This is a genomic window from Streptomyces sp. Xyl84 (assembly GCF_059731885.1).
On record NZ_AP029182.1, the window covers coordinates 5,520,311 to 5,576,597 of the forward strand.

At 72.8% G+C, this 56,287-nt stretch carries 53 protein-coding genes and 1 pseudogene (2 of these 54 cut by a window edge); 32 read left to right on the forward strand and 22 right to left on the reverse strand.

Features of this window, described 5'->3' with window-relative positions:
- Positions 1-201, forward strand: the 3' portion of a protein-coding gene (locus AC6I72_RS23895) for a tetratricopeptide repeat protein (protein ID WP_498003248.1). It extends 180 nt beyond the left edge of the window; 201 of the gene's 381 nt are visible here — the last part of the coding sequence; the start codon falls outside the window, past its left edge; it ends in the stop codon at positions 199-201.
- 50 nt (positions 202-251) lie between these two features.
- On the opposite strand, the gene AC6I72_RS23900 is transcribed toward AC6I72_RS23895, so the two are convergent.
- The gene (locus AC6I72_RS23900; protein ID WP_498003249.1) at positions 252-518 is read right to left on the reverse strand and encodes a DUF6343 family protein; all 267 of its coding nucleotides are present in this window, start codon (positions 516-518) and stop codon (positions 252-254) included.
- Positions 519-842: 324 nt separating this feature from the next.
- Here AC6I72_RS23900 and AC6I72_RS23905 point away from each other — a divergent pair, with 324 nt between their 5' ends.
- Positions 843-1,313, forward strand: coding sequence for a DoxX family protein (locus tag AC6I72_RS23905; RefSeq protein ID WP_498004798.1), 471 nt, complete (start codon positions 843-845; stop codon positions 1,311-1,313).
- Positions 1,314-1,615: 302 nt separating this feature from the next.
- Here the strand turns inward: AC6I72_RS23905 and AC6I72_RS23910 are convergent, their stop codons facing one another.
- Positions 1,616-2,128, reverse strand: a complete 513-nt coding sequence (locus AC6I72_RS23910) for an RNA-binding S4 domain-containing protein (RefSeq protein ID WP_498004799.1) — start codon at positions 2,126-2,128, stop codon at positions 1,616-1,618.
- A 319-nt stretch (positions 2,129-2,447) separates the two neighbouring features.
- Between AC6I72_RS23910 and AC6I72_RS23915 the strand changes: the two genes are divergently transcribed.
- Both AC6I72_RS23915 and pip read left to right on the forward strand, forming a co-directional pair.
- A complete protein-coding gene (locus AC6I72_RS23915; RefSeq protein ID WP_498003250.1) occupies positions 2,448-3,251 on the forward strand; it encodes a uracil-DNA glycosylase in 804 nt (267 codons plus the stop codon).
- Between the two features lie 21 nt (positions 3,252-3,272).
- On the forward strand, positions 3,273-4,241 hold the full coding sequence (pip, locus tag AC6I72_RS23920) for a prolyl aminopeptidase (protein ID WP_498003251.1): 969 nt from the start codon (positions 3,273-3,275) through the stop codon (positions 4,239-4,241).
- Between the two features lie 26 nt (positions 4,242-4,267).
- Here pip and AC6I72_RS23925 read toward each other — a convergent pair whose 3' ends face one another.
- Positions 4,268-4,732 carry a GNAT family N-acetyltransferase gene (locus AC6I72_RS23925; protein ID WP_498003252.1) on the reverse strand — a complete coding sequence of 155 codons (465 nt, stop codon included), beginning with the start codon at positions 4,730-4,732 and terminating at the stop codon, positions 4,268-4,270.
- Complete coding sequence (locus AC6I72_RS23930; protein ID WP_498003253.1) at positions 4,729-4,995, reverse strand: hypothetical protein; 267 nt, start codon at positions 4,993-4,995, stop codon at positions 4,729-4,731. The genes AC6I72_RS23925 and AC6I72_RS23930 overlap by 4 nt, the downstream gene beginning before the upstream one ends.
- A gap of 291 nt (positions 4,996-5,286) precedes the next feature.
- On the opposite strand from AC6I72_RS23930, the gene AC6I72_RS23935 reads away from it, so the two are divergent.
- Positions 5,287-6,072 (forward strand): nucleotidyltransferase domain-containing protein, encoded by a 786-nt coding sequence (locus tag AC6I72_RS23935; protein WP_498004800.1) that lies wholly within the window; start codon positions 5,287-5,289, stop codon positions 6,070-6,072.
- Between the two features lie 176 nt (positions 6,073-6,248).
- On the forward strand, positions 6,249-6,434 hold the full coding sequence (locus AC6I72_RS23940; RefSeq protein WP_360962722.1) for a DUF8839 family protein: 186 nt from the start codon (positions 6,249-6,251) through the stop codon (positions 6,432-6,434).
- Between the two features lie 171 nt (positions 6,435-6,605).
- Here the strand turns inward: AC6I72_RS23940 and AC6I72_RS23945 are convergent, their stop codons facing one another.
- Together AC6I72_RS23945 and AC6I72_RS23950 are read right to left on the reverse strand one after the other, a co-directional pair.
- Entirely contained in the window at positions 6,606-7,082 is a 477-nt protein-coding gene (locus AC6I72_RS23945; RefSeq protein WP_498003254.1) for a hypothetical protein, read from the reverse strand.
- Positions 7,083-7,693: 611 nt separating this feature from the next.
- Positions 7,694-8,221: pseudogene (locus AC6I72_RS23950) on the reverse strand (ATP-binding protein); the annotation flags it as partial.
- A 260-nt stretch (positions 8,222-8,481) separates the two neighbouring features.
- On the opposite strand from AC6I72_RS23950, the gene AC6I72_RS23955 reads away from it, so the two are divergent.
- From AC6I72_RS23955 to AC6I72_RS23965, 3 genes are read left to right on the forward strand one after another with little or no spacing between them, the layout of a single operon-like run.
- Positions 8,482-9,342 carry a Sco1979 family transcriptional regulator gene (locus AC6I72_RS23955; protein WP_037860728.1) on the forward strand — a complete coding sequence of 287 codons (861 nt, stop codon included), beginning with the start codon at positions 8,482-8,484 and terminating at the stop codon, positions 9,340-9,342.
- Positions 9,343-9,633 (forward strand): DUF397 domain-containing protein, encoded by a 291-nt coding sequence (locus AC6I72_RS23960; RefSeq protein ID WP_037860729.1) that lies wholly within the window; start codon positions 9,343-9,345, stop codon positions 9,631-9,633.
- Positions 9,634-9,687: 54 nt separating this feature from the next.
- Positions 9,688-9,813, forward strand: a complete 126-nt coding sequence (locus AC6I72_RS23965) for a hypothetical protein (protein WP_498003255.1) — start codon at positions 9,688-9,690, stop codon at positions 9,811-9,813.
- 93 nt (positions 9,814-9,906) lie between these two features.
- Here the strand turns inward: AC6I72_RS23965 and AC6I72_RS23970 are convergent, their stop codons facing one another.
- Both AC6I72_RS23970 and AC6I72_RS23975 read right to left on the reverse strand, forming a co-directional pair.
- Positions 9,907-11,394, reverse strand: coding sequence for a glutamate synthase subunit beta (locus tag AC6I72_RS23970; RefSeq protein ID WP_498003256.1), 1,488 nt, complete (start codon positions 11,392-11,394; stop codon positions 9,907-9,909).
- A 107-nt stretch (positions 11,395-11,501) separates the two neighbouring features.
- Positions 11,502-12,230, reverse strand: coding sequence for a DUF2293 domain-containing protein (locus AC6I72_RS23975; protein WP_498003257.1), 729 nt, complete (start codon positions 12,228-12,230; stop codon positions 11,502-11,504).
- Positions 12,231-12,293: 63 nt separating this feature from the next.
- On the opposite strand from AC6I72_RS23975, the gene AC6I72_RS23980 reads away from it, so the two are divergent.
- Positions 12,294-12,926 (forward strand): nucleoside/nucleotide kinase family protein, encoded by a 633-nt coding sequence (locus tag AC6I72_RS23980; RefSeq protein ID WP_366726480.1) that lies wholly within the window; start codon positions 12,294-12,296, stop codon positions 12,924-12,926.
- Positions 12,927-12,987: 61 nt separating this feature from the next.
- The gene (locus AC6I72_RS23985) at positions 12,988-13,782 is read left to right on the forward strand and encodes a methyltransferase domain-containing protein (protein ID WP_498003258.1); all 795 of its coding nucleotides are present in this window, start codon (positions 12,988-12,990) and stop codon (positions 13,780-13,782) included.
- A gap of 25 nt (positions 13,783-13,807) precedes the next feature.
- Here AC6I72_RS23985 and AC6I72_RS23990 read toward each other — a convergent pair whose 3' ends face one another.
- Both AC6I72_RS23990 and AC6I72_RS23995 read right to left on the reverse strand, forming a co-directional pair.
- Positions 13,808-14,701, reverse strand: coding sequence for a carbohydrate kinase family protein (locus tag AC6I72_RS23990; RefSeq protein WP_498004801.1), 894 nt, complete (start codon positions 14,699-14,701; stop codon positions 13,808-13,810).
- A gap of 485 nt (positions 14,702-15,186) precedes the next feature.
- Positions 15,187-16,092: a pseudouridine-5'-phosphate glycosidase gene (locus AC6I72_RS23995; RefSeq protein WP_498003259.1), complete on the reverse strand. Its 906-nt coding sequence runs from the start codon at positions 16,090-16,092 to the stop codon at positions 15,187-15,189.
- A gap of 99 nt (positions 16,093-16,191) precedes the next feature.
- Between AC6I72_RS23995 and AC6I72_RS24000 the strand changes: the two genes are divergently transcribed.
- Positions 16,192-16,620: a VOC family protein gene (locus AC6I72_RS24000; RefSeq protein ID WP_498003260.1), complete on the forward strand. Its 429-nt coding sequence runs from the start codon at positions 16,192-16,194 to the stop codon at positions 16,618-16,620.
- Between the two features lie 26 nt (positions 16,621-16,646).
- Here AC6I72_RS24000 and AC6I72_RS24005 read toward each other — a convergent pair whose 3' ends face one another.
- Both AC6I72_RS24005 and AC6I72_RS24010 read right to left on the reverse strand, forming a co-directional pair.
- Entirely contained in the window at positions 16,647-17,219 is a 573-nt protein-coding gene (locus tag AC6I72_RS24005) for a methylated-DNA--[protein]-cysteine S-methyltransferase (protein ID WP_498003261.1), read from the reverse strand.
- Positions 17,220-17,310: 91 nt separating this feature from the next.
- A complete protein-coding gene (locus AC6I72_RS24010) occupies positions 17,311-18,183 on the reverse strand; it encodes a glycerophosphodiester phosphodiesterase (RefSeq protein WP_498003262.1) in 873 nt (290 codons plus the stop codon).
- A 318-nt stretch (positions 18,184-18,501) separates the two neighbouring features.
- On the opposite strand from AC6I72_RS24010, the gene AC6I72_RS24015 reads away from it, so the two are divergent.
- The 7 genes from AC6I72_RS24015 (at position 18,502) to aroQ (ending at position 27,551) form a co-directional block, all read left to right on the forward strand.
- A complete protein-coding gene (locus AC6I72_RS24015; RefSeq protein WP_498003263.1) occupies positions 18,502-19,368 on the forward strand; it encodes an MHYT domain-containing protein in 867 nt (288 codons plus the stop codon).
- A gap of 40 nt (positions 19,369-19,408) precedes the next feature.
- Positions 19,409-21,547, forward strand: a complete 2,139-nt coding sequence (uvrB, locus tag AC6I72_RS24020) for an excinuclease ABC subunit UvrB (RefSeq protein WP_498003264.1) — start codon at positions 19,409-19,411, stop codon at positions 21,545-21,547.
- Between the two features lie 241 nt (positions 21,548-21,788).
- On the forward strand, positions 21,789-22,367 hold the full coding sequence (locus tag AC6I72_RS24025; protein WP_037860746.1) for a TerD family protein: 579 nt from the start codon (positions 21,789-21,791) through the stop codon (positions 22,365-22,367).
- 53 nt (positions 22,368-22,420) lie between these two features.
- A complete protein-coding gene (locus AC6I72_RS24030) occupies positions 22,421-24,454 on the forward strand; it encodes a TerD family protein (RefSeq protein WP_498003265.1) in 2,034 nt (677 codons plus the stop codon).
- A 267-nt stretch (positions 24,455-24,721) separates the two neighbouring features.
- Positions 24,722-25,726 (forward strand): TerC family protein, encoded by a 1,005-nt coding sequence (locus AC6I72_RS24035; RefSeq protein WP_498003266.1) that lies wholly within the window; start codon positions 24,722-24,724, stop codon positions 25,724-25,726.
- A gap of 148 nt (positions 25,727-25,874) precedes the next feature.
- Positions 25,875-26,975: a calcium:cation antiporter gene (locus AC6I72_RS24040; protein WP_366726470.1), complete on the forward strand. Its 1,101-nt coding sequence runs from the start codon at positions 25,875-25,877 to the stop codon at positions 26,973-26,975.
- 102 nt (positions 26,976-27,077) lie between these two features.
- Positions 27,078-27,551 carry a type II 3-dehydroquinate dehydratase gene (aroQ, locus tag AC6I72_RS24045; RefSeq protein ID WP_498003267.1) on the forward strand — a complete coding sequence of 158 codons (474 nt, stop codon included), beginning with the start codon at positions 27,078-27,080 and terminating at the stop codon, positions 27,549-27,551.
- 240 nt (positions 27,552-27,791) lie between these two features.
- On the opposite strand, the gene AC6I72_RS24050 is transcribed toward aroQ, so the two are convergent.
- The gene (locus AC6I72_RS24050; RefSeq protein ID WP_498003268.1) at positions 27,792-28,448 is read right to left on the reverse strand and encodes an MBL fold metallo-hydrolase; all 657 of its coding nucleotides are present in this window, start codon (positions 28,446-28,448) and stop codon (positions 27,792-27,794) included.
- Between the two features lie 111 nt (positions 28,449-28,559).
- A complete protein-coding gene (locus tag AC6I72_RS24055; RefSeq protein ID WP_498003269.1) occupies positions 28,560-29,246 on the reverse strand; it encodes a maleylpyruvate isomerase family mycothiol-dependent enzyme in 687 nt (228 codons plus the stop codon).
- A 234-nt stretch (positions 29,247-29,480) separates the two neighbouring features.
- Here AC6I72_RS24055 and uvrA point away from each other — a divergent pair, with 234 nt between their 5' ends.
- A complete protein-coding gene (gene uvrA, locus AC6I72_RS24060) occupies positions 29,481-32,495 on the forward strand; it encodes an excinuclease ABC subunit UvrA (RefSeq protein WP_498003270.1) in 3,015 nt (1,004 codons plus the stop codon).
- Between the two features lie 251 nt (positions 32,496-32,746).
- Here the strand turns inward: uvrA and AC6I72_RS24065 are convergent, their stop codons facing one another.
- Positions 32,747-33,658 carry a carbohydrate kinase family protein gene (locus AC6I72_RS24065; protein WP_498003271.1) on the reverse strand — a complete coding sequence of 304 codons (912 nt, stop codon included), beginning with the start codon at positions 33,656-33,658 and terminating at the stop codon, positions 32,747-32,749.
- Positions 33,655-34,707, reverse strand: coding sequence for a LacI family DNA-binding transcriptional regulator (locus AC6I72_RS24070; protein WP_498003272.1), 1,053 nt, complete (start codon positions 34,705-34,707; stop codon positions 33,655-33,657). Before AC6I72_RS24070 ends, AC6I72_RS24065 begins: the two co-directional genes overlap by 4 nt.
- Positions 34,708-34,899: 192 nt before the next feature.
- On the opposite strand from AC6I72_RS24070, the gene AC6I72_RS24075 reads away from it, so the two are divergent.
- Positions 34,900-35,325, forward strand: coding sequence for a Rieske (2Fe-2S) protein (locus tag AC6I72_RS24075; protein ID WP_498003273.1), 426 nt, complete (start codon positions 34,900-34,902; stop codon positions 35,323-35,325).
- A 28-nt stretch (positions 35,326-35,353) separates the two neighbouring features.
- On the opposite strand, the gene AC6I72_RS24080 is transcribed toward AC6I72_RS24075, so the two are convergent.
- Positions 35,354-36,301, reverse strand: a complete 948-nt coding sequence (locus AC6I72_RS24080) for a hypothetical protein (protein WP_498003274.1) — start codon at positions 36,299-36,301, stop codon at positions 35,354-35,356.
- Between the two features lie 399 nt (positions 36,302-36,700).
- Between AC6I72_RS24080 and uvrC the strand changes: the two genes are divergently transcribed.
- From uvrC to AC6I72_RS24135, 11 genes are all read left to right on the forward strand, one after another.
- Positions 36,701-38,908, forward strand: a complete 2,208-nt coding sequence (gene uvrC / locus AC6I72_RS24085) for an excinuclease ABC subunit UvrC (RefSeq protein ID WP_498003275.1) — start codon at positions 36,701-36,703, stop codon at positions 38,906-38,908.
- Positions 38,905-40,053 (forward strand): RNase adapter RapZ, encoded by a 1,149-nt coding sequence (gene rapZ, locus AC6I72_RS24090; RefSeq protein WP_498003276.1) that lies wholly within the window; start codon positions 38,905-38,907, stop codon positions 40,051-40,053. The genes uvrC and rapZ overlap by 4 nt, the downstream gene beginning before the upstream one ends.
- Positions 40,050-41,144, forward strand: a complete 1,095-nt coding sequence (locus AC6I72_RS24095) for a gluconeogenesis factor YvcK family protein (protein WP_037860765.1) — start codon at positions 40,050-40,052, stop codon at positions 41,142-41,144. The genes rapZ and AC6I72_RS24095 overlap by 4 nt, the downstream gene beginning before the upstream one ends.
- On the forward strand, positions 41,135-42,124 hold the full coding sequence (whiA, locus tag AC6I72_RS24100; RefSeq protein WP_037860766.1) for a DNA-binding protein WhiA: 990 nt from the start codon (positions 41,135-41,137) through the stop codon (positions 42,122-42,124). The genes AC6I72_RS24095 and whiA overlap by 10 nt, the downstream gene beginning before the upstream one ends.
- 631 nt (positions 42,125-42,755) lie before the next feature.
- Positions 42,756-45,782 carry a M14 family metallopeptidase gene (locus AC6I72_RS24105; protein WP_498003277.1) on the forward strand — a complete coding sequence of 1,009 codons (3,027 nt, stop codon included), beginning with the start codon at positions 42,756-42,758 and terminating at the stop codon, positions 45,780-45,782.
- Positions 45,783-46,031: 249 nt separating this feature from the next.
- Positions 46,032-47,039 (forward strand): type I glyceraldehyde-3-phosphate dehydrogenase, encoded by a 1,008-nt coding sequence (gap, locus tag AC6I72_RS24110; protein WP_366726458.1) that lies wholly within the window; start codon positions 46,032-46,034, stop codon positions 47,037-47,039.
- A 166-nt stretch (positions 47,040-47,205) separates the two neighbouring features.
- The gene (locus AC6I72_RS24115) at positions 47,206-48,417 is read left to right on the forward strand and encodes a phosphoglycerate kinase (protein WP_037860769.1); all 1,212 of its coding nucleotides are present in this window, start codon (positions 47,206-47,208) and stop codon (positions 48,415-48,417) included.
- 5 nt (positions 48,418-48,422) lie between these two features.
- Positions 48,423-49,199: a triose-phosphate isomerase gene (gene tpiA / locus AC6I72_RS24120; RefSeq protein WP_366726456.1), complete on the forward strand. Its 777-nt coding sequence runs from the start codon at positions 48,423-48,425 to the stop codon at positions 49,197-49,199.
- A 108-nt stretch (positions 49,200-49,307) separates the two neighbouring features.
- Positions 49,308-49,544: a preprotein translocase subunit SecG gene (gene secG, locus AC6I72_RS24125; RefSeq protein ID WP_078884233.1), complete on the forward strand. Its 237-nt coding sequence runs from the start codon at positions 49,308-49,310 to the stop codon at positions 49,542-49,544.
- A gap of 209 nt (positions 49,545-49,753) precedes the next feature.
- A complete protein-coding gene (locus AC6I72_RS24130; RefSeq protein WP_003957010.1) occupies positions 49,754-50,089 on the forward strand; it encodes an RNA polymerase-binding protein RbpA in 336 nt (111 codons plus the stop codon).
- Between the two features lie 132 nt (positions 50,090-50,221).
- Entirely contained in the window at positions 50,222-51,493 is a 1,272-nt protein-coding gene (locus tag AC6I72_RS24135; protein ID WP_498003278.1) for an MFS transporter, read from the forward strand.
- A 149-nt stretch (positions 51,494-51,642) separates the two neighbouring features.
- Here AC6I72_RS24135 and pgl read toward each other — a convergent pair whose 3' ends face one another.
- The 5 genes in view from pgl to tkt are tightly spaced (at most 34 nt apart) and all read right to left on the reverse strand, a layout consistent with a single transcriptional unit that may run on beyond the window.
- Positions 51,643-52,425 carry a 6-phosphogluconolactonase gene (gene pgl / locus AC6I72_RS24140; protein ID WP_498003279.1) on the reverse strand — a complete coding sequence of 261 codons (783 nt, stop codon included), beginning with the start codon at positions 52,423-52,425 and terminating at the stop codon, positions 51,643-51,645.
- Complete coding sequence (gene opcA, locus AC6I72_RS24145; RefSeq protein WP_498003280.1) at positions 52,422-53,480, reverse strand: glucose-6-phosphate dehydrogenase assembly protein OpcA; 1,059 nt, start codon at positions 53,478-53,480, stop codon at positions 52,422-52,424. Before opcA ends, pgl begins: the two co-directional genes overlap by 4 nt.
- Positions 53,477-55,015 (reverse strand): glucose-6-phosphate dehydrogenase, encoded by a 1,539-nt coding sequence (zwf, locus tag AC6I72_RS24150; protein WP_498003281.1) that lies wholly within the window; start codon positions 55,013-55,015, stop codon positions 53,477-53,479. The genes opcA and zwf overlap by 4 nt, the downstream gene beginning before the upstream one ends.
- Positions 55,016-55,019: 4 nt before the next feature.
- Positions 55,020-56,138 carry a transaldolase gene (tal, locus tag AC6I72_RS24155; protein ID WP_498003282.1) on the reverse strand — a complete coding sequence of 373 codons (1,119 nt, stop codon included), beginning with the start codon at positions 56,136-56,138 and terminating at the stop codon, positions 55,020-55,022.
- 34 nt (positions 56,139-56,172) lie between these two features.
- On the reverse strand, positions 56,173-56,287 hold the end of the coding sequence (gene tkt, locus AC6I72_RS24160; protein ID WP_498003283.1) for a transketolase. Its footprint extends 1,973 nt past the window's final position; only the last 115 of its 2,088 coding nucleotides appear in the window; its start codon lies beyond the right edge, outside the window; its stop codon occupies positions 56,173-56,175.

A 56,287-nucleotide genomic window follows, 5' to 3' on the forward strand; every position in this document is an offset into this window, starting at 1 on the left:
GCCGCCGCGCAACTGAGACCGGCCGAGCTGGAGTTCACCATCGTCCTGGAGCGGGAACCCGACAACGCGTTCGCGCACTTCGCGCTGGCCCGCACCTACGAGCGGCAGGGCCGCGCCGGCCTGGCCAAGCGTCACTTCCGGCTGGCGGCCGCGCTGGACCCGAACCCCGAGTACCTTCAGCGCGCCGAGTTCGACACCTGACCGTCCCGCCCGACTCGCCGCGGCGCCCACGCGCCGCGACCCTCGGGCGGCTACCCGTCCCGCCCCTGCGGGGGCCGGTACGGCGGGACGTCACGGCCCGGCTGGTAGTGCGGGCCCTGCCGCAGATGCCGCACGATGATCGCGAAGTCGACGGCGATCACCAGCCACAGCACACCGCACGCCGCCGCCCACCCGGGCCGGCCGAGCAGGACGAACACGGCGGTGCCGAAGATCGCCCAGGCCAGCCCCCACAGGCTCAGCCAGAAGCGCGCCCGCAGAGCACTGCGCGCGGTCGTCGGTTCACTGCCGGTACGCATCACCGCTCACCACTTCTCCTTGCAACGTACTCTTCTGCGGGGCGTTCACCAAAGGGACCACCGACGGCCCGCCCCCCTCACCGAGGACCTGCGCCACCGGGGCTCACTCGGCCGGGTGAACCGGGCCGGGCCGGGGAACGGCGGGGCGGACGCGGTCCGTTGTACGGAGCGGGGCCGGCCCGAGGACCGGCCTGTGGCTCCCCCAGGACGGGACCTTGTGCGGCCGGCGCCCGAGGAGCAGGCCGGACGGCGATGAGTTCCGCCGCTGAGACCGGTCTTCCTTCTGTACGGCAGCCCGCTGACCGCTTCCCGCAGGAGACCCTCATGCCCGAGACCGTCGCCGCCCCCGCAGCCCCCCTCCTCTCCCCGGCCCCGGCCGCCGCCGCGGGCGGCGCACCCGGCGCCCGCGGCCGCCGCGCCCGCGCCGTGGCCCTGCGCGCCGTCCAGGTGCTGCTCGCGCTCTTCTACGCCTTCGCGAGCGCCCTTCCCAAGCTCATCGCGCACCCTTCGGCCGTCGAATCGTTCGACCGGATGGGCTGGGGCAGCGCGGGCATGTACGTCATCGGCGCACTCGAACTGGCCGGCGCGGTCGCACTGCTGGTCCCGGTGCTGCAGTCGGTCGCGGCGCTGGCCCTCGGCGCGCTGATGGTGGGCGCGTTCGTCGTCCAGCTCACCGTCTTCGACGGGCAGAACGCGGCGACGCCGGTCGTGCTGATCGTGCCGCTCCTCCTCATAGCGTGGGCCCGGCGGGGCGCCACCGCGCGCCTGCTGCGGGCGGCCCGCCGGCAGCGCTGATTCCGCCACCGCGCCAGGCCGCCGACGGAGCGGCACCGGCCGGGCTGTCGCCCGGGCAGTCATGGGGCAGCCGGGGAGCTATGCGTCGCCGTGTCGACATGGCGACGCATGGCCGTGGTGACGCCGGGCCGTGGTGGCTCCTGGACCCTGATGGTGGCGCCGGGCCGTGGTGGCTCCGGGACCCTGGGGGTGGAGCCGGACTGTGGTGGCTCCGGGCCGTCAGGGTGCCACTGGCACCGTCGGGCGCCGGGCGGCCGTGGCGGGACTCGGCAGGTCTCCACGGCCGCGGCGCGCCGGACGGGCTACCGGCTTCGCGGTCGGCCCGCCGGGCCGCTCGGCCCGTCCAGGCCACCCATGTCGCGGAGTCGCTCCAGCTCGCGACGGTCCCGCTTCGTCGGGCGCCCGGCACCGCGGTCGCGGACACCGGCGGGAGCGACGGCCTCGCGGGGCGGAGGCGGCGGCGAGTTGTCGACGTAGCACTGGACGGCCACGGGCGCGCCGACCCGCTTGCGGATCAGCCGCGTGACGACGACGATCCGCTCCCGGCCCTCGCCGCGCAGGCGGACCTCGTCGCCGACCCGGACGGAGTGCGCGGGCTTGACCCGCTCGCCGTTCACACGGACGTGGCCGCCACGGCAGGCGGTCGCGCCGACCGAGCGGGTCTTGACCAGACGGACGGCCCAGATCCAGCTGTCGATCCGCACGGTCTCACCCGGCCCCGGACCGGCGGCCTCGGCGGCGGCGACGGCAGCGGCGACCTTGGGATCCATCCCGGCGGTGCCCTTCGGTTCCGCCGCACCACCGGCCCCGGCCACCTCAGCGGCACCGGTCCCGGCGGCCTCAACACCACCGCTCTCGGGATCAACGGCCGCACCGGTCTTCGGTTCCGTGGCGGCACCGGCCGTCACTTCCGCGGTGTCACCGGCCGTCGCGATCGCCGTGTCACGGGCCTTCGCAGCCGCGGTGCCGCCGGCCGCCGTCGCGTCCACTGCCACGAACGACCGCGGGGAGGCCCCTCGCGCCCGTCCGCCCCCGCCGCCCCTGCCCTGGTCGCGGTCCATATCGTCTCCCGAAGCCATGGTCCCGACCTTAGTCGCCCGGGCCCGCCGTCCCGCACGAAATTACGGTGGAGGCATGGACACCAGCAGCCTTGCCGCTCTCGACCAGCGGATCACCCGGTGCCGGGCCTGCCCGCGCCTGGTGACCTGGCGCGAGGAGATCGCCCGCACCAAACGGGCCGCGTTCGCCGACTGGACGTACTGGGGCCGCCCCGTGCCGGGCTTCGGGCCACCGGACGCACGGCTGCTGATCGTCGGGCTCGCACCGGCCGCGCACGGCGGCAACCGCACCGGCCGCATGTTCACCGGGGACCGCTCCGGTGACGTCCTCTACGAGGCACTCCACGACGTGGGGCTGGCCTCCCAGCCGACCTCCGTCTCCGCCGACGACGGCCTGGAACTGTACGGCGTGCGGATCACCTCGCCTGTGCACTGCGCGCCGCCCGCCAACAAGCCGACGCCCGGCGAGCGGGACACCTGCCGGCCCTGGCTGGTCCAGGAACTGCACCTGCTGCGGCCCACCCTCCGGGCGGTCGTGGTGCTGGGGGCGTTCGGCTGGCAGGCCGCGCTGCCCGCCTTCACCGAGGCGGGCTGGACGGTGCCGCGTCCCCGCCCCGCCTTCGCCCACGGCGCCCACGTGCCGCTCGACGGACTCGACCTCTTCGGCTGCTTCCACGTGAGCCAGCGCAACACCTTCACCGGCCGGCTCACCCCCGGAATGCTCCGGGACGTCCTGCGGACGGCGGCACGAGCGGCGGGACTGCCGGCCACACCGGCGCCGGCCACACCGTCCGCCGGGGCCGGAGCGGGGGCCAGCGCCGGGGCGGGGGACGCGGACAGGGAGGGGGAGGCGGGGGAAAACGGCGGGACGGGCCCGTAGCCCGACGGCTAGGGTGCGCCGATGCCCTTGTATCCGGAGATCGAACCGTACGACCACGGCCTGCTCGACGTCGGTGACGGCAACCGCGTCCACTGGGAGGTCTGCGGCAACCCGCACGGCAAGCCGGCGCTGATGCTGCACGGCGGTCCGGGCTCCGGGTGCACGCCGGGCCACCGGCGTTACTGCGACCCGGCCCGCTACCGGATCGTGGTGCTCGACCAGCGCGGCTGCGGACGCTCCACACCGCACGCGAGCGCGTACGACACCGACATGCGCGTCAACACGACCGCGCACGTGCTGGCCGACCTGGAGCTGCTGCGCCGGCACCTGGGCATCGAACGGTGGCTGGTGTGGGGCGCCTCGTGGGGGGCGGTGCTGGCGCTGCGGTACGCCCAGACCCGACCCGGTGCGGTCTCCGAGCTGGTCCTGACCGGCATCGCGACCGGTTCGAACGCCGAGGTGGCCCTGCTGACCCATGGGCTGGGCAGGATCTTCCCCGACGCCTTCGCCCGCTTCCTGGCCGCACTGCCCGAGAACGCCGACCGCACCGGCAACCTCGCCGCCGCCTTCAACCGGCTGATCGAGTCGCCCGACCCGGCGGTACGGGAAAGGGCAGCACGCGCCTGGACCGACTGGGAGACGGCGATCATCCCCGCACCGCCGCGCTCCGTCGCGCGCTACGAGGACCCGGCGTTCCGCATGGCCTTCGCCCGCACGGTGACGCACTACTTCGGCAACGACCACTTCCTCGGCGCGGGGAACGACGAGGGCGTCGTGCTGCGCGACGCTTCCCTGCTGCGAGGCATCCCCGGCACCCTGGTCCAGGGCAGCCTCGACCTCGGCAACCTCCTCGGCACGCCCTGGCGCCTGCACCGGGCCTGGCCGGACAGCGAACTGGTGATCGTCGACCAGGCGGGGCACGACGCGGCGGCGCCCGGCGTGGTGGACGCACTGGTCGCGGCCACGGACCGGTACGGCACCGGCGGTTGACGGAGCGGACCGCGGAACCGGCCGCCTCACGGGCGCCAGACGTACCGTACGTCCGGCTCCCGTTCCTCGTTCCCGCTGCCGTCGGTGTACTCGGCGGCGACGAAGCCGTGCCGCTCGTAGAAACGGTGGGCGGGCTCGTTGACCTGGAAGGTCCACAGCGTCAGCCCCCGCGGGACACGCTCCTTGGCCAGGGCGACGAACCGGTCGCCCAACCCCCGCCCCCGCCACGCCGGTTCGAGGTAGAGCTGGGACAACTCGTCGCCGTCGAGCACCATGACCCCGACGACACCGGCCCCGCCGCGGTCGTCGGCGACCCACGTCTCCCGGAAGGGAACCACCACGTCCCGGAAGTACGCGCGCACCTCGTCGTCGGAGTGCGGCCGCACGACCGTCGGCAGCGCGGCGGCGAAGGACCGCAGCCAGACGTCGGCCGCGGCCGGCGCATCGGGAGCACCGGCCCGCCGCAGCACCACGGAGCCCGCCGCGCTCATGCGCCGTGCCCCTGTCCCGCGGCCCCCGCGCCGGTCGCCGGCACGTGCGCCGGGTCGCTGCCGACCGCGCGGAGCCGCTCAGGGGGACGGGCGGTCACCTGCTGGGCCCGGCGCACGGGAGCATCCGCTCCGACGAGGTTGCCTCCGGCGTCCCACGGCACGGATCCGGCGCGGAAGGCCGGCTCCGTGCCCGCCTCGGTGACGCAGACGTACGAGTGCCGGTGCGGCGGAGAGGGGTGGGATGCTGTGACGTGCTGGATCAACGGGGCTCCTGGGGCGGCCGGTTGGCGGCGGTGGACGACGGACGACCCGCCGATGATGCGCGTCCGGGGACGTGGCCGCACCCGAATTTCCCGCGACCGCCGGTCCCCGGCGGCCGCGGACAAGGGCAGGCGCCGGGGAGCGGCCGACACCGTGAATCAGTAGTCGCCGGGGAGCGGCGGACATCGGGATCGGTGGACGCCGGAAAGTGGCAGGCGCCGGGCGATCGGCAGGCGTCGGGGAACAGCGGGCGCCGGGGGACTAGAAGACGGAGAACGGAGAACAAGATGCACATGGAGCTTTCGGACGAGGTCTTTCTCGACACCACCGCGGACCGCCTCGCCGCGCTCCCGGGCGTCCGGGCCGTGGCCCTCGGCGGCTCGCGCGCCCAGGGCACCCACCGGCCCGACAGCGACTGGGACCTCGCGGTCTACTACCGCGGGCGTTTCGACCCCGCCGACCTGCGGGCCGTGGGCTGGCCGGGCGAAGTGTCCGCGATCGGCGGCTGGGGTGGCGGCGTCTTCAACGGCGGCGCGTGGCTGACCGTCGACGGGCGCCGCGTCGACGTCCACTACCGCGACCTGGACGTCGTGGAACACGAGTGGGCCGAGGCGGAGGAGGGCCGGTTCCGGGTGGAGCCGCTGCTCTTCCACCTCGCCGGGATCCCGAGCTACCTGGTGGTGGCGGAACTCGCGGTCAACCGGGTGCTGCGCGGCGAGCTGCGGCAGCCGGCGGCGTACCCGGAGAAGCTGCGCCGGACGGCGCCCGGACACTGGTACGGCCTGGCCACGGCCACCCTCGGCTACGCGAAGGACGGACACGCGGCCAAGGGGGCGCTCGTCCAGACCGCCGGTGCCATCGCCCTCGCCACGACCCAGACGGCCCACGCGGTGCTGGCCGCGCGGGGAGAGTGGGTCACCAACGACAAGGGGCTGGTCGCCCGCGCGGGCCTGGGCCGCGTCGACGGCATCCTCACCGGCCTGACCGCCTCTCCCACGGCGCTGGGGCGGGCCGTCGCCGAGGCCGGACAGGTCCTCGGCGACGCGGTGGGCGCCCTGCCGGAAGACACGAACGTGTGAACACGAACGGTGCACGAAGCCGAGCGGAAGGTGATCGCCTGGGCCGAAAGTGTGAGGTGAGACCCACTTTTGGCGTTGAACTCGTGTCAACTACGTCTCAGTACCGTCACTGGGCGAGGCGTTCACCCCATGCTTGGCGTTTAACTCTAGGAGAACAGCTCGACAGGAGGTGCAGGGTGAACGGGCGAACGGTGCTCGAGCGCTTTCCCGCCGGTGGTCCGCGCGGATCGTGGCCGGCGGAGGAGTTCGCGTACGCGCGGCGTCTGGAGGGCCTGCCCGCCGAGGTCGTGATGGACCTCGCGACGGACACATTCCTGGTGATCGTCAGGGGCGCCGAGGGCGGCGGTGACGTGACCGCCTGAGCCCGGCGCGTGCCTCCGCGCGCGGGCGCGACCGTCTGAACCCGGCGCGTGTCCGCACGCGGGCGCCTGCCGGAGGGCGTGCTGGAGCGCGGGCTGGCCGGAAGGCGTGCGGTGGCGCGAGGGCGTGCGGTGGCGCGACGGTGTGCGCACAGCCCGTCGGCGGGTGGCCGCTCAGGCGCTGACGGGGCGGGACCAGGCCGGGGTCGTGCCCGTCACCCGGCACACTGCCAGGTAGAGCGGGATCGGCGGCGTGTAGGGCACCGGTCCGTCGGGGCGGTGGATGAGGGCGGGCAACCGGTCGCGTGCGGTGTCCGGCAGGATCGCGCCGGTGGCGTAGTGCGCGGCGGCCGGCCAGCGCAGCGCGTAGTCGGAGTCCGACGGCACGATCCACCACCAGTGCGTCGCGTCGGCGTAGACACAGCCCACGCGCGGCAGCCGGGGCATCAGCTGGGGGCCGAAGCGGGCGGGAACCGCCACCGCGTCACAGCCCAGCGGAACGGTCATGCCCTCGGGGAGGGCCAGCCGGAGCGGCGGACCGGACCGGTCCGCACTGCCGGGTGCGCCAGGCGTACGCGTCGCGCGCCCGAGGCGTACGAGGGTGTCCAGGCTGATCACCTGACCGGAGCCGGAAGCACCGCTCACAGCCATACGGCCCCCGTTCCATGAGGTTCCTGCGGTCGTGTTCCCTGTGATGCCTGCGGGAAGTGAGGTGTCTGCGCGGGATGCTGCGGCCCGAGCGAGCCATGGGGCCCCTGCGGACCGTGCGGCAGGTGCGGCGCGACATGCGGTGCTGGGGGCGTATGGGGCCCATGGGGTTTCTGAGGTCCATGCGCTCCGTGCAACCCCTGCGGTGGCTGCGAGGGGTGCGGCAGGTGGGGACTGTGGCCGTGCGGGCCGTGCGGGCTCTGCTGGCCGAGCGGAACGTAGGGCGGGTGCGCCGCCGCCCCCTGCGTCTGCCCCGAGTGCCCTGCCTGCCCAGCCTGCGCCGTCTTCCGGGTCTCCCGTGCCGCCCGAGGGTCGTCCTCGTGGCCGGGCTGGCGGGCCGGTGCCGGCTTGGGACGGGCTCCCCAGCCGAGGTCCCCGCGAACCTCCCGTACGTCTTCCCGTACGGGCTGCGCTTCCCGTACGTCCTGCGCCTCCCGTGCTGCGTGCGGGTTCGGTACCGCGCCGGGCACGGCGTCCGGGGCTCCCGTCGGTGCCGGGGCTCCGTGCGATGCCGGGACTGCCACCGGTGCCGGGGCCACGTGCGGTGCCGGGAGTTCCCGCGCGTCCGGCGGGCCGTCGCTCGCCTCCGCGGGGCCGGTCGCGCGGGGCAGCTCCGCCCACACCACCAGCCCGGGACCCTGTTCCTGCGCACCCCAGGCGTGACACAGGGCCTCGACGAGAAGCAGGCCCCTGCCGTGCTCCTCCTCCGGCCGCTGCGGCGACGGGTGGGGCTCACCCGGGGCGCAGCCCTCGTCACGCACGGATATGCGCACCAGGTCGTCACCGTCGAGCAGCTCGCAGACGATCTGGTTGCTCGCCGTGTGCACGATGGCGTTGGTGACCAGCTCGGAGACGACCAGGGCCGCGGTGTCGCAGGTGTCCTCGCACACCGACCAGCCGGTCAGCCGGCGTCTGGTCAGTCGTCTGGCCTGTGCGGGGGAACCCGGATGTGCGGCCAGTTCGAAACGGAACCGGCGCTCGGCAACGGCCCCGGTGGGGCCCGCTCCCGTGGCGGCGCCGGGGGCGAGGAGGCCCGCGGCGGCGTCTGTTCCTAAGGGCGGGGACGGAATCACGCTTGCCACTATCTCCCCCGCCGTGAACACTTGGCAAGTGTCACTATGAAAAATGCAGAGTGCTGTGTGACGCGGTGAGGGGCCGTGGCACACTGCTCGCAACAGCATGTCGCGCGGCGCCAGTTGAGTTCGTCCGAGGATCCGTCGGGTCTTCGAATGAATCTTCGAATGGCGCCGCAGGCCTGTCGGGATTCTTCAGGGCCGTCCGGGCCCGTCGCGGGTCCGCGGACCCGCGGGAGCCCTCGGAACTTCTCAGGTGGAGGTGGAGTGTGAGCGAACCGCGGTCCGCGCCGACGGTCGGCCAGGTCGTGCTCGGCCGGCGCCTGCTCGACCTGCGGGAACGCGCGGGACTCAAGCGTGAGGAAGCGGCTCGCATCCTCCGCGTCGCCCCCGCCACCGTCCGCAGGATGGAGATGGCCGAGGTCGCCCTCAAGATCCCCTACCTGCAACTGCTGCTGAAGGCGTACGGCATCCCGGACGACGAGGCCGAGGCCTTCGTGCAACTGGCCGAGGACGCCAACCGGCCCGGCTGGTGGCAGCGGTTCCACGACATCCTGCCGGGCTGGTTCTCGATGTACGTCAGCCTGGAGGGCGCCGCCGCGCTCATCCGCTCCTACGAACCCCACTTCGTGCCCGGACTCCTCCAGACCGAGGACTACGCGCGCGGAGTGCTCACCTCGGGCGCCATAGGACAGACCAGCCCCGAGGACATCGAGCGCCATGTCGCGCTCCGCATGCAACGCCAGGACCTGCTCACCCGTCCCGACGCGCCCCGGTTCTGGGTCGTCCTGGACGAGACCGCGCTGCGCCGCCCGGTCGGCGGCCCGGAGGTGATGCGTGCCCAGATCGACAGATTGCTCGACGCCACGAAGCTGCCCAACGTGACGCTGCAGGTCGCCCCGTTCTCCTCGGGGCCGCACCCCGGCACGTACGGGCCCTTCGTGCTGTTCCGATTCGCCATGCCCGAACTGCCGGACATGGTCTACAGCGAGTACCTGACCGGCGCGGTCTACCTGGACGCGCGCAGCGAGGTGGCGACCCACCTCGAGGTCATGGACCGCATGGCGGCGCAGGCCGCTACGGCACATCGCACGAAGGAGATCCTCCGGGATCTCCGCAAGGAGCTGTGAATGGATCGCATCACGTCCCAGCCCTCGCCGAGCCGTCGCGGCCGGCGGCTCCGCGGCGAGCGGATCTACAACGGCATGCCGGCCAGGGAACTGGGCAGTGAAGGCTGGCACAAGCCGTGGAGCGGCGGCAACGGGGGCAACTGCCTGGAGGCGATGAAGCTGGCCGACGGCCGGATCGCGGTGCGCCAGTCGACCGATCCGGACGGGCCGGCCCTCATCTACACCACCGACGAGATGACCGCCTTCATCGAAGGCGCCAAGGCGGGGGTGGCCGACTTCCTGCTCTCCTGACCGGCGTGCGCCGTTCTTCTTGCTCGACTTCCTAATTTTGGTACGGACTTGAACATGTCGGACCTCGATGGCTTCGACGGCCCCTACGACTCCGATGGCCCCTACGACTCCGACAATTCCTACGATTCCTACGACTCCTGCGGCTCCGACGGCGTCAGCCGCTCACGGAGCGCCGCATGAGCTGACCCGAGCTGAACGGCCTGCGCTGCCCTGACCCGCAGCAGAGTGCCGCACCCGGCCGTCACCGGCGCCGACTCGTGCGCCGGTGACGGACTACACCGCCATGGGGCGGTCGTAGGGCCCGATCGGTGCCGGAAGGTGTGAACTGCCCGTCAGGTACCGGTCGACCGCCGCCGCCACCGCCCGTCCCTCCGCGATGGCCCACACGATCAGCGACTGCCCGCGTGCCGCGTCCCCGGCCGCGAACACGCCGGGGACGGCGGTCGCGAAGTCGGGGCCCCGCACGACGGTGCCCCGCGGCGCGAGTTCGATCCCCAACTGGTCCACGAGGCCGTCCTCCCGGTCCGGTCCGGAGAAACCCAGCGCGAGCAGCACCAGGTCGGCCGGCAGCGTGCGCTCGGTGCCGGGCAACGGGCGTCGCCGCGCGTCCACTTCGGTCAGGTGCAGCTCGCGCACGTGGCCCTGCCCGTCGCCGGTGAAGCGGAGTGTGGACGCCGCGAACAGGCGTGCGTCCGCGTCCGCGGCGGGCGCCGTCCGCAGCGCACCGGCCTCCTCGTGCGCGGCCGAGAGCCGGTAGAGCTTCGGGTAGGTCGGCCACGGTTCGCTCTCCTCGTCGCGCTCCGTGCCGGGCTGGGCGTAGATGTCCAGCTGGGTCACGGACGCGGCGCCCTCCCGCACCGCCGTGCCCAGACAGTCGGCGCCCGTGTCACCGCCCCCCACGATGACCACATGGCGGCCCGCGGCGGACAGCGGTGAGACGCGGAGGTCGCCCTCGCACACCCGGTTGGCCAGCGGAAGGTACTCCATCGCCTGCCGTACCCCGGACAACTCGCGGCCCGGCACGTCGAGTTCCCGCCAGGCCGTCGCCCCCGTGGCGATCACCACCGCGTCGTAGCGCGCGCGCAGCTCCGCAGCTTCGACGTCCCGCCCGACCGCGGTCGACGTACGGAACCGGGTGCCCTCGGTCCGCATCTGCTCCAGACGGCGCTCCAGACGGCGCTTCTCCATCTTGAACTCCGGGATGCCGTACCGCATCAGCCCGCCGAGCCGGTCGTCCTTCTCGTACACGGCGACGGTGTGTCCCGCGCGGGTGAGCTGCTGGGCCGCGGCGAGTCCGGCCGGTCCCGAGCCGATCACCGCCACCGTCCGCCCCGACAGCCGGTCCGGCGGCCGCGGCGGGGTGAAACCTTCCTCCCAGGCGCGGTCGGCGATGGCGCACTCGACGTTCTTGATGGTGACGGCCGGCTGGTTGATCGCGAGCACGCACCCCGCCTCGCAGGGCGCCGGGCACAACCGCCCGGTGAACTCGGGGAAGTTGTTCGTCGCGTGCAGCCGGTCACTCGCCGCCCGCCAGTCCTCCCTGGCGACCAGGTCGTTCCACTCGGGGATCAGATTGCCCAGCGGACAGGCGTCATGGCAGAACGGGACTCCGCAGTCCATGCAACGGTCGGCCTGCCGGCTGATGATCGGCAGCAGCGCGCCCGGGACGTACACCTCGTCCCAGTCGCCCACCCGTTCCCGGACCGGCCTGCGGGGCCACTCCTCGCGGGGCGTGTTCATGAAACCCTTGGGATCGGCCATGGCCGTCTCCCTTGTGATCGGGCGGTACCCATCCCGCCACGAGCGGCACTCTTGCGGCAACGATACGTCGCCCCGGCCGCACGCGCAGAGTGCGCGGCCCTTCCCTCTCAGGCCGCGCGTCCCACGCCGTCCCCCTCCTCCCCTTCCTCCCGCCACGCCCGCAGCACCGACTCCACGGCGTCCGCCGTGCGCCGACGCGCCTCGTGCCGTGCCACTTTCTCCATCAGCAGCCGGTCGTAGGGGGTGTCCAGGTGCCGGACCGAGGCCCGCACCGCGCAGAGGACCGCGCCCTCGGACAGCGCCCGGCCCGCCGCGCTGCGCCCGACCCGGCCGCTGCCGCGCGCCGAGGCGTGCGCCGCGATCGCGTGGGCACGCCCGGCCGGACAGCCGGGGAACAGCCGCCGGATCTCTGCCGCGAACGCCTCCGTGAACCGTACGTCCTGCGCCGCCCGCCGCCGCGCGTCCCGGGCCCGCCGCCGACGACGCGCTTCGGCGTCCGCCAGGCACCGCTCCTCCGCCCGGGCGAGAGCCGCCTCCTCCACGAGGAGTCCCTGCCGTTCGTACCGGCCGCGGCGCCGGCTGAACCGCACCACCACCGCCGACAGCGTGCTCTCCTCACGTGCCCTGCGGGTCAGCGCGGTGTCGCCGCGCGGCAGGAACAGCAGGTGACCGAGGTCGGCGCAGTCCAGACAGCGGGGCCGCCCCTCCTCCAGGACGAGCAGGGACAGGGGGCCGCGGCGGCATGCGGCACAGTGCTTCTTCCGCAGCGGCTGGACGACGAGGAGCGCCGTCGTGAGCGGGGCGGTGGGGTGCGGGGGAGGCGGAGTGCGGCCCATGGGCGGTTCATTCCCGCAGCGGCCCCCGGCCACCCGCCCTGCCGCCTGCCGCATCATGACCCTGTGCGACTCGAAGCGATCACCTGGGAACGACTCGGCGACCTCCTGGTCGAACGGCTGCTCGACCTGGAACCGGGCGACGGCGGTGCCTGGCCCCGCGTCGCCTTCGACGGCGCTCCCGCCGCCCGCCCGGGCGACCTGGCCGAACGCGTCAGCGAGACGCTGCGGGTGCGCGGCAGACCGTCCCTCGTCGTCGGCACTGAGGGGTTCCTGCGCCCGGCCTCCCTCCGGCTCGAACACGGCCACCGGGACGTGGACTCGTACTACGACGGCTGGCTCGACACGGGCGCCCTTTGGCGGGAGGTCTTCGGCCCGCTCGAACCCGGCGGGGACGGCAGGGTCCTGCCGGACCTGTGGGACCCGGGCACCGACCGGGCCACGCGCAGCTCCCGCGTCCGGCTCCCGCCCGGTGGGCTGCTGTTGCTGCACGGCCCCCTGCTGCTGCGGCACTGGTTCCCGTTCGACCTGAGCGTCCACGTCCTCCTCTCGCCGGGCGCCCTGCGCCGCCGCACACCGGAGGCGGAGCACTGGACGCTGCCCGCCTTCGAACGCTACGAGGCCGAGACCGACCCGGCCGCCACGGCGGACGTCCTGGTCCGCGCCGACGACCCACGCCACCCGGCCTGGAACGGCTGACCGCCTCGGCCCCGACGGTCCGGCGTTCGTCCGTTCGACGGTGCGGCGGCATGATCGGGGTATGACACACGGCGACGGATACCTCCTCGACAACCGGCAGAACGAGGCGGGGGAGCGGTTCGACGCCTTCGCCCACCTCTTCGACCCCACGACCTTCCGGCACCTCGACGCGCTCGGCGTGCAGCGCGGGTGGCGGTGCTGGGAGGTCGGCGCGGGCGGCACGTCCGTCGTCTCCTGGCTGGCCGGCCGCGTCGGCCCCACCGGCCAGGTCGTCGCGACGGACATCGACACCACCCGGCTCGCCGCAGCCACCCGGCCGCCGGTCGAGGTGCGGGTGCACGACGTCGGCGCCGAGGTACCGCCGGGGGAGGGCTTCGACCTGGTGCACGCCCGGCTCGTCCTGGTCCACGTACCCGACCGGCACAAGGCGCTGCGGTCCATGATCGCGGCGCTGCGCCCCGGCGGACGGCTGCTGCTGGAGGACGCCGACCCCGCGCTGCAGCCGCTGCTGTGTCCCGACGAACACGGTCCCGCCGAGGAACTGGCGAACCGGCTGCGGCGCGGGTTCCGCCGGCTGCTGGCCGACCGCGGAGCCGATCTGTCGTACGGGCGTACGCTCCCGCGTCTGCTGCGCGAGGCGGGGCTGCGCCAGGTCGAGGCCGACGCCTACTTCCCGGTCGCCTCGCCTGCGTGCGCCGCGCTGGAGTCCGCCACGGTCCGTCAGATCCGTCACCGGCTCGTCGCCGCGGGCCTGGCCACCGACGAGGAGATCGACCGCCACCTGGCCCATGTGGCCACCGGCACCATGGACCTGGCCACGGCCCCGATGTTCTCGGCCTGGGGCCGGAAAGAGTAGAGACCGGGGCCCGGACGACCAGTCGTCAAGGAGTCCGCCGCGGAGGTCTGCCGCCCACGCGCGTCACCGCCAGCGCACCCGCACCGCACCCGTGCGCCGCCGCGGCCTCGGGCCCGGCGCCGCCGAGCAGCGCGGCGAGGAACGCGCCGGTGAACGCGTCACCGGCGCCCGTGGTGTCCAGCGGCACCGCGGGGCGGCCCCGCACCCTGGCGCACACTGCGCCCGAGCGGGCCACCAGCGCGCCGTCCCGCCCGTGTTTCACCACCACCAGCGGGAACCGCCGGCTCAGCTCGGCCGCGGCGTCCGCCGGATCGGACAGCCCCGTCAGCAGACACGCCTCGTCTCGGCTGGGCAGCAGGACGTCCACCCCTTCAGTGAGCGCCAGGAACCGGTCCACCCCCAGCGAGGCCAGGAAGCCCGCGGAGGCGGGGTCCAGGCTCACCGGCACGCCACGCGCGCGTGCCGCCGCGACGGCCACCGCGACGAAGGCCCGGCTCGGCCGGGAGAACAGCAGGTAACCCGACAGATGCAGCCGGGCCACCCCGTCGAGCAGCCCGTCCGACCAGTCGCCGGGCTCCAGCCGCAGCGACGCCCCGCTGTCCGTGAGGAACGTCCGCTCGGCCGCTGCCGCGTCGTCGACCAGAGCGACCACCGTGCCGGTCGGTGCGCAGGGGTCCACGACGAGCCGGGGCAACACCCCCGAAGCGATCAGCTCCCGTTCGTGCCAGGCGGCCGTGTCCGCGCCGACCCGGCCGAGCAGTCGCACCCGCGGGCACCCGTGATGCGCTGCCCAGCAGGCCACGTTCGCCCCCGCGCCGCCCGGCACCAGCAGGATCGCGGCGGCCGTGTCGGTGCCGGGTGCGAGCGGCCCCCGGTGCCGTGCGACGACGTCCGTCACCACGTCCCCGACCACCAGCAGCGCACCGTCCCCGGCACAGCCCGACCCCGCGCCCGCCCCCGCCTCCGCGCCCGTGGCAGGCTCCGCACGGGAGGCCGCGGCCGGCCGCCCGGTACCGGCTCCCGGGGCAGATTCCGTGAAGGCGCCCGTGCCCGACCCGGTGTCCGAGCCGCTGGCCGGAGTCGTCTCGGCGCCGGTGACGGGAGCCGTCTCGCAGCCCGTGCCGTGCCCCATGCCCGAGCCGCCCGCCGGAACCGCTTTGCAGCCCCCGGCCGGAGCTGCCTCGGCATCCGCGGCCGGAGCCGTCTCGGTGCCGGTGACGGGAGCTGCCTCGCAGCCCGTGCCGTGCCCCATGTCCGAGTCCCCGGCCGGAGCCGCCTCCCAGCCCCCGGCCGGGGCTGTCTCGCAGCGCGCCGCCGGAACGGCCTCCCAGCCCCCGGGGGCCACCCCCGTCGCCGGCACCGCCCCCGCTTCCGTCGTCCGCTGCCTGCCGGCGCGGCCCGTCGTCACACCCGGGCCCAGGCGGCGGCGATGCGGGCGGCCAGCCGGACGTTGCCGCGCACGGCCGCCAGATTGGCCCGGAGCGAAGCACCGTCCGTGTGCCGCACGAGAAAGTCGAGCAGGAACGGCGTGACGGCCTGCCCGGTGATGCCCTGCTCCTCGCAGGCGTGCAGGGCGTCGGCGAGCACGCGCGCGTGCAGCGCGGGGTCCAGCTGTTCCTCCCGGGGGACCGGGTTGGCGACGATCAGCGCGGACTCGGGCGTGCGCAGCACGTTCTGCGCGCGCATGACCTCGGCCACCTCCTCGGGCGTGCGCAGGGTCCAGTCCACCGGCTGCCCGGAGTCCGACAGGTAGAAGCCGGGGAAGCGGTCCGTGCCGTAGCCCGCCACCGTGACGCCCAGGGTCTCCAGCCGCTGCAGGGTGGCGGGCACGTCCAGGATCGACTTCACCCCGGCGCACACCACCGTGATCCGCGTGCGGGCGAGCAGGCCCAGGTCGGCGGACTCGTCCTGGGTCACCGTCCACTGCCGGTGCACCCCGCCGACCCCCCCGGTCGCGAAGACGCGGATGCCCGCGAGCGCGGCCAGCAGCGCCGTCGCCGAGACGGTCGTCGCCCCGCTCACCCCCGCGGCCACGGCCGGCGGCAGGTCGCGGTGGCCCAGCTTGCGCATCCCCTCCTCGTTCGCGACCCGCTCCAGCTGCTCCTTGTCCAGACCGACACGCGGCCGCCCGTCCAGCACGGCGATCGTCGCCGGTACGGCGCCCTCCTGCCGGACCGCCTCCTCCAGCTCCAGCGCCACCTGGAGGTTGCGCGGGCGGGGCAGCCCGTGCGCGATGATCGTCGACTCCAGGGCCACCACGGGGCGCCGCCCGGCGAGCGCTTCCCGTACCTCTTCGGACACCACCAGCACGTGCCTGCCTCCCGTCTGCCGCTCTCCTCTCATCTCTGGCGGGCGCCGGCCCCGGTCAAACCCTTGCGGCCCGGCGGGCACGGCACCAGCCTGAGAGCCATGACGGACCACACCACACGTCTCGACCACGTCGTCCTCTGGGTGCGCGACCCGCTCGCGGCGGCCGGCTTCTACGAGAAGACGGTCGGCCTGGAGCCGCTGCGCGTCACCGAGTTCGCGGCGGGCGAGGCGCCCTTCCCCTCCGTACGTCTCAACGAGGAGACGATCTTCGACCTCGCGCCGCTGGACCTCGTCCCCCGCATGAACATGCTTCCCGGTGCGGCCGGCAGCGCGGGCCACCCGGTGAACCACGTCTGCCTGTCCTTGTCCGCCGACGCCTTCGACGCCCTGCGCTCCCGCCTGGAGGAGGGCGACGTACCCGTGTCCGGCGTCTCCCGGGACTCCTTCGGTGCCCGCGGAGCGGCCCGGCGCAGCTTCTACTTCCGCGACCCGGACGGGAACGTCTTCGAGGCCCGGCACTACGACTGAACCCACCCGGCCCCCGGCCGGCCCGCTCAGAACAGCGGCTCGGGCAGCACGCCCTCCAGCGCGAGCAGCGCGCGCTTGGTCTCCAGGCCGCCGCCGAAGCCGCCTATGCCGCCGTCGTTCTCGACGACCCGGTGGCACGGGACCACGACCGGCAGCGGGTTGGAACCCATCGCCACGCCCACCGCCTGGGCCGCGCCGGGCTGGCCGACCCGCCCGGCCAGCTCGCCGTACCCGACGACCGCGCCGTACGGCACGGTCGCGGCGAGTTCGCGCAGCGCCTGCCCGTTGAAGCCGGTTCTCCCTGAGAGCATGGACCAGTCCAGCGGCAGCTCGAAGTCCCGCCGCTCGCCGGCGAAATAGGCCTCCAGCTGGCGTATCGCCTCCGCCAGCAGCGGCGAGCCGGGCGCCTCGACGGGCTCGCCGCCCAGCCGTGACGCGAGCCGGGCCAGTGCACGGTCGCGGACCGCGTCGGTGGCGTGGAACACGACGTTGACCAGGCCGTCGCGGGTCGCCGCCAGCAGCAGGGGGCCGATGCTGCTGCCGACCACGGTCCACACGACCCGCGGTCCGCTGTGCTCGTCCTGCTCGTGGTTGTCCATGCCGACCACCGTACGGCCCGCCACTGACAACGCCCCCGACCTGCGCGTTCGCTGCGGGTGCCGGGCCGTTCGCGGCCGGTCGCGGTCGGGCTCAGGGGGCGTCCAGGGCGGTGCGCACGACGTCCGGTTTGTTGGAGATGATGCCGTCGACGCCGTACCCCGAGACGGTCCGGGCACGAGGGGCGTCGTCGACCGTCCACGTGAACACCTTCAGCGGCCTGCCGTGCGGGCCGGCGACCGCGTGGACGTCGGCGACGTACGCCGCGGTCACCGTGGTCCAGGAGGGGTTGATCAGGTCGGTGAACCCCGCGTACCGGCGCAGGTCCGCCGTCGCCGGCCGGCCGAGGAATGCGGTCCTGACCGCGGGCTCCAGGCGGTGCACCGTGCGTACGCTGTCCGCGCTGAAGCTCTGCACGATCAGCCGGTCCGCCAGGTGCCGGTGGTCGAGCCAGCCCACGGCGCGGAGCACGTTCAGGGTCTGGCGCTCGATGCCGGGGTACAGCTCCGGGTTCTTGACCTCCAGGAGCAGCTTCTCGTGGTTGTGCTCCACCCGGCGCATGTACTGCCTCAGCGTCGGCACGCGCGTGCCCGCGTACGCGGGGGAGAACCAGCTGCCCGCGTCCAGACGGGCGATCTCGGCGGCGGTGAAGTCCTTCACCTTCCACGGTGCCCGGCCGGGAAAGACCTGCTCGGCGTCGGTGGTGCGCCGCAGGCTGTCGTCGTGGAGGACGACGAGTTCGCCGTCCTTCGTGCGCTGCACGTCGTTCTCCACCCAGCGGAAGCCGAGGGCCGCCGCCTTGTCGATGGAGGGCAGCGTGTTCTCCGGGGCATAGCCGGCGGCGCCCCGGTGACCGACGACCAGCGGCCGCTCGTGACTGCCGGCCGCCCGGACCTCGGCGGTGGGCGACAGCGCCACGGCTCCAAGAAGTGCGGTGGTCGTGGCGGCGATCGCGCGCGCGTGCATGCGGACTCCTCACATGATCAGATCACTGACAGTGCAAGAGTGACAGCACTAAGTGACCATGTGGGGATGTCGGCGAGGCGTCACGCGATCGAGGGAGCCGTCGAGGGGCGCTCACCGCTGCCGCACGGGGGACGGGCGGTGCTCCCCGGGAGGCGGTGCTTCACATTGGGGAAGGGTCGTGCTTCTTTGCCGGAAAATCGTTCGACCATTCCGGCGGCAGTCATACTCTCTGCGTCGACGCCGACCGCGGGGGCGGTCGTGAGGCGGGGGCGACTTCACCACATTCCGGGACTCAACAGGGCGGAAGGGCAACCGCGCATGCACGGCACGGTCGACGGATTCAGCTACGGGATCGTCACCCCGCTGGTGGCCTATCTCATGGCCTGCCTGGGCGGGGCGCTCGGCCTGCGCTGCACCACCCGCGCCCTGCTCGTCGCCCACTCCTGGCGCCCCGGCTGGCTGGCCCTGGGTTCGGCGGCCATCGGCTCGGGCATCTGGACCATGCACTTCGTGGCGATGATGGGATTCACCGTCCAGGGGGCGCCGATCCACTACGACAGGCCGACGACGTACGCGAGCCTGGCCCTCGCCATCGTCATGGTGGGCGTCGGGATCTTCATCGTCGGCTACAAGGGCGCGACCGGGTCGGCGCTGTTCACCGGAGGCACGGTCACCGGACTGGGCGTCGCCTCGATGCACTACCTGGGCATGGCCGGGATGCAGTTCGGCGGCACGTTCGAGTACAACACCCTCACCGTCGCCGCCTCGGTCGTCATAGCGGTCGTCGCGGCGACCGCGGCCCTGTGGGCGGCCGGGCAGGTCAGGGGGCTCCTCTGGAGCGTCGGCGCGAGCCTCGTCATGGGTCTGGCCGTCAGTGGCATGCACTACACGGGCATGGCGGCGCTCACCGTGCACCTGCACGGCACCGGCGGCGCCGTCCCCGGCGAGTCACCGGCGGCGCTGCTCGCCCCCATGCTCGTCGGTCCGCTCGCCTTCCTGCTCCTGGCCGGGGTCGTCGTCATGCGCGATCCGCTGATGGTCATGGGCAAAGCGGACTGGGTCCCCGTCGAGCAGAAACCGGGCGTACCGGCCCGCGAACTCGTCGGCCACTCCGCCCGGCACCCGGCCGCCGGCGCCCGCCGCGCCCCCGCCGCAGGCGGGTCGCGCACCCCGCAGAACCGCTGAGCGGCCCCCGTTGTCAGTGGCGGGTCGTACGGTGGATGACATGCGGCCCGTTTCCCAGATCGAACGCACGGTGGCGCCCTTCGAGGTCGTCAGCCCCTACCAGCCCAGCGGCGACCAGCCGCAGGCCATCGCCGAGCTGGCCCGGCGCGTCCGGGCGGGCGAGAAGGACGTCGTCCTGCTCGGCGCCACCGGCACCGGCAAGTCCGCCACCACGGCGTGGATGATCGAGAAGCTCCAGCGCCCGACGCTCGTGATGGCCCCCAACAAGACCCTGGCCGCGCAGCTGGCGAACGAGTTCCGCGAGCTGCTCCCCAACAACGCGGTCGAGTACTTCGTCTCGTACTACGACTACTACCAGCCCGAGGCCTACGTCCCGCAGTCGGACACCTACATCGAGAAGGACTCCTCGATCAACGAGGAGGTGGAGCGGCTGCGGCACTCGGCGACCAACTCGCTCCTCACCCGCCGTGACGTCGTGGTGGTCGCCTCCGTCTCCTGCATCTACGGCCTCGGCACCCCGCAGGAGTACGTCGACCGCATGGTCCCCCTCCGGGTCGGCGACGAGATGGACCGCGACGAGATGCTCCGCCGCTTCGTCGACATCCAGTACACCCGCAACGACATGGCCTTCACCCGGGGCACCTTCCGGGTCCGCGGCGACACCATCGAGATCTTCCCGGTCTACGAGGAGCTGGCCGTCCGCATCGAGATGTTCGGCGACGAGATCGAGGCGCTGTCCACCCTGCATCCGATCACCGGCGAGATCATCAGCGACGACCAGCAGCTCTACATCTTCCCCGCCTCGCACTACGTCGCCGGTCCCGAGCGCATGGAGCGCGCCGTCCGGGGCATCGAGGAGGAGCTGAAGGAGCGTCTGGCCGAGCTGGAGAAGCAGGGCAAGCTGCTGGAGGCCCAGCGGCTGCGGATGCGCACCACGTACGACATCGAGATGCTCCGCCAGATCGGCACCTGCTCGGGCGTGGAGAACTACTCGATGCACTTCGACGACCGTGCCCCGGGCACCCCGCCCAACACCCTGCTGGACTACTTCCCGGACGACTTCCTCCTCGTCATCGACGAGTCGCACGTGACCGTGCCCCAGATCGGCGCGATGTACGAGGGCGACGCCTCCCGCAAGCGCACCCTGGTCGAGCACGGCTTCCGGCTGCCCTCCGCCCTGGACAACCGCCCGCTGAAGTGGGAGGAGTTCCAGGAGCGCATCGGGCAGACGGTGTACCTGTCCGCGACCCCGGGGCAGTACGAGCTGTCGCGCTCGGACGGCCAGGTCGAACAGATCATCCGCCCCACCGGCCTCGTCGACCCGGAGGTCGTCGTCAAGCCCACCGAGGGCCAGATCGACGACCTGGTGCACGAGATCCGCAAGCGCACCGAGAAGGACGAGCGCGTCCTGGTCACCACGCTCACCAAGAAGATGGCCGAGGACCTCACGGACTACTTCCTCGAACTGGGCATCCAGGTGCGCTACCTGCACAGCGACGTCGACACCCTGCGCCGTATCGAGCTGCTGCGCGAACTGCGCTCCGGCGAGTACGACGTCCTGGTCGGCATCAACCTGCTGCGCGAGGGCCTCGACCTGCCCGAGGTCTCCCTGGTGGCGATCCTCGACGCCGACAAGGAGGGCTTCCTGCGCTCGGGCACCTCGCTCATCCAGACCATCGGCCGCGCGGCGCGCAACGTCTCCGGACAGGTCCACATGTACGCCGACAAGATCACCCCCGCGATGGAGAAGGCCATCGAGGAGACCAACCGCCGCCGCGAGAAGCAGATCGCCTACAACAAGGCGCGCGGCATCGACCCCCAGCCGCTGCGCAAGAAGATCAACGACATCGTCGCCCAGATCGCCCGCGAGGAGGTCGACACCGAGCAGCTGCTCGGCACCGGCTACCGCAAGGGCAAGGACGGCAAGGGCGCCAAGGCCCCCGTCCCGGCCCTCGGCGACCAGGCCGTCAAGGGAGCCAAGGCGGGCAAGGGCAAGGCGAAGGAGACGGTGCCCACCGATCGCCCCGCGGCCCAGCTCGCCGAGCAGATCGAGCAGATGACCGAGCGGATGCGCGCGGCTGCCGCCGAGCTGCAGTTCGAGGTGGCGGCCCGGCTGCGCGACGAGGTCTCCGAGATGAAGAAGGAACTGCGCCAGATGCGCGAGGCCGGTCTGGCCTGACCGAGCGGCGGCCATCCCGGGGGACGCGGGCATGGGCACGGACGCGGACATGGGCGCGGCCCCGGAGACGGACGCGGATGCCGGGAAGGGAGCACCTCCCGGACATCCGCGTCCGTGCTGTGTTGCAAGACCGACACAAAGTACGCACCGGAGTGCGGCGATGTCAGTGCCTCTGCGTAGGGTGCTGATCAACCGCGCGAATCCGCGGCAACAGGGGAGCAGTCCGAGAGGGGAATCAGCCGTGACCGTCAACTTGACCAAGGGTCAGGCCATCAGTCTGCAGAAGAACGACGGAGGCAGCCTGACCGCGGTCCGTATGGGTCTCGGCTGGCAGGCGGCCCCGCGCCGCGGCCTGTTCGGCTCCCGCACCCGCGAGATCGACCTCGACGCCTCGGCGGTGCTGTTCGCCGAGAAGAACCCGGTCGACGTCGTCTTCTTCCGGCACCTGGTGAGCGACGACGGTTCCGTGCGCCACACCGGCGACAACCTGGTCGGCGGTGTCGGCCAGGGCGGGGACGACGAGGCGATCCTCGTCGACCTGCAGCGCGTCCCGGTCCACATCGACCAGATCGTCTTCACCGTGAACTCCTTCACGGGCCAGACCTTCCAGGAGGTGCAGAACGCCTTCTGCCGTCTGGTGGACGAGACCAACGGCCAGGAGCTGGCCCGCTACACCCTCGCGGGCGGCGGCAACTACACGGCTCAGCTCATGGCGAAGGTGCACCGCGCGGGCACCGGCTGGACGATGACGGCCCTCGGCGTCCCGGCCAACGGCCGCACGTTCCAGGACCTGATGCCCGCGATCCTGCCGCACCTGTAGGACGGTACGGCGGGCAGCGGCACGAGCGGGGCACGGCCCAGGGGGAGAAGGCGATGACGGCCGAGCTGGTGCGGGGGCAGAACCACCCGCTCTCCGAGACCCGCCTGGAAGTGCGGGTCTCGGCCGGAACACCGGTGGTGGCCCTGGCCACGGCCGGCGACGAGAACGGCACGGTCGCGGGCAGTGCCGGGGTGGCCCACCCCGGCGCCCCGGTGCTGCCCGGCCTGGAGGTCCCCCGGCAGGCGGCCGCCGACCACCGGCTCGCCGTCGACCTGGACGCGGTGCCGGAAGCGGTGCACCGGGTGAGCGTCCTCCTCACCCTGCCCGGCGGCGGCCGGGGCCCGGCCCGGTTCGGAGCGGTCGCCGCCCCCTTCGTGGCCGTCACCGGCCTGGACGGCACCGAACTCGTCAGCTACACCCTCACCGGGCTGGACACCGAGTCGGCCGTGATCGCCCTGGAGCTGTACCGCCGGCAGGGCGCCTGGAAGGTGCGTGCCGTCGGGCAGGGCTACTCCGGCGGCCTCGCCGAACTCCTCACCGACCAGGGACTCGCACAGGCCCGCGGGCTGGCGGACGCCGTCGAAGCGGCGGTGAGCCGGGGACTGTCCCGCTCGGTGGCGGCCCCTCCGCCGCGCGCCGAGGACGGCGATCGTTCCCGGCAGGCGACCGCACCGGCTCCCGGCGCGGTCCCGGGGGACCCCGCGGCCTCCCCGGCCGCCGCGGGCCCCGCACCGGCGCCCTCCGGGTCCCCGTACGGGGACCGGGCACCTGGCGTCCCCGCCCAGCCGCCGTACCCGGACGGCGCCCCGCCGCAGCGGGCCGGCCAGGACGGCGGCACCACGCCCCGGCCCGCGGCGGCCCCCCAGCCGGCGGCCCCCGCCGGCGGCCCCGTCGACTACAGCCACCCCCGACGGCAGACGGCGGCCCCGCCGCCACCGGCGCCCGCCGCGCCCGCCGCGCCCGCCGCGGGGGACGCGACCGGCTGGTCCATGGAGGAACGCCTCTACAACCAGGTCTGGGGCATGTTCGAGGACCTGGCCCGCACCACCGCCGCCTACCGCAGTGCCGTCGACTTCGCCGGCGCCCGCCGGGAGAAGGAACTGGACCAGGTCCTGTCCGACCCGCGCAGTCGCCTCAGCGGCCAGGGCGACGCCGCCCGGGAGGCGGCGCGCGTCCGGCACACCGAGCTGGTCGACCGGGCCAGGACCGCCCTCGACCGCGACCTCGCCCAGCTGACCGCCGAGTCCGAGGTGGTCGAGCCCGCACTGCCTCCCGCGTACGCCGGCTGGGACAGCCCCGTCTGGCACGGGTACCGGGTGCCGATGGAGATGCCGATGGCCGTGCGGCTCGGCGACCTCTGCCTGCCCGAGGCGCCCTCCTTGCGCATCCCCATGCTGGTCCGGCTGCCGCTGGAGCGCGGACTGTGGATCGACAGCGGTCGTTCCGGAAGATCAGGCGGCGCGTTCACCGACGAGGCGGAGGCCAGGCGGTCGGCGATGGAGGCGGCCGTGGCGCACGCGGCCCGGCTGCTCGCCGTCTACCCGGCAGGCGAGTTCGGTGTCCACGTCATCGATCCCGCGGGTTCCGCGGCGGGAACGCTCACGCCCCTGGTGCGGACGGGTGTGCTCGCCACGCCGCCCGCGCCCGGCGCCGCCGGGGTCGCGGACGTGCTGGGCCGCCTCACCCAGCGGGTCGACCTGGTGCAGATGGCGGTGCGCGCGGGTGCTCCCGACTCGCTGCCGCCGGATCTCGACACGGCTGAGCAGCTCCTGATCGTCAACGACTTCCCGCACGGCTTCGACGACCGCGCCGTGACCCGGCTGCGCTACCTGGCGGACGAGGGCCCGGCGGTCGGTGTCCATCTGATGGTGGTCGCGGACCGGGAGGACGCCGCCGCCTACGGTCCGCTGCTCGATCCCCTGTGGCGTTCGCTGATGCGCCTCACCCCGGTGCCCGACGACCACCTCGCCGACCCGTGGGTCGGCCACGCCTGGACGTACGAGCCGCCGCTCGTGCCGCCCGGCAGCCAGGTGGTCGAGCAGGTGCTCGCACGGGTCGCCGCGGCCCGCCGCGAGGGGAACCGGTGACACCTGACCAGCGGAAAGGCCATCGTCAAGGAAAAGTAAAGGCAGTCTGACCAGGGTTTTTGATCTTTTCTTTGCCTTTCACTTTACCTTTCCTTGGTGATTCGGGTACTGTTTTCCGTACGGAGGGGAGTACTCCCTGTCTGCTGCGGCGTACCCGTCAATACGGATCGGACCAGATCCCGGGGCGCCGGCCCGTCCCGGGTGGAAGAGACCTCCGGCAGCGACGACGCTGACTCATCTGCCCGTGACGCACCTGCCGGAGGCGCAGTGGAAGTTTCCATCACCCTGTGGACCCTGACCATCGTCGGCCTGGCCGCCCTGATCGCGGTCGACTTCTTCATCGGCCGCAAACCCCATGACGTGTCCGTCAAGGAAGCCGGGGTCTGGACCGTCGTCTGGATCGCCCTGGCCTGCCTCTTCGGGCTCGGCCTGTTCCTCTTCGCGGGCGGGCAGCCGGCCGGAGAGTTCTTCGCGGGCTTCATCACCGAGAAGTCGCTGAGCGTCGACAACCTCTTCGTCTTCGTCCTGATCATGGCGAAGTTCGCCGTGCCCTCGCAGTACCAGCAGCGGGTGCTGCTGGTCGGCGTCCTCATAGCCCTGGTGCTGAGGGCCGCCTTCATCGCCGCCGGCGCCGCGATCCTCGCCGGCTTCTCGTGGGTGTTCTTCCTCTTCGGGGCCTTCCTCATCTGGACCGCCTGGAAGCTGATCCAGGAGGCCCGCTCCGGCGGGGAGGACGAGGAATTCGAGGAGAACAAACTGCTCAAGGCCGCCGAGCGGCGCTTCGGCGTGGCCGACCGGTACCACGGCACCAGGCTGTGGATCCGGGAGAACGGCAAGCGCGTGATGACGCCGATGCTGGTCGTGATGCTCGCCATCGGCACCACCGACGTGCTGTTCGCCCTCGACTCGATCCCCGCGATCTTCGGCCTCACCCAGGACCCGTACATCGTCTTCACCGCCAACGCCTTCGCGCTGATGGGACTCAGGCAGCTGTACTTCCTGATAGGCGGCCTGCTGAAGAAGCTCGTCCACCTCTCCTACGGCCTGTCGGTCATCCTCGGCTTCATCGGCGTCAAGCTCGTGCTGCACGCGCTGCACGAGGCCGGTGTGCACGTCCCGGAGATCAGCATCCCCGTCTCCCTCGGCGTGATCTGTGCGGTTCTGATCGTCACCACCGTCACCAGCCTGATGGCGACCAGGGGCCGGGCCGCGACGGAGGAGGTGCGAGAAGGGCAGGGCGACACCGAGCACAAGGACCGCATCGATGCCTGACCGTTCCCCGACCGCGCACCCCCGCTCCAGGACCGAGCCTCCCGGCCCCGCCACCGGCCCCGGGTCCCCGCACCCGGGCGGTGCGGGGGCCACCGCCCCGGCGGCCCACCGGAATGCGAACCCGCCGGGCCTCTGCGACGATCACAGCATGATCACGCGGCTCAGGGGACTCGCCAGGGCGTGGACGACGGCCGTACCGGTGCTCGCGGTCGTCCTGCTGGTCCTCACCTGGGGGCGGAGTCTGCCCGCGGCTGTCGTGGTGCTGGTGACCGTGGTGCTCGCCGGCGCGGTGCTCGCCGCGGTGCACCACGCCGAGGTGGTCGCCCACCGGGTCGGGGAACCCTTCGGGTCCCTGGTCCTGGCCATCGCCGTCACCGTCATCGAGGTCGCCCTCATCGTGACCCTCATGCTGGACGGCGGCGACAAGAGCGCCACCCTGGCCAGGGACACGGTGTTCGCAGCCGTCATGATCACCTGCAACGGCGTGGTCGGACTGTGCCTGCTCGTCGGCTCGCTCCGGCACGGGACGGCCGTCTTCAACGCCGAGGGCACGGGCGCGGCACTGGCCACCGTGGCGACCCTGGCCACCCTCAGCCTGGTCCTGCCGACGTTCACCACCAGCAAGCCGGGGCCGGAGTTCTCCGGTGTGCAGCTCACCTTCGCCGCCCTGTCCTCACTGATCCTCTACGGCCTGTTCGTGGCCACGCAGACCGTCCGGCACCGGGACTACTTCCTGCCCATCACCCGGCAGGGCGAGGTGATCACCGGCGACGACCACGCGGAGCGGCCCTCTGCCCGCATGGCCTGGACCAGCCTGGGGCTGCTGGCGCTCGCCCTGATCGGCGTGGTCGGACTGGCGAAGGGCGTCTCGCCGACCATCGAGGCCGGGGTGGCGTCCGCCGGTCTGCACCACGCGGTCGTCGGTGTGATCATCGCCCTGCTGGTGCTGCTGCCGGAGACCATCGCCGCCCTCCGCTCCGCCCGCCGCGACCGGGTGCAGACCAGCCTCAACCTCGCCCTGGGCTCCGCGATGGCCAGCATCGGCCTGACCATCCCGGCCGTCGCCCTGGCCTCCGTCTGGCTCTCCGGGCCGCTCGTGCTCGGCCTCGGTTCCACCCACATGCTGCTGCTCCTGCTCACGGTGGTGGTCAGTTCCCTGACCGTCGTGCCGGGCCGGGCCACCCCCCTGCAGGGCGGCGTCCACCTCGTCATCTTCGCGGCCTACCTGGAACTGGCCATCAACCCCTGAGACGGCCCACCGGCCGCCGGTCGCGCGGCCGGTGCCCCGTGATAGACCGGGGCCAGCGGCGGTCGCAGCCGACCGCCGTGCACCGACGGACCCGGAGGAACCGTGCCCCGCACCCTGGCCAGCGCCCCGATCATGATCCTCAACGGCCCCAACCTCAATCTGCTCGGGCAGCGGCAGCCGGAGATCTACGGCTCCGACACGCTCGCGGACGTGGAGGCGCTGTGCGTGAAGGCGGCGGCCGCCCGCGGCGCCACGGTGGACTTCCGCCAGTCCAACCACGAGGGAGAACTGGTCGACTGGATCCACGAGGCACGGCTGCACCACTGCGGCATCGTCATCAACCCGGCCGCCTACTCGCACACCTCCGTGGCGATCCTGGACGCACTCAACGCCTGCGACGGCATGCCGGTGGTGGAGGTCCACATCTCCAACGTCCACCGGCGCGAGTCGTTCCGGCACCACTCCTACGTCTCCCTGCGCGCCGACGGGGTCATCGCCGGCTGCGGGGTGCAGGGCTACGCGTTCGCGGTGGAGCGGGTGGCGGCTCTGGCCGCGGGGGACGGTCCGCAGGCGTAGCGTCCGCGCGGGCCCCCGCTGCCCGGGCACCCCGGCGGCGTCCACGACGCGCCGGGGCCGCCGGTCGAGGGCGGGGAATGAGGACCGGCGGCCCGTGCCGCGCAGGAGCCGTCTTCCTGAGCGGGGCTGGTCCCAGTGGACCGCCCGTCGCGGCGGGCGGGGAGAGCACGTGCGCCCCCGGTGCGGGCGAAGGCTTCGCACGGGGTGCGAAGCCCCGGCGGTGACGGGGTCACCGCCTGCTCACCACCCGCGCGCGTGCCACTCCGGCAGATGCGGGCGTTCCGCGCCCAGCGTCGTGTCGTTGCCGTGCCCGGGGTAGACCCAGGTCTCGTCCGGCAGCGGTGCGAAGATCTTCGTCTCGACGTCGTGGATCAGGCTCGCGAAGGCCCGGGAGTTCTTGAAGGTGTTGCCCACGCCTCCGGGGAAGAGGCAGTCGCCCGTGAACACGTGCGGGTGGCCGTGCGGGTCGTCGTAGACCAGCGCGATGGAGCCCGGGGTGTGCCCCACGAGGTGGCGGGCGGTGAGCCGCACGTGTCCCACACTGATCGTGTCGCCGTCCTCCACGAGGACGTCGGTCGGCACGGGGATGCCCTCGGCGTCGTCCCGGCCCGCGTACGTCCGCGCGCCCGTGGCCGCCACCACTTCGGCCAGCGCCTGCCAGTGGTCCGCGTGCCGGTGGGTGGTGACGACGGAGGCGATGCCGTCGTCACCGATCATGCCGAGCAGCGTGTGCGCGTCGCTGGCCGCGTCGAGGAGCAGCTGCTCGTCGGTGGCCCGGCAGCGCAGCAGATAGGCGTTGTTGTCCATCGGGCCGACCGCGATCTTGGTGATCATCAGGTCTTTCAGCTCGTGCACGTCCGCCGGGCCGCCGACCGTCACCTCTCCGCTGTACGTCATGGTCGTCAGCCTATAGGCGCGTACGGCGCCGGAGCGCCGCACGCGCCTATCACGAGGAGGCCGGAGCGCCGTACGCGCCTTCCACCAGGAGACCGGAACGGGCGGCGGCCGTCACAGGGGAGGGAGCGCCGGCAGCGTGCCGCCCTCCACGGTGAGCGCGGCGCCGTCCCGCCGGCCGGCGAGCCAGCCGAGCAGGTCCGCCGCGGTTCCCGTGACGGTGACCGCTCCCTCCTCCTGCTCCCGGCCCGTGCTCCACGCGCGCGTGCCGTCGGTCAGCCTGGTCGCGGGCACGTCGGCGTGGCCCGTGAACCGCTGGGCGAGGAAGTCGATCTCCCGCTCCGCGAACTCCTGCGGCACGTCCTCCAGCTCGTAGCCGATGCCGAGGTCGACGTGGTGCAGCTCGACCTCGCCCCAGCGCCGGAACGGCAGCCGGGCGACGGTGTCGGTGACCCCGTTGCGCAGCTCCACGGTGCGCGACCAGTCGGCCGGCACCAGGCCCGCCGCGTGGAAGCGGGCCGCGCTCTCGCGCACGTCGGCGAGGTGCGCGTCCAGCGGGCGCCGTGCGTCGCGCTCGATGTCCGCGTCACGCGCCTCGGCGGAGGCGTACATGGGACGCCCTTCGAGGACGTTGACGAGCGCGTCCGCGTTGCGGGCGAGGTGGGCGAGGACATGGCCGCGGGTCCAGCCGGGCAGGCGTGACTGGTCGGTCACAGCCGCGTTGTCCAGTGCGCCGACCGCGGTGAGCAGTCGTTCGGTGGCTTCCTGTACAGACGCCAGGTCACGTGCGTGATCCATCATGCGCCCGACCCTAGCGGCGCCACCCCTTCGGGTGAAGGCGGCCGAGCACAGCCGTGAATCGAATACGCGTGCGATATCGTCGGCGGCGGCGTCGGGCATGCTGGAGAGCCGGGGATTGTTGAGTACCCGGGCGGATCCGGGAATCCCACCCGGCGTTGTCAGTGGCTCCCCCTAGTCTGAAGAAGCACGGGGGCCCCGCCCCTGTCACTTCTCTCAAGAAAGGTGCGGACCGGCGTGGCCGACCGTCTCATCGTCCGTGGCGCGCGCGAGCACAACCTGAAGAACGTGTCGCTCGACCTGCCTCGTGACTCGCTCATCGTCTTCACGGGCCTGTCCGGTTCGGGCAAGTCCTCCCTGGCCTTCGACACGATCTTCGCCGAGGGCCAGCGGCGCTACGTGGAGTCGCTCTCCTCGTACGCCCGTCAGTTCCTCGGCCAGATGGACAAGCCGGACGTCGACTTCATCGAGGGTCTGTCCCCCGCGGTCTCCATCGACCAGAAGTCGACCTCCCGCAACCCGCGCTCCACGGTCGGCACCATCACCGAGGTCTACGACTACCTGCGCCTGCTGTTCGCCCGGATCGGCAAGCCGCACTGCCCCGAGTGCGGGCGGCCGATCTCCCGGCAGTCGCCGCAGGCCATCGTGGACCGGGTCCTCGAACTGCCCGAGGGCAGCCGCTTCCAGGTCCTCTCGCCGCTGGTGCGCGAACGCAAGGGCGAGTTCGTCGACCTGTTCGCCGACCTCCAGACCAAGGGCTACTCCCGCGCGCGCGTGGACGGCGAGACCGTCCAGCTCTCCAGCCCGCCCACGCTGAAGAAGCAGGAGAAGCACACCATCGAGGTGGTCGTCGACCGCCTCACCGTCAAGGACTCCGCCAAGCGCCGTCTGACCGACTCCGTGGAGACCGCGCTCGGCCTCTCCGGCGGCATGGTCGTGCTCGACTTCGTCGACCTCCCCGAGGACGACCCCGAGCGCGAGCGCATGTTCTCCGAGCACCTGTACTGCCCGTACGACGACCTGTCCTTCGAGGAGCTGGAGCCCCGCTCCTTCTCGTTCAACTCGCCCTTCGGCGCCTGCCCCGAGTGCACCGGCATCGGCACGCGCATGGAGGTGGACCCGGAGCTGATCGTCCCCGACGAGGACAAGTCCCTCGACGAGGGCGCCATCCACCCCTGGTCGCACGGGCACACCAAGGACTACTTCGCCCGCCTGATCGGCGCCCTCGCCGACGCGCTGGGTTTCCGTACCGACATCCCCTTCGCCGGGCTGCCGCAGCGCGCCAAGAAGGCCCTGCTGTACGGCCACAAGACACAGATCGAGGTCCGCTACCGCAACCGGTACGGACGCGAGCGCGTCTACACCACCCCCTTCGAGGGCGCGGTGCCCTTCGTCAAGCGCCGGCACAGCGAGGCCGAGAGCGACGCCAGCCGCGAGCGCTTCGAGGGCTACATGCGCGAGGTGCCCTGTCCCACCTGTGAGGGCACGCGCCTGAAGCCGGTCGTCCTCGCGGTCACGCTCATGGGCAGGTCGATCGCCGAGATCTCCGCCATGTCGATCAGCGACTGCGCGGACTTCCTGCGCGAGCTGAAGCTCGACGGCCGCGAGAAGAAGATCGCCGAGCGGGTCCTGAAGGAGGTCAACGAGCGGCTGCGGTTCCTGGTCGACGTCGGCCTGGACTACCTCTCGCTGAACCGCGCGGCCGGCACCCTCTCCGGCGGCGAGGCCCAGCGCATCCGCCTGGCCACCCAGATCGGCTCCGGCCTCGTCGGCGTCCTCTACGTGCTGGACGAGCCGTCCATCGGCCTGCACCAGCGCGACAACCACCGGCTGATCGAGACCCTGGTCCGGCTGCGCGACATGGGCAACACGCTCATCGTCGTCGAGCACGACGAGGACACCATCAAGGTCGCCGACTGGGTCGTGGACATCGGCCCCGGCGCGGGCGAGCACGGCGGCAAGGTCGTGCACAGCGGCTCCCTGAAGGAACTGCTCGCCAACGCCGAGTCGCAGACCGGCCAGTACCTCGCCGGCAAGAAGTCGATCCCGCTGCCCGACATCAGGCGACCGCTCGACCCCGCCCGGCAGCTCACGGTGCACGGCGCCCGGGAGAACAACCTCCAGGACATCGACGTGTCCTTCCCGCTGGGCGTCTTCACCGCCGTCACCGGTGTCTCCGGTTCCGGAAAGTCGACCCTGGTCAACGACATCCTCTACACCCACCTGGCCCGCGAGCTGAACGGCGCGCGCAACGTCCCCGGGCGGCACACGCGCGTGGACGGCGACGACCTCGTCGACAAGGTCGTGCACGTCGACCAGTCGCCCATCGGCCGCACCCCGCGGTCCAACCCGGCGACGTACACCGGCGTCTTCGACCACATCCGCAAGCTGTTCGCCGAGACCACCGAGGCCAAGGTCCGCGGTTACCTGCCCGGCCGCTTCTCCTTCAACGTCAAGGGCGGCCGCTGCGAGAACTGCGCGGGCGACGGCACCATCAAGATCGAGATGAACTTCCTCCCGGACGTCTACGTCCCGTGCGAGGTCTGCCACGGCGCCCGGTACAACCGGGAGACCCTGGAGGTCCACTACAAGGGCAAGTCCATCGCCGACGTGCTGAACATGCCCATCGAGGAGGCGACCGACTTCTTCGAGGCGGTTCCGGCGATCGCCCGGCACCTCAAGACCCTCAAGGACGTCGGCCTGGGCTACGTCCGGCTCGGCCAGTCCGCGACCACCCTGTCCGGCGGCGAGGCCCAGCGCGTGAAGCTCGCCAGCGAACTGCAGCGCCGCTCCACCGGACGCACGGTCTACGTCCTGGACGAGCCGACGACCGGCCTCCACTTCGAGGACATCAGCAAGCTGCTGAAGGTCCTCTCCGGTCTGGTCGACAAGGGCAACACGGTCATCGTCATCGAGCACAACCTCGACGTGATCAAGACCGCCGACTGGATCGTCGACATGGGCCCCGAGGGCGGCGCGGGCGGTGGCCTCGTCGTGGCGGAGGGCACGCCCGAGCAGGTCGCCGGGGTACCGGCCAGCCACACCGGCAAGTTCCTGCGCGAGATCCTGGGCGCGGACCGGATCAGCGACGCGGAGCCGGTGAAGGCGGTGAAGGCCCCGCGCAGGGCCGCCGCCAAGAAGGCGGTGGCGGCCGCGTCGGCGGGCCGCAGGACGGCCACCGCCAGGACGACGGCCGGCAGCACGGGGAGCAAGAAGGCGGCGCCCGCGAAGAAGACCACGCGCAAGGCCTGAACGCCCTCCCGGCCGCAGCAGCAGGCGCCCCGCGGGACCTCCCGCGGGGCGCCTGCCCATGCCGCCCGACCGCCTGTGCCCAGGAAACCGGCCCCGTCCGGGCCTGCGTCCCGTCTCTTCCGGACGCACCGCGCCGGATCGTTGCGACCAGGGCCGGCGCCGTCCGGGCCTGCGCCTCGCCCCCTCTGCCTGTGCCTCGCCCCTCCGGGCCTGGGCCTCGCCCCTCCGCCCTGAACCGGGTTCCTTCCCGCCTACGGCTCGCCGACCTCGGACGCGTACGGGGGCTCCGCGCCCGGGCGTGAGCAGGTGATCGCCGCCGCGCGGGCCGCGAACCGCAGCAGCGCGGTCCAGCCCGCCGCGCCGAGACCCGCCAGGGCCTCGCGGGACAGCGCGTCGCGGACGGCCAGGCCGTGCAGCAGGGCCGCGTTCACGGTGTCACCGGCGCCGATCGTGTCGACGACCGTCACCTTCTCGCCCGGAACCGAGTGCTCCGCACCGTCCGGGGTGAACGCCGTGAGCCCGTCGCCGCCGTGGGTGATCACGACGGCCGCCGGCCCCTCGGCCAGCCACTCGCGCGGGGTGCCCCCCAGCCACCGCGCGTCCTCCTCGGAGAGCTTCAGCAACGACACCGAGGGCAGCCAGCCGCGAAAACGCGCCCGGTAGGCGTCCGGGTCCGGGATCAGCCCGGCCCGGATGTTCGGGTCCAGCGCCGTGAACACCCCCTCGGCCGCCGCGGCCCGCAGCAGCTTCTCGTACGCGCTCGCACCCGGTTCCAGGACCAGCGAACAGGTGCCGAACGACACCGCGCGTGTCCCGGCGGGCAGCGCGGCCGGGGCGGTGAACAGGCGGTCGGCGGTGCCGTCGACGTAGAAGGAGTACGCGGCCGATCCGTCCGTCCCGACCGTGGCGACCGCCAGCGTGGTCGGCTCGCTGCCGCGCTGCACGTCCGAGACGTCCACCCCGGCCCGCCGCAGCCCGTCCAGCAGGGCCTCGCCGAAGGCGTCGCGCGAGATGCGGGAACAGAAGGCGGTGGGGGAGCCGAGGCGGCCGAGCGCGACGGCCGTGTTGTAGGGGCCGCCGCCGAGCGCCGGCTTGAGGTCGGCGAGGGCACCGGTGCCCCGCGGTACCAGGTCGATCAGGGCCTCACCGGCGACGACGATCACGAGTCGGTTCCTTCCTCGGGCTGTGCGGGGCAACCGCAGGACGTGCGGTGGACGAACGTGCAGGGCAGACGCACCGTGCGGGCGGGCCGCTCCGGTGCGGCCAGGCGGTCCAGGAGCAGTCGGACCGACCGTGCGCCCAGCTCCCTGCCGGGCTGGGCGATCACGGTCAGCCGGGGCGAGAACAGGTCGGCCCACTCGAAGTCGTCGAAGCAGCACAGCGCCATGTCCTCGGGCACGGACAGGCCCCGCTCGCGCAGGGCGCGCAGGGCGCCGATGGTCATCGCGTTGTTGGCCGTGACGAGCGCCGTGGGCGGTGCGGCGAGGGACAGCAGCGCGGCGGTCGCCCGCTGCGCGCCGTCCTCGGCGGAGTCGCCGTGCACGACGAGCCGCTCGTCGTGAGGGAGTCCCGCAGCGGCCAGGCCGTGACGGTAGCCGGTCGTCCGCTCCCTGGTCGTGCTCAGGCCGGGCAGACCCGCCACCAGGCCGATCCGGCGGTGCCCGAGACCGGCGAGGTGGGTGACGAGCCGCGCGGTCGGCCCGGCGCTGTCGGCGCAGATCTGGTCGAAGGGCGGTCCGTCACCGGCCTCGGTGTCCGGTCCGCTGCCGATCAGGCGGTCGAGGAAAACGGTCGGTACGGCGTGCCGCGCGAGGTAGGCGACGAGGTCGTGGGGGCGCGCGGAGGGAGCGACGATCACGCCGTCCACCCGGCGCTCGTGCAGGAGCTGCACCACGGTGCGCTCATGCGCCGGATCGTCGTGCGGATCGGCGATGAGCAGGCTGTATCCCTGCTCCAGGGCCGCGGCCTCGACGCCCTGGAGGATCTCCGTGAAGTACGGGTTGCTGATGGCGGACACCGCGAGCCCGATGGACCGGGTGCGCGAGGTGACCAGGGAGCGGGCGAGACCGTTGGGGGTGTAACCGAGCTGCTCCACCGCGTCGAGCACCGCCTGACGGGTGTGGGGCAGCACCGGGCGGGTGCCGTTCAGTACGTGCGAGACGGTCGCCACGGAGACCCCGGCGCTGCGTGCGACGTCGGCCATGGTCGGCATCGTGTCCCCTCCCCGAGAACCGCCGTCCGGCGGTTGCCCGTGGCCGGGACGGTATCGCATCACCGGGTCGGCGTAAACGCTTGCGCAAGCGTTTACGCACCTTCCTGCCCGCGCCGCCGCCCCGCTCCCCGGCCGGCGGACGACGGTCGGTATCGTCGGGCCTGCACCACCCGCCGATCCAGGGGAGTCCCCATGTCAGGCCGTCCCGCCGCGAGCCGCCGTACGATCCTGCGGACGGCGGCCGTCACGCCCGTCGCCGGGCTCGGGCTGGCCGCCTGCGGGCCGCAGGGCGGCAGTGCCTCTCCCGCGACGCCGACGGCGCCCGTCGACCTCGGCGCCGAGAGCGCCGTCCCCAAGGGCGGCGCCAAGCTGTTCCAGGACCACAACGTGGTGGTCAGCAGGGCCGCCGACGGCACGCTGAAGGCGTTCAGCACCATCTGCACGCACGCGGGGTGCGCGATCAGCAAGCTGGAGGGCACGACACTGGAGTGCCCGTGCCACGGCAGTCAGTTCGACGCCACGACCGGCAAGGTGGTGCAGTCCCCGGCCACCACGCCGCTGCCCGAGCTGCCGGTCCGCACCGACGGCGGCAAGATCGTCGCGGGTCCCGGCGCCTGACCGGGAAGGGCGGCCGGTCCCCGGTCCCTCAGTCCCAGTCCCAGGCGATCCCCACGATTCCCGGCCGCACCCGAGGCTCGACGACGTGGACGGAACGGTGGCGCGCGCTCACCACCAGCTCCTGGCGGCCACCGCGCGGGGCCGCCGCCGACGGCTGGGTGAACCGGTGGCAGCGCGCCGGCAGCGCACCCGCGTCGAAGCGCACCTGCAGGGCGTACTGGCCGCCCGCCGAGTCGAAGGTCCGCAGGTACTCCCGGCACACGCCCGCGGTGCCGTCCTCGACGCCGTACCGGAAGAGGAACGTGTCCCCGGCCCGCAGCCGGGTGTCGAAGAGGAACTCCGCCACGAGCAGTCCCGTGCCGTGGTCACGGAGTACGCGCCCGGAGCGGCAGTTCTCCAGCGCGTGCACGCGCATGGAGTCCGGTACGCACTGCGGGTCGCCCTGGTGGACGGCCACGAACCGGTCCACGCCGTCCCGGTGGGCACGCACGATGTGCTGCGACTCGTGCCCGGCGAGTTCCCGGCGCGCCCCGAGCCGTACGCGCTCGTGGTGGCCGAGGGCCCGCAGCCCGCTGTCGAGAGGGGCGTCCAGCCCGGCCAGCAGTCGGCGCAGGGCGTCCGACGCCTCGACGAGGGAACGGTAGGGACGCGCGCCGGGCCTGTGGGCGACGGTGCGTTCCCCGGTCTCGGCCAGCAGCCGGATCAGCGACTCGTCCGGCAGCCGCAGGATCTCCTCCAGGGCCCGCACGGCCCGCAGCGACTCGGGGCGCTGCGGACGCCGGGCGCCCTGCTGCCAGTAGCTCAGGCTGGTGACCCCTACCCGGACGCCGTGGCGCGACAGATGGTGCTGCACGCGCTGCAAGGGCAGCCCGCGGGCGGCGATCGCGGCGCGCAGCGCCACGTGGAACGGACCGCCCCGCAGGGCCGTGTCCAGTTCCGCGGTGGCGACGTCCGCCTGCTGGGGGGCGTGCGGCATGCAGGGGCCTCTCTGTGAAGGGTGCACGACTGCGGGAAAGGCGCACGACGGCTGGTCAGACCGTTCACGCGGATCGCCGGGACCGCCCGCGGGCAGGAACGGGGGAGCCGTGCGCGTCCGTACACGTCCGTGTGCCGTCGTCCGCGGCCCCGACGTCCCCCGCATTGAAGCGTGTCGACCAAGCCCCGACAACACCTGTGACCCCGCGGACGGCGGTCCTGGCCGAGTCCGCACCCCGGCGCCGGCCGGGCGCGGTACTCCCGTGCGACGCCGCGCACCGAGCCAAGACCGCTGGTCACGGCAGGTAGTCGTACGTCTGTCCGGGCGGCGGCCGGGCGCCCGGGCCGGGTTGTCCACAGGCTCACCGCCCTGTCACCCCGCGCCAGTAGGGTGTGAGACATGGCCGACCCCTCCAGCTACCGCCCCAAGCCGGGAGACATCCCGGACTCCCCCGGGGTGTACAAGTTCCGTGACGAGCACCGCCGGGTGATCTACGTCGGAAAGGCGAAGAGCCTGCGCCAGCGCCTGGCGAACTACTTCCAGGACCTGGCGAACCTCCACCCGCGCACCCGCACCATGGTGACCACGGCCGCCTCCGTGGAGTGGACCGTGGTGTCCACCGAGGTCGAGGCGCTCCAGCTGGAGTACTCCTGGATCAAGGAGTTCGACCCCCGGTTCAACGTCAAGTACCGCGACGACAAGAGCTACCCGTACCTCGCGGTGACGATGAACGAGGAGTTCCCGCGCGTCCAGGTCATGCGCGGCCACAAGAAGAAGGGCGTGCGCTACTTCGGGCCGTACGGGCACGCGTGGGCCATCCGCGACACCGTCGACCTGCTGCTGCGGGTCTTCCCCGTCCGTACCTGCTCGGCCGGTGTCTTCAAGAACGCCGCCCGCACCGGCCGCCCCTGCCTCCTCGGGTACATCGGCAAGTGCTCCGCGCCCTGCGTCGGCCGCGTCTCCGCCGAGGAGCACCGGGAACTGGCCGAGGAGTTCAGCGACTTCATGGCCGGCCGTACGGGGACGTACCTGCGCCGCCTGGAGCAGCGGATGGCGCAGGCGGCCGAGGAGATGGAGTACGAGCGGGCCGCCCGCCTGCGCGACGACATCGGGGCCCTGAAGAAGGCCATGGAGAAGAGCGCGGTCGTGCTCGCCGACGCGACCGACGCCGACCTCATCGCCGTCGCCGAGGACGAGCTGGAGGCCGCCGTGCAGATCTTCCACGTGCGCGGCGGACGCGTGCGGGGCCAGCGCGGCTGGGTGACCGACAAGGTGGAGGAGGTCACCACCGGCGCCCTCGTCGAGCACGCCCTGCAGCAGCTGTACGGCGAGGAGAGCGGGGACGCCGTCCCCAAGGAGGTCCTGGTCCCCGCCCTGCCCGATCCGGTCGAGCCGGTCCAGCAGTGGCTCACCGACCGCCGTGGCGCGAACGTGTCCCTGCGCATCCCCCAGCGCGGCGACAAGAAGGCCCTCATGGAGACCGTCCAGCGCAACGCGCTGCAGGCGCTCGCGCTGCACAAGACCAAGCGCGCCTCGGACCTGACCACGCGCTCGCGCGCCCTGGAGGAGATCGCCGACGCCCTCGGCCTGGACAGCGCCCCCCTGCGGATCGAGTGCTACGACATCTCCCACCTCCAGGGCGACGACGTGGTGGCCTCCATGGTCGTCTTCGAGGACGGGCTCCAGCGCAAGGGCGAGTACCGGCGCTTCCAGATCAAGGGCTTCGAGGGGCAGGACGACGTCCGCTCCATGCACGAGGTGATCACCCGGCGCTTCAAGCGGTACCTGGCGGAGAAGGAGCGCACCGGCGAGTGGGCCGACGGCGAGGAGGGTGCCGCGCCCGACGGGACGGCCGCCGCCCCGGCACCCGGCGCGACCGTCGACGGCTCGCCCGCCGAAGCACCCGGCGCGACGGTCGACGGCTCGCTGGCCGAAGCACCCGGCGCAGTGCCCGGCGGCCCGGCCGGCAGCACGGTCGCCGGCCCGGCCGGCGCCTTCACCGAGGACGACGGACGCCCCAAGCGGTTCGCCTACCCGCCGCAGCTCGTCGTCGTCGACGGCGGACAGCCGCAGGTCGCCGCGGCCCAGAGGGCCCTCGACGAGCTGGGCATCGACGACATCGCGGTGTGCGGGCTGGCCAAGCGCCTGGAGGAGGTCTGGGTGCCCGGTGACGACGACCCGGTGGTCCTGCCGCGCAGCAGCGAGGGGCTCTACCTGCTGCAGCGCGTCCGTGACGAGGCCCACCGCTTCGCCATCACCTACCAGCGCACCAGACGCGCCAAGCGCTTCCGGGCCGGTCCGCTGGACGACGTGCCCGGTCTGGGCGAGACGCGCAAGCGGGCGCTGCTCAAGCATTTCGGCTCGGTGAAGAGGCTGCGGTCCGCCACAATCGACCAGATCTGTGAGGTGCCCGGCATAGGCCGCAAGACGGCCGAGACGATCGCCGTGGCCCTGGCCCAGGCGGCCCCGGCCGCACCCGCCGTGAACACGGCGACCGGAGAGATCATGGAAGACGAGGAAGAGACGGAACCCGGGACGACGCCGGGGGCCGCAGGGGAGCCCGTGCCCACGGGCGCCCCGGCCGAACGACGGGGGCAGGAGACATGACCGAGGACGAGACGCAGCCCACAGCGCCACGAGATCAGACAGCGGCGCAACCCGACCGGGCCCGCACGGCGTCCCGGGAACAGACACCCGCGCCGGCGCACCGGGAAGCGGACGCGGACACGCACGCGGACAGGAACGCGCCGGGGCACGGGGACACGCACACGCACACGCAGACGCCCGCGGACGCGCCCCCGCCATCGCACGAGGACCAGCGGCAGCACCCGGTCCAGGAACACGGAGCACAGGTGAGTACGGGCATCGACACGGCAGGCGTCCCCGACGCGGCCATCCCCGAACTGGTGATCATCTCCGGCATGTCGGGGGCGGGCCGGTCGACGGCCGCCAAGTGCCTGGAGGACCTCGGCTGGTTCGTCGTCGACAACCTGCCGCCGGCGCTGATCCCCACCATGGTGGAACTGGGCGCCCGCTCGCAGGGCAACGTCGCGCGCATCGCGGTCGTCGTCGACGTCCGCGGCCGCCGTTTCTTCGACAACCTCCGCGAGTCCCTGGCCGACCTGGAGGCGCGCGACGTCACGCGGCGGATCGTCTTCCTGGAGTCCTCAGACGAGGCCCTGGTGCGCCGCTTCGAGTCGGTGCGCCGCCCCCACCCCCTCCAGGGCGACGGCCGCATCGTCGACGGCATCGCCGCCGAGCGGGAGCTGCTGCGCGAGCTGCGCGGCGACGCCGACCTCGTCATCGACACCTCCAGCCTCAACGTGCACGAACTGCGCGCCAAGATGGACGCCCAGTTCGCCGGCGAGGAGGAGCCCGAGCTGCGGGCCACCGTGATGTCCTTCGGCTTCAAGTACGGCCTGCCGGTCGACGCCGACCTGGTCGCCGACATGCGGTTCCTGCCCAACCCGCACTGGGTGCCGGAGCTGCGCCCGTACACCGGCCTCAACGAGGAGGTCGCCGGGTACGTCTTCAACCAGCCCGGCGCCAAGGAGTTCCTGGACCGCTACGCCGAACTGCTGCGGCTCGTCGCGGCCGGCTACCGCCGCGAGGGCAAGCGGTACGTGACCATCGCCATCGGCTGCACGGGCGGCAAGCACCGCTCGGTGGCCATGTCGGAAAAGCTCGCCGCGCGACTGGCGGCCGAGGGTGTGGAGACCGTCGTCGTCCACCGGGACATGGGGCGCGAGTGACCGGACGTACTCCGCGGCTGAGCAGACTGCGCCGCGCGGTCCCCGAGGGCCGCGCGGCACGTCTGGCGGCCGAGGGGCGGGCCGGCCGGCCCGCCGAGGCCCGCGGCGCACGGCCGCGCCGCCGGGGCGCCCAGCCCAAGGTGGTCGCCCTCGGCGGCGGCATGGGCCTGTCCGCCTCGCTCGCGGCACTGCGCCGGATCACCGGCGACCTCACCGCCGTCGTCACCGTGGCCGACGACGGCGGCTCCAGCGGGCGCCTGCGCGACGAACTGGGCGTGCTGCCCCCCGGCGACCTGCGCAAGGCGCTGGCGGCGCTGTGCGGGGACGACGACTGGGGCCAGACCTGGGCGCGCGTCATCCAGCACCGCTTCACCTCCCAGGGCGACCTGCACGACCACGCGGTCGGCAACCTGCTGATCGTCGCGCTGTGGGAACAGCTCGGCGACCACGTCCAGGCCCTCGACCTGGTCGGCAAGCTGCTGGGCGCGCACGGGCGCGTACTGCCCATGTCCGCCGTGCCGCTGGAGCTCCAGGCCCTGGTCAAGGGCCACGACGTGGACCGGCCCGACGACGTCGACACGGTCCGCGGCCAGGCGACCGTCGCGCTCACCCCGGGCGAGGTGCAGTCCGTGCACCTGGTGCCGCACGACCCGCCCGCCGTGCCCGAGGCCGTCGAGGCGGTCCTGGACGCGGACTGGGTGGTGCTCGGTCCCGGCTCCTGGTTCTCCTCGGTCATCCCGCACCTGCTCGTGCCCCAGCTCCTCGACGCGCTCACCGAGACGAAGGCGCGCCGGGTCCTCTCCTTGAACCTCGCCCCGCAACCGGGAGAAACCGCCGGCTTCTCCCCGCAGCGTCATTTGGAGGTTTTGGGACGACACGCCCCTAAACTCGCCCTGGACGTGGTGCTGGCCGACGAGGCCGCCGTGCCCGACCGCGAAGTCCTCACCGAGGCCGCCAAGCGGTTCGGCGCCGCGGTCGAGCTGGCGCCGGTGGCCCGGAGGGACGGAACTCCGCGGCACGACCCGGAGCTGCTGGCCGCCGCGTACGACCGTATTTTTCGGATGCATGGAAGGATCGGCCCATGGCGATGACGGCAGCGGTGAAGGATGAGATCTCCCGGCTCCCCGTCACCCGGACCTGCTGCAGGAAGGCGGAGGTCTCCGCCATTCTGCGGTTCGCCGGCGGCCTCCACCTGGTCAGCGGGCGCATCGTGATCGAGGCGGAACTGGACACCGCGATGGCGGCGCGGCGCCTGAAGCGGGACATCCTGGAGATCTTCGGGCACAGCTCGGAGCTGATCGTGATGGCGCCCGGCGGCCTGCGCCGCGGCTCGCGCTACGTGGTCCGGGTCGTCGCGGGCGGCGACCAGCTGGCCCGCCAGACCGGCCTGGTCGACGGCCGCGGCCGTCCGATCCGCGGCCTGCCCCCGCAGGTGGTCTCGGGGGCCACCTGCGACGCGGAGGCCGCCTGGCGCGGCGCGTTCCTCGCGCACGGCTCGCTCACCGAGCCCGGCCGCTCCTCGTCGCTGGAGGTGACCTGCCCGGGCCCGGAGGCCGCGCTCGCCCTGGTCGGCGCGGCCCGCAGACTCTCCATCGCCGCCAAGGCCCGCGAGGTGCGGGGAGTGGACCGGGTGGTCGTCCGTGACGGTGACGCGATCGGCGCGCTGTTGACGCGTCTGGGCGCACACGAGTCCGTACTGGCCTGGGAGGAGCGGCGGATGCGCCGCGAGGTCCGCGCCACGGCGAACCGGCTGGCCAACTTCGACGACGCCAACCTGCGCCGCTCGGCCCGCGCGGCGGTCGCCGCCGGTGCCCGGGTGCAGCGCGCCCTGGAGATCCTCGCGGACGACGTCCCCGAGCACCTGGCCGCCGCGGGGCGCCTGCGCATGGAGCACAAGCAGGCCTCGCTGGAGGAACTGGGCGCGCTCGCCGACCCGCCGCTGACCAAGGACGCCGTCGCCGGCCGCATCCGCCGGCTGTTGGCCATGGCCGACAAGCGCGCCGCCGACCTGGGCATCCCCGGGACGGAGGCCAACCTCAGCGAGGAGCTGGCGGACAACCTCGCGGGCTGAGCCGCGTGCGCCGCGCAGCAGGGCCCGTCCGCCGGGGCGGCCGGGCCCGGTCACCCCTTCGGGCGGGCACCGTCGGGCCAGGGGCCGCCCCCGCCCGGCCCGCCCGGCCGCGCCTTCGCCTGACAGCCGGCGGCCGCGCCCGGGACCGGGCCTGACCCGCGCAGCCTTGTCTGTCGGCCCCGGATGCCGAGGGCCGCGCCCCGGCCGGGACAGCGGGCGCGCGGGCCTGAAGGCCGCCGACCGTGCGCGCGCCCTGCATCCGCAGACCCGCACACCGGCCCTGACCAGCCGAGGGTCGCGCCCCGGCGCGGCCGGCCGAGGGCCGTACACGGGACGTGGCCCGACCTGCCGGCCGTCGTCCTCGGCCGTCGACCCCGGACGCCGACGTCCGGGACCCGGCCCCTGACCCGCAGTCCCGCACGCCGACCCCGGCCGGCCGACGGCCGCGCCCGGAACCCGGCCTGACCCGCAGGTCTCCCTGGCCCGCAGGCCCGCAGGCCCCCGGCCCGCACCCTCCACGCCGACCCTGATGTCCGTCACCGTGACCGAGGAGGCACCCTTGACCCGTGACCTGAGTGACATGAACCTGGCAGGTCTCCGCCGGACCGGCGGACCACCGTCAGGGGGGTTCATGAGACGCAGCACGAGACGCGGAGCGAGATCGGTCCTGGCCGTCGGCGCGCTCCTGCTCGGCGGAGCGGGCCTCGCGCCCCTCGCCCAGGCGCAGGACGCCACCTCACCCCGGCCGGCTCCGGACGAGGTGAAGGTGTTCCGCGCCGACGTCACCGCACGGCAGGTGCCCCTGCTGCTGAAAGCCGGTCAGGACGCCCACGAACTGGGGAACCGGACGCCCGGCGGCGGCCGGAGCACCGTCGAGCTGTACCTCACCGACGCGCAGGCCGGCAAGCTGCGTGAGCAGGGCGTCCGGCTCACCGAGCACGCGCTCACGGCCGCGACGCAGAGGCGGGTGACCACGGCCGGCCAGGGCGTGTTCCGGCCCTACAGCGGCAAGGGCGGCCTGCGCGAGGAGATCCTCCGTACCGCCCGGACCCACCCCGGCCTCACCAAGGTCGTCTCTCTCGGCACGACCGTGCGCGGACAGGACATCCTCGCCCTGAAGCTGACCGGCCGCGCGCGCGAGACGAAGGACGGCGCCAAGCCGGCCGTGCTGTACCTGTCCAACCAGCACGCGCGCGAGTGGATCACGCCGGAGATGACACGCCGGCTGATGCACTACTACCTGGACCACTACCGCACCGACCGCCGGATCAGGAAGATCGTCGACACCACCGAACTGTGGTTCGTCCTCTCCGCCAACCCCGACGGCTACGACTACACCTTCAAGGACGACAGCACCCGGCTGTGGCGCAAGAACCTGCGGGACGTCAACGGCGACGGTGTCGTCTCCAGCGGGGACGGCGTCGACCTCAACCGCAACTTCCCCTACAAGTGGGGCTACGACGACGAGGGTTCGTCACCGGAGCCCGCCGGTGAGACCTACCGCGGCCCGGCCCCGGCGAGCGAGCCCGAGACGCGGGCGCTCGACCGGTTCGAGAAGCGCGTCCGCTTCCGGTACGCCGTCAACTACCACTCCGCGGCCGAACTCCTGCTCTACGGCGTCGGCTGGCAGGTGGCGACCCCGACCCCGGACGACGTCCTCTACCGGGCGCTCGCCGGCACCCCGGACCATCCGGCGATCCCCGGCTACCGCTCCCAGCTCTCCTCGGAGCTGTACACCACCAACGGCGAGGCGGACGGGCACGCGGGCAACGTCAACGGTACGGCCATGTTCACGCCCGAGATGTCGACGTGCGAGACCGCGTCCGACGCCGACCCGGACGACGCCTGGAACGCCGCCGACTGCCGGTCCGTCTTCACCTTCCCCGACGACGAGAAGCTGATCCGGCGGGAGTTCGAGAAGAACGTCCCCTTCGCGCTCGCCGTCGCCGAGACCGCCGCCCACCCCGACCGGCCGAGTTCACCGGCCGGCCCGCAGGCCGCCGACTTCACGCCGGCCAAGTTCTCGACGTCGTACGCGCGCGGCGCCGGCCAGGAGGTCTCGGTCGTCGTCCGCAGGTCCGTGCGGGACAAGGCACTGCGCTACCGCGTCGGCGGCGGGCCGACCCGGACGGGAGCCCTGCGGCCCTGGAAGGGCGGCACCACCTACGGCGGCGCGGACCACCTCTACTTCGACGAGTACCGGGCCCACGTCCCCGGCGCGGCTCCGGGCGACCGGGTCGAGGTGTGGTTCACCGGCCGCACGGGCAGCGGCCCGGGGACCGGGAAGCGGACGTCGAGCGAGCACTTCACCTACACCGTGGCCCGCCTCCCGTCCGCCGGCACGCCCGCAAGCACCCGCGCAGGCACGCCCGCAAGCACCCGCGCCGACACCCTCGTCGTCGCGGAGGAGGGCGCCCCGGCCGTCCGGGCGGGCGCGTACGTGGACGCCCTGCGGGCGAACGGCCACCGGGCGCTCGTCTGGGACGTCGCCACCCAGGGCGCGCCCGACGCGCTCGGCGTGCTGAAGCACTTCAGGACGGTCGTGCACTACTCGGGCGCCCCGGGACCGGGCAACGCCACCCAGCTCCAGCTGCGTTCCTACCTCAACGAGGGCGGGCGGCTGATCGAGGCCGGCGAACAGGCCGGCGGCAGCGTCGACCTGGGCGGCGGGAACCTCTCGGACGACTTCAGCCAGTACTACCTGGGGGCCTACTCGCGCACCCCGGCCCCCGGGGCCACCGGCTTCACCGGCGCGGGGAAGCTGGCAGGCTTCTCCGGCGCGCTCGGCGGCGCGCCCGGCGAGCCGCTCGACGGGGCCGGTGCCTATGGGGTCACATCACAGGAACTGCCGGCGGCCGACCACCCGTGGTTCGCGAGCTCGGGGGCGGGGCGGTTCACCGGCACCGTCGACCCGTACAGCCCCTACACCGGCTCCTTCATGGCCGCCGCCGTGCACACCGACGACGCCTACAAGCGCCTCACCCGCACCGTCGACCTCACCGGGGTCACCGCGGCGGACCGGCCCGCCCTCAGCACCCGCCTGCTGTGGGACACCGAGCGCGGCTACGACCACGCGCTGCTGGAGGTCCGCACCACCGGCGCCGACGACTGGACGACACTCCCGGAGGCGGGCGGCAGGAGCACCGCGGCCGTGCCCGCCGAGTGCGGGGCCGGCTTCCTGATCGCCGACCACCCCTGGCTCAGGCACTACCTGACGCCGGGTTCCGGCGGCTGCGCCGCCCACGGCACCAGCGGGGCGTGGAACAGCTTCACCGGTTCCTCCGGCGGGTGGCAGCAGGCGAGTTTCGACCTGAGCGCGTACGCCGGGCGGACGGTCGAGGTCTCCCTCTCCTACGTCAGCGACCCCGGCACCGGCGGCCACGGCGTCCTGGCCGACGACACCTCGCTCGTCGTCGGAGGCACCGCGAGGGACACCGAGGGCTTCGAGACGTCGCTGGGCCCCTGGAAGGTGTCAGGACCGCCTCCGGGCAGCCCGGCCGTCCGCAAGGACTGGGCCCGCACCGGCACCCTCTTCCGGACGTACGCGGCGGTCACCACCGACCGTTCCGTGCTGCTCGGGTTCGGGCTGGGACACCTCCGCTCGGCGGCCGGCCGGGCGGCCCTCGTGGGGCGCGCGATGGCGGCACTCGACAAGTGAGCCGGGACCTGCACGAAAGAGTGATGAATATGGTCAACGCGAACGGACACTCCGTACCCTAATGGAGTGATTCGGGCGCCCGGCCGCGACGGCCCGGACCCCTACTGGCGCGTACGGCTCGCCATGCCCTCCAGGGGGTCTCCGAATGTCACTCAGGAGGCTCCAGGGAGGTAGGGTCGGGGGTGGTCGGGGACATCCCAATACAGCTCGCCGGCGTCGAAACCGGCGTACCAACGAGGAGATCGGTTCGTGACGATCCGCGTAGGCATCAACGGCTTTGGCCGCATCGGTCGTAACTACTTCCGCGCGCTGCTGGAGCAGGGTGCAGACATCGAGATCGTGGCTGTCAACGACCTGGGTGACACCGCGACCACCGCTCACCTGCTGAAGTACGACACCATCCTCGGCCGCCTCAAGCAGGAGGTCACGCACACCGAGGACACCATCACCGTCGACGGCAGGACCATCAAGGTCCTCTCCGAGCGCAACCCGGCCGACATCCCCTGGGGTGAGCTGGGCGTGGACATCGTCATCGAGTCCACCGGCATCTTCACCAAGAAGGAAGACGCCGAGAAGCACATCGCCGGCGGTGCCAAGAAGGTCATCATCTCCGCTCCGGCGAAGAACGAGGACGTCACCATCGTGATGGGCGTCAACCAGGACAAGTACGACGCCGCCAAGGACAACGTCATCTCCAACGCCTCGTGCACCACCAACTGTGTGGCGCCGATGGCGAAGGTCCTCGACGAGAACTTCGGCATCGTCCGCGGCCTGATGACCACGGTGCACGCGTACACCAACGACCAGCGGATCCTGGACTTCCCGCACAAGGACCTGCGCCGCGCCCGCGCCGCCGCCGAGAACATCATCCCGACCACCACCGGTGCCGCCAAGGCCACCGCGCTGGTCCTCCCGCAGCTCAAGGGCAAGCTGGACGGCATGGCGATGCGCGTCCCGGTCCCGACCGGCTCGGTCACCGACCTCGTCGTCGAGCTGTCCCGCGAGGTCACCAAGGAAGAGGTCAACGCCGCCTTCCAGAAGGCCGCCGAGGGCGAGCTGAAGGGCATCCTCGAGTACACCGAGGACCCGATCGTCTCCTCGGACATCGTCAACGCCCCGGCGTCCTGCACCTTCGACTCCTCCCTGACGATGGTCCAGGAGGGCAAGAACGTGAAGGTCATCGGCTGGTACGACAACGAGTGGGGCTACTCCAACCGCCTCGTCGACCTCACGGTCTTCATCGGCAACCAGCTCTGATCGGCAGAGCAGGCACCTCGATGTGAGAACAGGGCTCGGGCAGCGCACCACCGCGCGGTCCGGGCCCTGACGCACGTACGGCGGGCCGCTTCCTGCGGCCCGCCCGCGTGCGGATCGACCGGCCCTCGTACGATCAAGAGCCCCTCCTCCCAGGAGTCCCATTCCCATGAAGACGATCGACGAACTTCTCAGCGAAGGTGTGGACGGCAAGCGCGTCTTCGTCCGCGCCGACCTCAACGTGCCGCTGGCCGACGGTGTCATCACCGACGACGGCCGCATCCGCGCCGTGCTGCCCACCGTGAAGGCGCTCGCCGGCGCCGGCGCCAAGGTGATCGTGGCCTCGCACCTGGGCCGCCCCAAGGGTGCCCCGGACCCCGCCTTCTCGCTGCTGCCCGCCGCCGAGCGGCTCGGTGAACTGCTGGGCGCCCCCGTGGCCTTCGCCCAGGACACCGTCGGCCCCGCCGCGCACGCCGCGGTGGACGGCCTGCAGCCCGGCCAGGTCGCGGTCATCGAGAACCTGCGCTTCAACCCGGGCGAGACCGCCAAGGACGACGCCGAGCGCGGCGCCTTCGCGGACGCCCTCGCCGCCCTCGCGGACGTCTACGTCGGCGACGGGTTCGGTGCGGTGCACCGCGGGCACGCCTCGGTCTACGACCTGCCGGCCCGGCTGCCGCACTACGCCGGTTACCTCATCGCCACCGAGGTCGGCGTCCTGAAGAAGCTCACCGAGGACGTCAAGCGCCCCTACGTCGTCGCCCTCGGCGGCGCCAAGGTCTCCGACAAGCTCGCCGTCATCGACCAGCTGCTCGGCAAGGCCGACCGGCTGCTCATCGGCGGCGGCATGGCGTACACCTTCCTCAAGGCCAAGGGCTACGAGGTCGGCAAGTCCCTCCTCCAGGAGGACCAGATCCCGGCCGTCAAGGAGTACATGGAGCGCGCCGAGAAGCTGGGCGTCGAGCTGGTGCTGCCGGTGGACGCGCTGGTCTCGCCCGACTTCCCGGACCTGAAGACCAAGGCCCCGGCGCACCCCACCGCGGTCGCCGCCGACGCCATCCCGGCCGACCAGGAGGGCCTGGACATCGGGCCGCGGACCCGGGAGCTGTACGCCTCGAAGCTCGCCGACGCCGCCACCGTCTTCTGGAACGGGCCGATGGGCGTCTTCGAGCACCCCGACTTCGCCGAGGGCACCAAGGCGGTCGCCCAGGCCCTCGTCGACTCCGGCGGATTCACCGTGGTCGGCGGCGGCGACTCCGCCGCGGCCGTCCGTACGCTCGGTTTCGACGAGAACGCATTCGGCCACATCTCGACCGGCGGCGGCGCCTCCCTCGAATACCTCGAGGGCAAGACGCTCCCCGGCCTCGCCGCACTGGAGGACTGACCTCAATGACCACCCGCACGCCGCTGATGGCGGGCAACTGGAAGATGAACCTCAACCACCTCGAGGCCATCGCGCACGTCCAGAAGCTCGCCTTCGCCCTGGCCGACAAGGACTACGACGCCGTCGAGGTCGCCGTCCTGCCGCCCTTCACCGACCTGCGCTCCGTGCAGACCCTGGTCGACGGCGACAAGCTCAAGATCAAGTACGGCGCCCAGGACATCTCGCAGCACGACTCCGGCGCCTACACCGGCGAGATCTCCGGCCCGATGCTGGCCAAGCTCAAGTGCACCTACGTGGCGATCGGGCACTCCGAGCGGCGCCAGTACCACAACGAGACCGACGAGCTGGTGAACGCCAAGGTCAAGGCCGCCTACAAGCACGGTCTGACCCCGATCCTGTGCGTCGGCGAGGAGCTGGACGTCCGCGAGGCCGGCAACCACGTCTCCCACACCCTCGCCCAGGTCGAGGGCGGTCTGAAGGACATCCCGGCCGAGCAGGCCGAGTCCGTCGTGATCGCCTACGAGCCCGTCTGGGCCATCGGCACCGGCAAGGTCTGCGGTGCCGAGGACGCCCAGGAGGTCTGCGCCGCCATCCGCGCCAAGCTCGCCGAGCTGTACTCGCAGGACGTGGCCGACAAGATCCGCATCCAGTACGGCGGCTCCGTCAAGTCGGGCAACGTCGCCGAGATCATGGGCCAGGCCGACATCGACGGCGCCCTGGTCGGCGGCGCCTCGCTGGACGCCGACGAGTTCGTCAAGATCGTCAGGTTCCGCGAGCAGTGAGCCGGACGTGAGTAGGCGGTAGCGGCGATACGTCGTACCCTGGCGGGGGCACAGCCGAGGTGCTGTGCCCCCCGTCGTCCATCCGTATCCGAGGAAGTTGGTCCAGCCGTGGTTTTGGGGTTCTCGATCGCCCTGATCGTCTTCAGCCTGCTGCTGATGCTGCTGGTGCTGATGCACAAGGGGAAGGGCGGCGGCCTCTCCGACATGTTCGGCGGCGGCATGCAGTCGTCCGTCGGCGGCTCCTCCGTCGCCGAGCGCAACCTCGACCGCATCACCGTCGTGGTCGGTCTGCTGTGGCTCGCGTGCATCATCGTCCTCGGCATCCTGATGAAGTCCAACAGCTGACGAGCGGGCGAAGCCCGTTCATTCCGCACGGAAGGCCCCATGGTCGGTACGCGCCCACGAGCGCGGCCTATCATGGGGCTTGCGTCTGTGTGCGGGGGGCGGTAACTCCCATCACTGGACGCGCGTTGGGCCTTACGTAGACTGAGGCGCTCGCAGCGAAGCGGTACGCCGACTCGTTTCGCGGCACCATCACGCAGGGAGTTACGACCGTGGCAAGTGGCAACGCGATCCGGGGGAGCCGGGTCGGAGCGGGGCCGATGGGCGAGGCCGAGCGCGGCGAGTCCGCGCCGCGCCTGCGCATCTCCTTCTGGTGCTCCAACGGGCACGAGACGCAGCCCAGTTTCGCCAGCGACGCACAGGTGCCCGACACCTGGGACTGCCCGCGCTGCGGCTTCCCGGCCGGCCAGGACCGGGACAACCCGCCGGACCCGCCGCGCACGGAGCCCTACAAGACGCACCTCGCCTACGTGCGCGAGCGGCGCAGCGACGCGGACGGCGAGGCGATCCTCGCCGAGGCGCTCGCCAAACTCCGGGGCGAGATCTAGCAGTTGACGCCCCGTCGGGTGCCCTCCCGGCACTCGTGACGAGTCCGCGCCCTCCCCGGCCGGCCGCCGCCGAGGCGATTGTCAGTGGTGCCCTCTACGGTTTGTGCATCGACGAATCGTGAGGGGGCGGCGATGACGACGCTGGACGCGGCCGAGGCCGTGACACGGCCCGCGTGGGGCGGGGCTTTCGGACGGCTGTGGAGCGCCGCCGTGCTGTCCAGCTTCGGCGACGCGCTGCGCACGGCCGCGCTGCCCCTGCTCGCCGCCTCCCTGACCGGTGACCCCCTGCTCATCGCCTCCGTCGCGGCCTGCGGCTATCTGCCCTGGATCCTCTTCGGACTGCTGGGCGGCGCGGTCGCCGACCGGGTGGACCAGCGGCGCGCGATGTGGACGGTGGACGCGGTACGCGGCCTGCTGGTCGGTGGTTTCGCCGTGACCGTCGCCCTCGGGCACGCCTCGATCGCCCTGCTCATCGCCCTGGCCTTCGCGCTCACCACACTCCAGACCCTCTTCGACAACGCGGCGACGGCCCTGCTGCCCGCCCTGGTCGACCGGGCGGCGCTCGGCAGCGCCAACGCCCGGCTGATGACGGGACAGCGCATCGCCGGCGGCCTCCTGGGCGGCCCGGTGGTGCCCGTCCTGCTCGGCGCCGGCGCCGCCGCGCCCTTCGCCGCCGACGCCGTCACCTTCGTCCTGGCCGCGGCGCTCGTGGCCTCGCTGCGGACCCCGGCACCCGAGCGCGGGCCGAGACCGGCGGGCAGCACCCTGCGCCGGGAGATCACCGACGGTCTGCGCGTGCTGGGGCGGGACCGGGCCCTGAGAGGTCTGTGCACCGCCACCGCCCTGTGCAACGTCGGCATGGCCGCCCTCATCGCGACCCTGGTCGTGCTGGTGACGCGCTGGCTGCACGCCGGATCCGGCGGGTACGCGGCGGCGATGACCGCCTACACGGTCGGCAGTCTGGCCGGGGGCGCGGCCAACGGCCCGATCGTCGCCCGCCTCGGCCGCATGCGGGCCGTGCTGCTGGCCGGTACGACGCAGATCGCCGCCCTCACCGTCATGGGCACGGTGCGCAGCCTGACCGCGCTGGTGGCGGCGATGGCCGTCTTCGGCCTCATGGGCATGGTCTGGAACGTCAACACGACCACGCTGATGCAGCAGCGCAGCCCCGCCCCCGTGCTGGGCCGGGTCAGCGCCGCCTTCCGGACCCTGGCCGTCGCCGGGGCCCCGCTGGGCGCCCTGCTGGGCGGTGCCGTCGCCAGCGCCTGGGGCCCCAGCACACCGGCGCTGCTCACGGCCGGGTTCTTCGTCCTGTCCGTCGCCGCGCTGATACGCGTGCGCGAGCAGCCCCCGGTCGGCAGCGCCGACGGGGACGGTGCGGCGGGCGCTGAGGACACCCGCTGAGCCGGCGGGGGACAGGCGGGCTCGGCGCCGTTCCGGCCGTGAGGGTGCCGGGCCGGTCCGGCCGAGCGCATACGACGGGGGCGGCACGAGCTGTCCTGCCCGTGCCGCCCCCGGATGCCGGTCCGTCGTCGCCCGGTCGCCGTCGCCGGTCAGGCCGACGCCGGCGGGTACAGCGACCTCGGCAGCTGCGACGCCGCCGCCGCGTCCAGCAGCCACAGCGTGCGCGCGCGGCCGTAGGCACCCGCCGCCGGGGCCTGGATCTCGCCCGCGCCGGACAGCGCCATCGCCACCGCGTTCGCCTTGTCCTCGCCCGCCGCGAGCAGCCACACCTCACGGGCCGAGCGGATCGCGGGCAGGGTGAGGGAGACACGGGTGGGCGGCGGCTTCGGCGAGCCGTGCACGCCGATGACCGTGCGCTCCGTCTCCCGCACCCCCGGAAGCTCCGGGAACAGGGACGCCACGTGCGTGTCCGGGCCGACGCCCAGCATCAGCACGTCGAAGGTGGGGACCGAGCCGTGGTTGGCGGGGCCGGCCGCGCGGGCCAGCTCCTCGGCATAGGCATCCGCCGCCGCCTCGACGTCCGTGCCCCACGGGCCGTCCGAGGCGGGCATCACGTGCACCCGCTTCGGATCCAGCGGGACGGAGTCCAGGAGGGCCTCCTTGGCCTGCGTGATGTTGCGCTCGGGATCGCCCTCGGGAAGGAACCGCTCGTCACCCCACCACAGGTCGAGCCGGCCCCAGTCGACGGCGTCGCGGGCGGGCGCCGCGGCCAGCGCGGCCAGCACGCCGTTGCCGTTGCGGCCACCGGTCAGCACCACGGACGCGGAGCCCGTGGAGGCCTGCGCGTCCACGATCTTCGTGATCAGCCGGGCCGCGGCGGCCTGCGCCATCAGCTCCTTGTCACGGTGGACGACCAGCTGCGGAGTGCTCACTTCGCCGCCGCCTTCCGGGTCGGGGACTTGCGGGCGGTCTTGGCGGCGGCGCGGCCTGCGGGCGCCTTCGCCGTCTCCTCCTCGGAGGTGGCCACCGCGACCGCCGCCCCGGCGGAGGCCTGCGGCGCGGAGCCGTTCAGCCGCTCCACCCCGAAGCGCAGCGCCGACGCGTAGGTGTCGTCCGGGTCGAGCCGCCGCAGTTCCTCCGCGATGAGTTCGGCCGTCTCCCGCCGCTTGAGGGCCACCGCGCGTTCCGGCTGCCCCTGGACGGAGAGCGTGGCCAGCCTGCCGTCGGCCCGGCCCAGCTCGATCGGACCGCAGGTGGTGTCCATACGGACCGCGGTCAGCCCCGGTCCGGAGGACAGCGAGCGCTTCACCGGCACGTCCAGCCGGTCCGCGAGCCACATCGCCAGCAGCTCGCAGCTCGGGTTGAACTCCTCGCCCTCCACCTCGACCGACCGGACCTCGCAGGTCACCTGGTCGAGCGCGGCGGCCAGCATGGACCGCCACGGCGTGATCCGGGTCCACGCCAGATCCGTGTCGCCGGGGGTGTACGCCTCGGCCCGCGCGGCCAGTTCCCGCACCGGGTCCTCGCAGGCGTAGGCGTCGGTGACCCGGCGCTGCGCCAGCGCGCCGAGGGGGTCCTCGGCCGGTGCCAGCGGGCCGTTCACCGGCCACCAGACGACGACCGGCGCGTCCGGCAGCAGCAGCGGCAGCACCACGGACTGGGCGTGGTCGCAGACCTCGCCGTACAGCCGCAGGACGACCGTCTCGCCGGTCCCGGCCTCCGCGCCCACCCGTACCTCGGCGTCCAGCCGCGAGGCCGTGCGGTCGCGCAGGGTGCGCGAGACGCGCCGGATGACGACCAGCGTGCGCGAGGGGTGTTCGCGGGAGGCGTCGCCGGCGGCCTTGAGGGCGTCGTAGGCGTTCTCCTCGTCGGTGACGATGACGAGGGTGAGCACCATGCCCACGGCGGGCGTGCCGATCGCCCGGCGGCCCTGCACGAGCGCCTTGTTGATCTTCCCGGCGGTGGTGTCGGTCAGGTCTATCTTCATGGCCGGCGCCAGCTCCGTCCGTCTCGTGCGAGCATCTCGTCCGCCTCGGCCGGTCCCCACGTCCCGGACGCGTACTGCGCGGGCCTGCCGTGGGTGTCCCAGTACTCCTCGATCGGGTCGAGGATCTTCCAGGACAGCTCGACCTCCTCCGTGCGCGGGAAGAGGTTGGAGTCGCCGAGCAGCACGTCCAGGATGAGCCGCTCGTACGCCTCCGGGCTGGACTCGGTGAAGGACTCGCCGTAGGCGAAGTCCATGGAGACGTCCCGGATCTCCATCGACGTGCCCGGCACCTTCGAGCCGAAGCGCACGGTCACGCCCTCGTCGGGCTGGACGCGGATGACGACCGCGTTCTGGCCCAGCTCCTCGGTGGCCGTGGTGTCGAAGGGGGAGTGCGGGGCGCGCTGGAAGACCACCGCGATCTCGGTGACCCGGCGGCCCAGCCGCTTGCCGGTGCGCAGATAGAAGGGGACGCCCGCCCAGCGGCGGTTGTCGATCTCCAGTTTGACGGCCGCGTAGGTGTCGGTCTTCGACTTCTTGTCGATGCCGTCCTCTTCGAGGTAGCCGATGACCTTCTCGCCGCCCTGCCAGCCGGCCGCGTACTGCCCGCGCACGGTCGTCGAGCCGAGGTCCCCGGGCAGCCGGACGGCGCCGAGCACCTTCTCCTTCTCCGCCGCCAGCGCGTCCGCGCCGAAAGAGGCGGGCTCCTCCATCGCGGTGAGCGCCATCAGCTGGAGCAGGTGGTTCTGGATGACGTCACGGGCGGCGCCGATGCCGTCGTAGTACCCGGCCCGGCCGCCGATGCCGATGTCCTCGGCCATGGTGATCTGCACGTGGTCCACGAAGGACCGATTCCAGATCGGCTCGAACATCTGGTTGGCGAAGCGCAGCGCCAGGATGTTCTGGACGGTCTCCTTGCCCAGGTAGTGGTCGATGCGGAAGACCTGGTCCGGGGCGAAGACCTCGTGGACGACCTTGTTCAGCTCCTCGGCCGACTCCAGGTCGTGGCCGAACGGCTTCTCGATGACCGCGCGCCGCCAGGAGCCGCTCGTCTGGTCGGCCAGCTGGTGCTTCTTCAGCTGCTGGATGACGACCGGGAAGGACTTCGGCGGTACGGACAGGTAGAAGGCGAAGTTGCCGCCCGTGCCCTGCGCCTTGTCGAGTTCCTCGATGGTGTCGCGCAGCCGTTCGAACGCCTCGTCGTCGTCGAAGGTGCCCTGCACGAACCGCATGCCCTGGCTGAGCTGCTGCCAGACCTCCTCGCGGAACGGCGTGCGCGAGTGCTCCTTGACGGCGTCGTGCACGACCTGGGCGAAGTCCTCGTGCTCCCAGTCGCGCCGGGCGAAGCCGACCAGCGAGAAGCCCGGCGGCAGCAGCCCCCGGTTGGCGAGGTCGTAGACGGCGGGCATCAGCTTCTTGCGCGACAGGTCGCCCGTCACGCCGAAGATGACCAGGCCCGACGGCCCCGCGATACGCGGGAGCCGTCGGTCGGCGGGGTCACGGAGCGGGTTCGCCCCGGTGCCGGAAAGAGGCGACAAGGCGTCAGCCCTCCGCGGGGGCGAGGCGCTCCAGCTCCGCCTCGGTCGACTTCAGCAGGTCGTTCCAGGAGCCCTCGAACTTGTCGACGCCCTCGTCCTCCAGGACCTGGACCACCTCGTCGTAGGAGATGCCGATCCGCTCCAGCGCGTCGAGGTCGGCACGGGCCTGCTCGTAGGTGCCGCGGACCGCGTCGCCACGGATCTCGCCGTGGTCCTCGGTGGCCTCCAGGGTGGCCTCCGGCATGGTGTTCACCGTGTTCGGCGCCACCAGTTCCTCGACGTACATGGTGTCCTTGTACGCCTTGTCCTTCACACCGGTGGAGGCCCACAGCGGACGCTGCTTGTTCGCGCCCGCGTTCTCCAGCGCGTTCCAGCGGTCGGAGGAGAAGACCTCCTCGTACGCCTGGTAGGCCAGGCGCGCGTTGGCCACGCCGGCCTTGCCGCGCAGGGCCTTGGCCTCGTCGGTGCCCATCTCGTCGATGCGCCGGTCGATCTCGGTGTCGACGCGGGAGACGAAGAAGGACGCCACCGAGTGGATCTTGGACAGGTCCAGGCCGCGCTCCTTGGCCTTCTCCAGGCCGGTCAGGTAGGCGTCCATGACCTTGCGGTAGCGCTCCAGCGAGAAGATCAGCGTGACGTTGACGCTGATCCCGTTGCCGATGGTCTCGGCGATGGCCGGCAGACCCGCCTCGGTGGCCGGGATCTTGATGAGCGTGTTGGGGCGGTCCACCAGCCAGGCCAGCTGGCGGGCCTCGGCGACCGTCGCCTTGGTGTTGTGCGCCAGACGGGGGTCGACCTCGATGGAGACCCGGCCGTCCTGGCCGTCGGTGGCGTCGAAGACCGGGCGCAGGATGTCGGCGGCGTCGCGGACGTCCGCCGTGGTGATCATGCGGATGGCCTCTTCGACGGTGACCCGGCGGGCGGCGAGGTCCGACACCTGCTGGTCGTAGCCGTCGCCCTGCGAGATCGCCTTCTGGAAGATCGTCGGGTTGGTGGTGACGCCCACGACGTGCTGCTGGTCGATCAGCTCGGCGAGGTTGCCGGACGTGATCCGCTTGCGCGACAGGTCGTCCAGCCAGATCGCGACGCCTTCATCGGAGAGGCGCTTGAGTGCGTCTGTCATGGAAATTGCATCTCCTACGTGTCGTATATGAGCGTCAGCGCTGGGCGGCGGCGAGGGATTCCCGCGCCTTGGCGGCCACGTTCTCGGCGGTGAAACCGAATTCGCGGAACAGCACCTTGGCGTCGGCGGAAGCACCGAAGTGCTCCAGG

Coding starts and splice junctions, on each gene's coding strand:
- AC6I72_RS23970 (WP_498003256.1), bottom strand. CDS start 11,394: ATGGCCGATCCCAAGGGTTTCATGAACACGCCCCGCGAGGAGTGGCCC.
- pip (WP_498003251.1), top strand. CDS start 3,273: ATGCCCTTGTATCCGGAGATCGAACCGTACGACCACGGCCTGCTCGAC.
- AC6I72_RS23900 (WP_498003249.1), bottom strand. CDS start 518: ATGCGTACCGGCAGTGAACCGACGACCGCGCGCAGTGCTCTGCGGGCG.
- AC6I72_RS24030 (WP_498003265.1), top strand. CDS start 22,421: ATGACGGCCGAGCTGGTGCGGGGGCAGAACCACCCGCTCTCCGAGACC.
- AC6I72_RS24050 (WP_498003268.1), bottom strand. CDS start 28,448: ATGACGTACAGCGGAGAGGTGACGGTCGGCGGCCCGGCGGACGTGCAC.
- AC6I72_RS24135 (WP_498003278.1), top strand. CDS start 50,222: ATGACGACGCTGGACGCGGCCGAGGCCGTGACACGGCCCGCGTGGGGC.
- AC6I72_RS23915 (WP_498003250.1), top strand. CDS start 2,448: ATGGACACCAGCAGCCTTGCCGCTCTCGACCAGCGGATCACCCGGTGC.
- AC6I72_RS23925 (WP_498003252.1), bottom strand. CDS start 4,732: ATGAGCGCGGCGGGCTCCGTGGTGCTGCGGCGGGCCGGTGCTCCCGAT.
- AC6I72_RS23945 (WP_498003254.1), bottom strand. CDS start 7,082: ATGGCTGTGAGCGGTGCTTCCGGCTCCGGTCAGGTGATCAGCCTGGAC.
- AC6I72_RS23905 (WP_498004798.1), top strand. CDS start 843: ATGCCCGAGACCGTCGCCGCCCCCGCAGCCCCCCTCCTCTCCCCGGCC.
- AC6I72_RS23975 (WP_498003257.1), bottom strand. CDS start 12,230: ATGGGCCGCACTCCGCCTCCCCCGCACCCCACCGCCCCGCTCACGACG.
- tpiA (WP_366726456.1), top strand. CDS start 48,423: ATGACCACCCGCACGCCGCTGATGGCGGGCAACTGGAAGATGAACCTC.
- uvrB (WP_498003264.1), top strand. CDS start 19,409: ATGCGGCCCGTTTCCCAGATCGAACGCACGGTGGCGCCCTTCGAGGTC.
- tal (WP_498003282.1), bottom strand. CDS start 56,138: ATGACAGACGCACTCAAGCGCCTCTCCGATGAAGGCGTCGCGATCTGG.
- AC6I72_RS24075 (WP_498003273.1), top strand. CDS start 34,900: ATGTCAGGCCGTCCCGCCGCGAGCCGCCGTACGATCCTGCGGACGGCG.
- uvrC (WP_498003275.1), top strand. CDS start 36,701: ATGGCCGACCCCTCCAGCTACCGCCCCAAGCCGGGAGACATCCCGGAC.
- AC6I72_RS24115 (WP_037860769.1), top strand. CDS start 47,206: ATGAAGACGATCGACGAACTTCTCAGCGAAGGTGTGGACGGCAAGCGC.
- AC6I72_RS24070 (WP_498003272.1), bottom strand. CDS start 34,707: ATGCCGACCATGGCCGACGTCGCACGCAGCGCCGGGGTCTCCGTGGCG.
- AC6I72_RS24080 (WP_498003274.1), bottom strand. CDS start 36,301: ATGCCGCACGCCCCCCAGCAGGCGGACGTCGCCACCGCGGAACTGGAC.
- AC6I72_RS24040 (WP_366726470.1), top strand. CDS start 25,875: ATGATCACGCGGCTCAGGGGACTCGCCAGGGCGTGGACGACGGCCGTA.
- AC6I72_RS23965 (WP_498003255.1), top strand. CDS start 9,688: ATGTCGGACCTCGATGGCTTCGACGGCCCCTACGACTCCGATGGCCCC.
- AC6I72_RS24010 (WP_498003262.1), bottom strand. CDS start 18,183: ATGCACGCGCGCGCGATCGCCGCCACGACCACCGCACTTCTTGGAGCC.
- AC6I72_RS23960 (WP_037860729.1), top strand. CDS start 9,343: ATGGATCGCATCACGTCCCAGCCCTCGCCGAGCCGTCGCGGCCGGCGG.
- AC6I72_RS23985 (WP_498003258.1), top strand. CDS start 12,988: ATGACACACGGCGACGGATACCTCCTCGACAACCGGCAGAACGAGGCG.
- AC6I72_RS24055 (WP_498003269.1), bottom strand. CDS start 29,246: ATGATGGATCACGCACGTGACCTGGCGTCTGTACAGGAAGCCACCGAA.
- AC6I72_RS24000 (WP_498003260.1), top strand. CDS start 16,192: ATGACGGACCACACCACACGTCTCGACCACGTCGTCCTCTGGGTGCGC.
- AC6I72_RS24005 (WP_498003261.1), bottom strand. CDS start 17,219: ATGGACAACCACGAGCAGGACGAGCACAGCGGACCGCGGGTCGTGTGG.
- AC6I72_RS24015 (WP_498003263.1), top strand. CDS start 18,502: ATGCACGGCACGGTCGACGGATTCAGCTACGGGATCGTCACCCCGCTG.
- opcA (WP_498003280.1), bottom strand. CDS start 53,480: ATGAAGATAGACCTGACCGACACCACCGCCGGGAAGATCAACAAGGCG.
- AC6I72_RS23935 (WP_498004800.1), top strand. CDS start 5,287: ATGGAGCTTTCGGACGAGGTCTTTCTCGACACCACCGCGGACCGCCTC.
- rapZ (WP_498003276.1), top strand. CDS start 38,905: ATGACCGAGGACGAGACGCAGCCCACAGCGCCACGAGATCAGACAGCG.
- AC6I72_RS24105 (WP_498003277.1), top strand. CDS start 42,756: ATGAGACGCAGCACGAGACGCGGAGCGAGATCGGTCCTGGCCGTCGGC.
- whiA (WP_037860766.1), top strand. CDS start 41,135: ATGGCGATGACGGCAGCGGTGAAGGATGAGATCTCCCGGCTCCCCGTC.